Source organism: Cobetia sp. MC34 (assembly GCF_018340035.1).
Lineage (GTDB): Bacteria > Pseudomonadota > Gammaproteobacteria > Pseudomonadales > Halomonadaceae > Cobetia > Cobetia amphilecti.
In genome coordinates, this window is the sequence record NZ_JADPPY010000023.1 from 1 (window position 1) to 54,340 (window position 54,340).

At 61.1% G+C, this 54,340-nt stretch carries 45 protein-coding genes; 22 read left to right on the forward strand and 23 right to left on the reverse strand.

What is annotated here, in order from left to right:
• From IZU87_RS12210 to IZU87_RS12220, 3 genes are all read left to right on the forward strand, one after another.
• Positions 1 to 254, forward strand: a 254-nt coding sequence (locus IZU87_RS12210) for a hypothetical protein (RefSeq protein WP_213114723.1), incomplete at its 5' end; no start/stop codon positions are given.
• Between the two features lie 118 nt (positions 255 to 372).
• Positions 373 to 1,266, forward strand: coding sequence for a LysR family transcriptional regulator (locus tag IZU87_RS12215; RefSeq protein WP_213114680.1), 894 nt, complete (start codon positions 373 to 375; stop codon positions 1,264 to 1,266).
• A gap of 407 nt (positions 1,267 to 1,673) precedes the next feature.
• Positions 1,674 to 2,375 carry an HD-GYP domain-containing protein gene (locus IZU87_RS12220; protein WP_213114681.1) on the forward strand — a complete coding sequence of 234 codons (702 nt, stop codon included), beginning with the start codon at positions 1,674 to 1,676 and terminating at the stop codon, positions 2,373 to 2,375.
• Positions 2,376 to 2,482: 107 nt separating this feature from the next.
• Here IZU87_RS12220 and IZU87_RS12225 read toward each other — a convergent pair whose 3' ends face one another.
• Complete coding sequence (locus tag IZU87_RS12225; protein WP_213114682.1) at positions 2,483 to 3,352, reverse strand: urea carboxylase-associated family protein; 870 nt, start codon at positions 3,350 to 3,352, stop codon at positions 2,483 to 2,485.
• A 163-nt stretch (positions 3,353 to 3,515) separates the two neighbouring features.
• On the reverse strand, positions 3,516 to 5,000 hold the full coding sequence (gene putP / locus IZU87_RS12230) for a sodium/proline symporter PutP (protein WP_213114683.1): 1,485 nt from the start codon (positions 4,998 to 5,000) through the stop codon (positions 3,516 to 3,518).
• Positions 5,001 to 5,328: 328 nt separating this feature from the next.
• Between putP and IZU87_RS12235 the strand changes: the two genes are divergently transcribed.
• Positions 5,329 to 6,261, forward strand: a complete 933-nt coding sequence (locus IZU87_RS12235; protein ID WP_213114684.1) for a LysR substrate-binding domain-containing protein — start codon at positions 5,329 to 5,331, stop codon at positions 6,259 to 6,261.
• Between the two features lie 146 nt (positions 6,262 to 6,407).
• On the opposite strand, the gene IZU87_RS12240 is transcribed toward IZU87_RS12235, so the two are convergent.
• The 4 genes from IZU87_RS12240 to IZU87_RS12255 form a co-directional block, all read right to left on the reverse strand.
• On the reverse strand, positions 6,408 to 7,721 hold the full coding sequence (locus IZU87_RS12240; protein ID WP_213114685.1) for an arsenic transporter: 1,314 nt from the start codon (positions 7,719 to 7,721) through the stop codon (positions 6,408 to 6,410).
• Between the two features lie 61 nt (positions 7,722 to 7,782).
• Complete coding sequence (arsH, locus tag IZU87_RS12245; RefSeq protein WP_463080432.1) at positions 7,783 to 8,505, reverse strand: arsenical resistance protein ArsH; 723 nt, start codon at positions 8,503 to 8,505, stop codon at positions 7,783 to 7,785.
• A 93-nt stretch (positions 8,506 to 8,598) separates the two neighbouring features.
• Entirely contained in the window at positions 8,599 to 9,030 is a 432-nt protein-coding gene (arsC, locus tag IZU87_RS12250) for an arsenate reductase (glutaredoxin) (RefSeq protein ID WP_213114686.1), read from the reverse strand.
• Positions 9,023 to 9,427: an ArsR/SmtB family transcription factor gene (locus IZU87_RS12255; RefSeq protein WP_213114687.1), complete on the reverse strand. Its 405-nt coding sequence runs from the start codon at positions 9,425 to 9,427 to the stop codon at positions 9,023 to 9,025. Before IZU87_RS12255 ends, arsC begins: the two co-directional genes overlap by 8 nt.
• Positions 9,428 to 9,603: 176 nt before the next feature.
• Between IZU87_RS12255 and IZU87_RS12260 the strand changes: the two genes are divergently transcribed.
• A complete protein-coding gene (locus IZU87_RS12260) occupies positions 9,604 to 9,987 on the forward strand; it encodes a hypothetical protein (RefSeq protein ID WP_043332759.1) in 384 nt (127 codons plus the stop codon).
• Between the two features lie 61 nt (positions 9,988 to 10,048).
• Positions 10,049 to 11,137 (forward strand): NAD-dependent epimerase/dehydratase family protein, encoded by a 1,089-nt coding sequence (locus IZU87_RS12265; RefSeq protein ID WP_213114688.1) that lies wholly within the window; start codon positions 10,049 to 10,051, stop codon positions 11,135 to 11,137.
• Between the two features lie 78 nt (positions 11,138 to 11,215).
• Here IZU87_RS12265 and IZU87_RS12270 read toward each other — a convergent pair whose 3' ends face one another.
• Positions 11,216 to 11,428, reverse strand: a complete 213-nt coding sequence (locus IZU87_RS12270; protein ID WP_052384432.1) for a DUF3820 family protein — start codon at positions 11,426 to 11,428, stop codon at positions 11,216 to 11,218.
• A gap of 136 nt (positions 11,429 to 11,564) precedes the next feature.
• Between IZU87_RS12270 and IZU87_RS12275 the strand changes: the two genes are divergently transcribed.
• Entirely contained in the window at positions 11,565 to 13,031 is a 1,467-nt protein-coding gene (locus IZU87_RS12275; protein ID WP_213114689.1) for an aldehyde dehydrogenase family protein, read from the forward strand.
• A gap of 242 nt (positions 13,032 to 13,273) precedes the next feature.
• Here the strand turns inward: IZU87_RS12275 and IZU87_RS12280 are convergent, their stop codons facing one another.
• Positions 13,274 to 14,080 carry a sulfite exporter TauE/SafE family protein gene (locus tag IZU87_RS12280; RefSeq protein ID WP_213114690.1) on the reverse strand — a complete coding sequence of 269 codons (807 nt, stop codon included), beginning with the start codon at positions 14,078 to 14,080 and terminating at the stop codon, positions 13,274 to 13,276.
• Between the two features lie 306 nt (positions 14,081 to 14,386).
• On the opposite strand from IZU87_RS12280, the gene IZU87_RS12285 reads away from it, so the two are divergent.
• The 7 genes from IZU87_RS12285 to IZU87_RS12315 all read left to right on the forward strand — a co-directional run bounded on the left by IZU87_RS12285 (position 14,387) and on the right by IZU87_RS12315 (position 21,281).
• Positions 14,387 to 15,061 (forward strand): response regulator, encoded by a 675-nt coding sequence (locus IZU87_RS12285; protein ID WP_131431957.1) that lies wholly within the window; start codon positions 14,387 to 14,389, stop codon positions 15,059 to 15,061.
• Positions 15,039 to 16,373 (forward strand): ATP-binding protein, encoded by a 1,335-nt coding sequence (locus IZU87_RS12290; RefSeq protein WP_249330580.1) that lies wholly within the window; start codon positions 15,039 to 15,041, stop codon positions 16,371 to 16,373. Before IZU87_RS12285 ends, IZU87_RS12290 begins: the two co-directional genes overlap by 23 nt.
• Positions 16,374 to 16,457: 84 nt before the next feature.
• Positions 16,458 to 18,362 carry a copper resistance system multicopper oxidase gene (locus IZU87_RS12295; protein WP_213114691.1) on the forward strand — a complete coding sequence of 635 codons (1,905 nt, stop codon included), beginning with the start codon at positions 16,458 to 16,460 and terminating at the stop codon, positions 18,360 to 18,362.
• 9 nt (positions 18,363 to 18,371) lie between these two features.
• The gene (locus IZU87_RS12300) at positions 18,372 to 19,154 is read left to right on the forward strand and encodes a copper resistance protein B (RefSeq protein ID WP_213114692.1); all 783 of its coding nucleotides are present in this window, start codon (positions 18,372 to 18,374) and stop codon (positions 19,152 to 19,154) included.
• Positions 19,155 to 19,362: 208 nt separating this feature from the next.
• Complete coding sequence (locus IZU87_RS12305) at positions 19,363 to 19,773, forward strand: hypothetical protein (protein ID WP_213114693.1); 411 nt, start codon at positions 19,363 to 19,365, stop codon at positions 19,771 to 19,773.
• 121 nt (positions 19,774 to 19,894) lie between these two features.
• Positions 19,895 to 20,725, forward strand: a complete 831-nt coding sequence (locus tag IZU87_RS12310) for a c-type cytochrome (RefSeq protein WP_249330581.1) — start codon at positions 19,895 to 19,897, stop codon at positions 20,723 to 20,725.
• 55 nt (positions 20,726 to 20,780) lie between these two features.
• Positions 20,781 to 21,281, forward strand: a complete 501-nt coding sequence (locus IZU87_RS12315; RefSeq protein WP_213114694.1) for a hypothetical protein — start codon at positions 20,781 to 20,783, stop codon at positions 21,279 to 21,281.
• An 87-nt stretch (positions 21,282 to 21,368) separates the two neighbouring features.
• Here IZU87_RS12315 and IZU87_RS12320 read toward each other — a convergent pair whose 3' ends face one another.
• The 3 genes from IZU87_RS12320 to IZU87_RS12330 all read right to left on the reverse strand — a co-directional run bounded on the left by IZU87_RS12320 (position 21,369) and on the right by IZU87_RS12330 (position 25,380).
• A complete protein-coding gene (locus tag IZU87_RS12320) occupies positions 21,369 to 22,595 on the reverse strand; it encodes a TauD/TfdA family dioxygenase (RefSeq protein WP_213114695.1) in 1,227 nt (408 codons plus the stop codon).
• A gap of 128 nt (positions 22,596 to 22,723) precedes the next feature.
• Positions 22,724 to 23,815, reverse strand: a complete 1,092-nt coding sequence (locus tag IZU87_RS12325; RefSeq protein WP_249330582.1) for a GlxA family transcriptional regulator — start codon at positions 23,813 to 23,815, stop codon at positions 22,724 to 22,726.
• Positions 23,816 to 23,988: 173 nt separating this feature from the next.
• A complete protein-coding gene (locus IZU87_RS12330) occupies positions 23,989 to 25,380 on the reverse strand; it encodes a sensor domain-containing diguanylate cyclase (RefSeq protein WP_213114697.1) in 1,392 nt (463 codons plus the stop codon).
• A gap of 216 nt (positions 25,381 to 25,596) precedes the next feature.
• Here IZU87_RS12330 and IZU87_RS12335 point away from each other — a divergent pair, with 216 nt between their 5' ends.
• The 3 genes from IZU87_RS12335 to IZU87_RS12345 all read left to right on the forward strand — a co-directional run bounded on the left by IZU87_RS12335 (position 25,597) and on the right by IZU87_RS12345 (position 32,398).
• Positions 25,597 to 28,074, forward strand: coding sequence for a DNA polymerase II (locus tag IZU87_RS12335; RefSeq protein WP_213114698.1), 2,478 nt, complete (start codon positions 25,597 to 25,599; stop codon positions 28,072 to 28,074).
• Between the two features lie 142 nt (positions 28,075 to 28,216).
• Positions 28,217 to 29,974 carry a multidrug ABC transporter permease/ATP-binding protein gene (locus IZU87_RS12340; RefSeq protein ID WP_213114699.1) on the forward strand — a complete coding sequence of 586 codons (1,758 nt, stop codon included), beginning with the start codon at positions 28,217 to 28,219 and terminating at the stop codon, positions 29,972 to 29,974.
• Positions 29,975 to 30,334: 360 nt separating this feature from the next.
• Complete coding sequence (locus IZU87_RS12345) at positions 30,335 to 32,398, forward strand: TonB-dependent siderophore receptor (RefSeq protein WP_213114700.1); 2,064 nt, start codon at positions 30,335 to 30,337, stop codon at positions 32,396 to 32,398.
• A gap of 131 nt (positions 32,399 to 32,529) precedes the next feature.
• Here the strand turns inward: IZU87_RS12345 and IZU87_RS12350 are convergent, their stop codons facing one another.
• The 10 genes from IZU87_RS12350 to gloB form a co-directional block, all read right to left on the reverse strand.
• Complete coding sequence (locus IZU87_RS12350; protein WP_213114701.1) at positions 32,530 to 33,696, reverse strand: DUF1513 domain-containing protein; 1,167 nt, start codon at positions 33,694 to 33,696, stop codon at positions 32,530 to 32,532.
• Positions 33,697 to 33,733: 37 nt separating this feature from the next.
• The gene (locus tag IZU87_RS12355) at positions 33,734 to 34,909 is read right to left on the reverse strand and encodes an imelysin family protein (protein ID WP_213114702.1); all 1,176 of its coding nucleotides are present in this window, start codon (positions 34,907 to 34,909) and stop codon (positions 33,734 to 33,736) included.
• 16 nt (positions 34,910 to 34,925) lie between these two features.
• On the reverse strand, positions 34,926 to 36,428 hold the full coding sequence (locus IZU87_RS12360; RefSeq protein ID WP_249330585.1) for a di-heme oxidoreductase family protein: 1,503 nt from the start codon (positions 36,426 to 36,428) through the stop codon (positions 34,926 to 34,928).
• A gap of 202 nt (positions 36,429 to 36,630) precedes the next feature.
• Positions 36,631 to 37,941: an imelysin family protein gene (locus IZU87_RS12365; RefSeq protein ID WP_213114703.1), complete on the reverse strand. Its 1,311-nt coding sequence runs from the start codon at positions 37,939 to 37,941 to the stop codon at positions 36,631 to 36,633.
• A gap of 337 nt (positions 37,942 to 38,278) precedes the next feature.
• A complete protein-coding gene (locus tag IZU87_RS12370) occupies positions 38,279 to 39,916 on the reverse strand; it encodes an ABC transporter ATP-binding protein (protein WP_213114704.1) in 1,638 nt (545 codons plus the stop codon).
• Complete coding sequence (locus IZU87_RS12375) at positions 39,913 to 40,971, reverse strand: ABC transporter permease (RefSeq protein ID WP_283248905.1); 1,059 nt, start codon at positions 40,969 to 40,971, stop codon at positions 39,913 to 39,915. The genes IZU87_RS12370 and IZU87_RS12375 overlap by 4 nt, the downstream gene beginning before the upstream one ends.
• Before the next feature lie 97 nt (positions 40,972 to 41,068).
• A complete protein-coding gene (locus IZU87_RS12380) occupies positions 41,069 to 42,163 on the reverse strand; it encodes a microcin C ABC transporter permease YejB (RefSeq protein WP_213114706.1) in 1,095 nt (364 codons plus the stop codon).
• A gap of 197 nt (positions 42,164 to 42,360) precedes the next feature.
• Positions 42,361 to 44,361 (reverse strand): extracellular solute-binding protein, encoded by a 2,001-nt coding sequence (locus IZU87_RS12385; RefSeq protein WP_249330587.1) that lies wholly within the window; start codon positions 44,359 to 44,361, stop codon positions 42,361 to 42,363.
• A 487-nt stretch (positions 44,362 to 44,848) separates the two neighbouring features.
• Positions 44,849 to 46,255 (reverse strand): LysM peptidoglycan-binding domain-containing protein, encoded by a 1,407-nt coding sequence (locus IZU87_RS12390; protein WP_249330588.1) that lies wholly within the window; start codon positions 46,253 to 46,255, stop codon positions 44,849 to 44,851.
• 208 nt (positions 46,256 to 46,463) lie between these two features.
• Complete coding sequence (gene gloB / locus IZU87_RS12395; protein ID WP_213114707.1) at positions 46,464 to 47,252, reverse strand: hydroxyacylglutathione hydrolase; 789 nt, start codon at positions 47,250 to 47,252, stop codon at positions 46,464 to 46,466.
• A gap of 748 nt (positions 47,253 to 48,000) precedes the next feature.
• Between gloB and IZU87_RS12400 the strand changes: the two genes are divergently transcribed.
• The 4 genes from IZU87_RS12400 to nudC all read left to right on the forward strand — a co-directional run bounded on the left by IZU87_RS12400 (position 48,001) and on the right by nudC (position 51,369).
• On the forward strand, positions 48,001 to 48,867 hold the full coding sequence (locus IZU87_RS12400) for a class I SAM-dependent methyltransferase (protein WP_213114708.1): 867 nt from the start codon (positions 48,001 to 48,003) through the stop codon (positions 48,865 to 48,867).
• Positions 48,868 to 49,218: 351 nt separating this feature from the next.
• Complete coding sequence (gene rnhA, locus IZU87_RS12405) at positions 49,219 to 49,653, forward strand: ribonuclease HI (protein WP_054556047.1); 435 nt, start codon at positions 49,219 to 49,221, stop codon at positions 49,651 to 49,653.
• 151 nt (positions 49,654 to 49,804) lie between these two features.
• Positions 49,805 to 50,596 (forward strand): DNA polymerase III subunit epsilon, encoded by a 792-nt coding sequence (dnaQ, locus tag IZU87_RS12410; protein WP_213114710.1) that lies wholly within the window; start codon positions 49,805 to 49,807, stop codon positions 50,594 to 50,596.
• Positions 50,596 to 51,369 (forward strand): NAD(+) diphosphatase, encoded by a 774-nt coding sequence (nudC, locus tag IZU87_RS12415; RefSeq protein ID WP_213114711.1) that lies wholly within the window; start codon positions 50,596 to 50,598, stop codon positions 51,367 to 51,369. Before dnaQ ends, nudC begins: the two co-directional genes overlap by 1 nt.
• Positions 51,370 to 51,493: 124 nt before the next feature.
• On the opposite strand, the gene IZU87_RS12420 is transcribed toward nudC, so the two are convergent.
• Positions 51,494 to 51,811: an SCP2 sterol-binding domain-containing protein gene (locus IZU87_RS12420; protein ID WP_043332726.1), complete on the reverse strand. Its 318-nt coding sequence runs from the start codon at positions 51,809 to 51,811 to the stop codon at positions 51,494 to 51,496.
• A gap of 546 nt (positions 51,812 to 52,357) precedes the next feature.
• Here IZU87_RS12420 and sohB point away from each other — a divergent pair.
• Positions 52,358 to 53,461 carry a protease SohB gene (gene sohB / locus IZU87_RS12425; protein WP_213114712.1) on the forward strand — a complete coding sequence of 368 codons (1,104 nt, stop codon included), beginning with the start codon at positions 52,358 to 52,360 and terminating at the stop codon, positions 53,459 to 53,461.
• 165 nt (positions 53,462 to 53,626) lie between these two features.
• On the opposite strand, the gene IZU87_RS12430 is transcribed toward sohB, so the two are convergent.
• Positions 53,627 to 53,941, reverse strand: coding sequence for an ArsR/SmtB family transcription factor (locus tag IZU87_RS12430; RefSeq protein WP_213114713.1), 315 nt, complete (start codon positions 53,939 to 53,941; stop codon positions 53,627 to 53,629).
• Positions 53,942 to 54,340 lie beyond the last annotated feature (399 nt).

Genomic DNA, 54,340 nt, shown 5'->3' on the forward strand with positions numbered 1-54,340 from the left:
GACATGGCACCGTCGTTCGTTTTACCGGAACGACGCGAACGGTCTTATCCTCGATCGGTCAGGCGCCGGCCGCAGAAGTATCCGGCCAAGAAAAATGCCAGTCAGTGTTAACTGACTGGCATTACGCTCATCAGCGCCCCTTTTTGTATGCGTTATCTAACGCCAAGGATCTTCACGCGTCATTTGTCGTCTTGAAGACCTTGTGCCAGCAGACGTCAATGCGGCTGGTAGACTGCTGGCATGATGCTCCGTGACTGACTGTCTTCGATCCCGTGTCTTCAATTACGTGTCTTCGGTCGAGTATCTTCGATTGAGTGTCTTGGCGTGCCTGCCTCTGTGTTCCCTCTCGACATCACACCTCTGGAGAGCCCCATGCTCGAGTCGCTTCCTCTGGCCGATATTCGTGCCTTCGTCATGACGGCGGATCATGGCAGCTTCACCCGCGCCGCCGAGCAGTTGGGCGTGTCGCGGTCGCAGGTCTCCAAACAGGTGACTGCGCTTGAACAGGCACTTGGCGTGTCGCTGATGCAGCGCTCGACACGCTCGTTGCGACTCACCGAGAGCGGCCATCTGCTGCATGCCCAGTGTCGCAGTGCGTTGGGCGACATCACCCAGATCGTGACGCTGGTACGTGAGGAGCGCAACGCCATGCGCGGGAGGCTGCGCATCAACAGCGTCGGCGGGCCGATCGGCGAGCGGCTGCTGGCACCCGCCGTGCACGCCTTCATGCAGACCTGGCCGCAAGTGCAGGTGGAGCTGGATTTCAGCAGTCATCGCGTGAACCTGATTCGTGATGATTTCGATATCGCCCTGCGCATGGGCGCCCTCGAGGATGCCGACTTCATCGCGCGTCCGCTGATGACATTGCCCTACGTGGTGGTGGCCAGCCCCGACTATCTCGCTCGCCATGGCGCCCCGAATACGCCCGGCGAGCTGGTGGATCACCGCTGCCTGGTCGGCTCGGTCTCGCGCTGGTCCTTCACTGCACGCGGGGCAGAGCCTCGCGAGTTGCAGGTGGACGTCGGTGGCCAGCTTGAGTGCCGCAACGGGCATGTGCTGGTCAGTGGTGCCATCGCCGGCAACGGCATCATTCGCGTGCCCAGGCTCTACTGTGAATCAGCCATCGCGCGAGGGGAGCTGCAGGAGTTGCTGAGTGACTGGCAGCCGGCGGATGTGCCGTTGTCATTGATCTATCATCGTGAGCGCCATCGCCCGCTGCGCACGGTGCGCTTGATCGAGCATCTGCTGGAATGGTTCGCGAGATAATATGCGCGCGTCTCTGAGCGCGGTATGCGTCATGCTGCAATACGGATGAGGCAAGGATTTGATGAAGGAAACATTGAGGTGCATCATTATTATCGCCTAATATTCACCAAGTACCTTTTATCACGTGCTTTCTATCACGTGCTTTCTATCAAGTGCTGTCTATCAAGTGCTGTCTATCAAGTCCTTTTTAGCAAGCCCTTTTTAGCAAGTGCAGGGTCTTGGAAGAGCTGGTCTTCAAAACGGATATGAAGGCCCGAGCTTGCGAGACGAATGTGAAACATAAATCTAAAAAAGAACGAGAAATAGGCGCTCGTCACTCTGGGCTGATGCGACCCTATCTGGTGCATCGATCATGAGCCCCCTGATGACTCGCGACTCTTTATAGGCAGATTGAACAGGGAGGCTCCATGGAAGATGCCCTGCGCGCGATGCGTTTCGCGCATGCCGGTGATGCCCCCTTGCCGGATTACCTCTTCATGCCGCCCCCCGGGGCGAAGACGCTCGAACCCGGAGTTCTGGCCCTGGCGCGCCTCCTTCATCGTCATCATGGCGATACTCTGGCGCATTCCTGGCGGGTGGCGGGGCTGACGGTATTTCTCTACGCAAGGCTGTTGGGGCCCGGTCAGCGCAAGGTGCCACTGCATGACTTGCATAGCGCGGCCTTGCTGCATGATATCGGCAAGGTCGGGATCTCGACGGAGCTTCTGAATGCCCCGCGTGCGCTCAGTGATGAGGAGCGTGTCACTATGCGCGATCATGCCAGTCATGGCGGACGCCTGTTGTTTACGCTGCGCGGCCCCCTGAGAGCGCTGGCCAGCCTGGTGGCGATTACCCACCACGAGGGCTGGAATGGCCAAGGGTATCCTGCCGGGTCCGCCGGGGGTGCCTTGCCACTGCATTGTCAGGTGGCCGCGATGATGGATGTCTTCGATGCCCTGGCCTCGCCGCGCGCCTACAAGCCGGGTTGGTCGTTGAAGCGTCTGGTCGGATTGTTCAGCGAGGAATCCGGCAAGCAGTTTGATCCTCGCCTGATTGCCCGCATGGCGCCGCTCTGGACATCGCTGCACGCCGAACATCGCCGTTTGTATGAGCAGACCCGCCAAGGGTGAGACGGCGATGTCCGTACATGAAAGGCAAAGCCCCCTGTCGAGAGTCTCGGCAGGGGGCTTTGTTGCATCAGTACCCGATAAAGACGATCAGCGTTTCAAAATCCGCATCAGCAGCAGCGTTCACGCTTGATGGCGGCCCAGTCGGTTGCGGGGTGCTGGCGGCCGTGGTTACCGGCGTAAGCCGCGACCTTGGGCGACTCCCAGCCTGCGAGTACATCGCCTTCCAGTCGATAGATCTCGACACCGAGCGGGTTGCAGGTCTCGAGCGGGTCTCGCGCATCAGGGCCCCACAGGTCCACTGACAGATCGCCGCCCGGGCAGCAGGACATCGCGCACAGCAGGTCCGTCTCGGCGAAGAACTCCAGGTAATCGCCCTTGCGTGCCGGGCAGGCCTTCATGAAGTACTTATCTTCATTGTTGAGGCCGGTGCATTGGAAGATGTTGAGCACATCATGGATATCGAATTCGGTCAGGCCCCAGGGCTCCACCGCGCGCACCAGGTTGGAGTGGCAGTGGTGATCGAAGTCCTCGCCGGTCAGCAGGCGATTGACGTAGGGGTCGCAGCGCGTGCCCAGCAGGTCATGCACGCGACCGCCTTCTGCATCGACGCCATAGTCGGCGAGGGTGTCATCGATGATGGTCGCCATCGGGCGCAGGTAGGGCAGTGTGGACCACAGGCGATCATAGGTGCTGACATGTGCGCGCTGCAGCTGGCGGGTGCGAGACGCCCACATGCGCTCACGCGGGTTGTGCAGGTTCCACATGTTGAAATCGCCGACCTGTGAACCCTCGGTGATCTTGATGCGCAGCACGTGGCCCGCCGGCACTTCCCACGCCAGGCCATCGCGCAGCGGCACGGTATGGGTCGCGACCAGGGTGCGCTCGGCCTTGCCTTCGGTGAGGCTGTCGTAGAAGTCGCGATCGACGTCCAGAATCGAACCCTTGCTGGCTTGATAGGCGGCAGGTACATCACTCATGACAGGACTCCTCGTAAATCGAAATTGGATCTGATGACCAGGCCGGACTGCCTGGAATTCGCTGCCCGGCTGGGGGCTTTCGTGCACTGCCGGCAAGTGTGATGGCCGGCAGTGGCGGTATCTGCAGGGCACAGGGGGAGGTTCTCGGTCCCCCTGCGCGGGGTCAGGCCTGTTCGCGGCGCCAGTGCTTCATCAGACGGTCGAAGCAGGCGCTGGCGGCAGGTTCTGCGTTCATGCGGCTGACGAGGACGATGGCGATCAGGGCGAACAGGAAGCCGGGTACGACCTCGAACATGTCGAATATCTCCAGCGGGCCGCCGCTCAGCGGCTTCCAGATCGCGACGGTGAGGGCACCGACCAGCAGGCCGGCGATGGCGCCATTGCGGGTCATGCCACGCCAGAACAGTGACAGCAGGATGACGGGACCGAAGGCGGCGCCGAAGCCACCCCAGGCGTAGGACACCAGGCCAAGGATGCTGCTGTCACGCTCGCTGCCCATCACGGTGGCCAGCAGAGCGATGCCGATCACGCTGGCACGGCTCAGCCAGACCAGCTCCTTCTGCGTCGCCTTGGGGCGAATCAGGCCACGGTAGATGTCTTCGGCGATGGCGCTGGAGCAGACCAGCAGCTGGGAATCGACGGTGCTCATGATCGCGGCCAGGACGCCGGCCAGAATGAAGCCTGCCACCCAGGGGTTGAGCATGATCTGGCTCAGGGAGATGAAGACACGCTCGCTGTCAGTGAGACCGCCACCCAGCTCACCGCCGAACCAGTAGTAACCCAGCACGCCCACTGATACCGCAGCCGCCATGGTGATGGCGGACCACAGCAGGGCGATACGCCGCGACACCTTGATATCTTCACGCTTGCGCACGGCCATGAAACGCACCACGACGTGTGGCTGGCCACAGTAGCCGATCGCCCAGCCGGCCAGCGACAGCATGCCCAGGAAGGTCACGCCTTCCATCAGGCCACCGATGGGGGCGACATCCTGCGCCGCTGCCGAGGCGGCTGCGCCATCGCCGAACAGCGCCACTGCCGTCATGGCAGCCACGGCACACAGCGAGGCGGCCATCATCAGGCCCTGGATGAGGTCGGTCCACGAAGCGGCGAGGAAGCCACCGAGGAAGGTATAGCCGACGATGACCAGCGCGCCCAACCACAGTGCGACGCGGTAATCGATATCGAAGAGACCTTCGAACAGCACGGCACCACCGACCAGACCCGCCGAAACATAGAAGGTGAAGAACACCAGCATGACCACGGAAGACAGGGTACGCAGCACGCGTGAGCGGTCTTCGAAACGCGCTTCCAGATAATCCGGCACCGTCAGCGCATTGCCGGCCGCTTCGGTGAACACGCGCAGTCGCTCGGCGACCAGGGTCCAGTTCAGGTAGACGCCGACCAGGGTCCAGACCGCGATCCAGGCTTGCGAGAGGCCACCACTGAAGATGGCGCCGGGCAGGCCCATCAGAGCCCAGCCGCTGAGATCGGAAGCGCCGGCACTCAAGGCCGCGACGCTTGGCGGCAAGCCGCGTCCCCCGAGTATGTAATCCGACAGATTGTGGGTGATGCGATAGAAGTAGATGCCGATGCCCAGCATCAGCAGCAGATAGAGCCCGAACGACAGCAGGACAGGTAAGTTCATCCTAGGAGACCTCATGGTGACGCCGAGGCGTCTTGTTATTGTTCACCAGTGGTGTCGTGTTGCAGCAGGCTTGCGCGGAACAAGCAGCGGGGAGCTGGCAATATCACTGACACCTTCACCTTAGCCATGAGGTGGATTGCAGAAAACTGACCATTTTTCGTTTAACCTATGACTTCATGTCATGGATTGCCGTCACATGCTGATTGACGCCTTTCTTCCATCAGGGCGCTCAGCTCAGCGCTCAGCTCAGCGCGCAGCACAGCGCTTGGCACAGGCACTCGGCACCCGGTTTCTGGCCCCCGGCCAGGCCAGTCATCAAGGACATCCCATGCGACCCAGTCTGTCATCGCTCAATGCCTTCGAGGTCGTGTCACGCCTGGGGAGCATCACCGCGGCTGCGGATGAGCTCAACATCACCCAGTCGGCGGTGAGTCACCAGATCCGCCGCCTGGAGGCCACGCTGGAGGTCAGTCTGCTGGAGCGGGCTGGACGCGGCGTGGTGCTGTCACACGCCGGACGCCGACTGGCCGATGGCCTGCAGGCCGGCTTTGCCAGAATCGAGCAGTCGGTGGCCGAATTCGAGGTCGACCCACAAGGCGTGCATCAGCGGCGTCAGCTGCGCGTCAGCTGTCTTCCCTCGGTGGCGGTGCGCTGGCTGATCCCGCGGCTCAACAGCTTTCGCGAGCAATGCCCCGATATCGCGGTCAGCCTGCAATATGCCGGCATCAGTGCGCGGGGGCTGCTGCCGGAGGTCGATGTGATGATCACCTGGCAGGACGAACTCCCGGACAAGTCGTCACAGGCGTTCCGCTTGTTCTCGGGGGCCACTCAGCCGGTGGCCAGTCCGCTGTATCTGGAGCATCACCGCCGCCCGACCCAGCCGGCGGATCTGTTGAAGCTGGAGCTGATCCACGATCAGTCGCGCCAGCCCTGGCATGACTGGTTCAACAATTGCGGGCTGTATCCCTCCCAGCTCGACAAGGGCGATCTCTATCAGGACTTCAGTCTGCTGAGTGCTGCGGTGGTCGCGGGGCAGGGGGTCGCGCTGTGTCCGCCACGCCTGATCCGCAAGGAGCTTGAGGACGGCACCCTGGAATGCCTGTTCGAGATGGCCGCCAATCCCCAGCGTGCCTACTGGCTGTTCCATCATCCGCAGCCCGCCAGGCACGTGCAGCAATTCTGCGACTGGATGCGCGCGGAGATCGCCGCCGAGGGTGAAGCGGCCGACAGTGGAGTCATCGTCAGCCGCCGCCAGCTCTGACGGCGGACATCTCGCTGCCAGTCAATGGCGCACACAACGCAAAAGCCCCGCCGGGATGCGGCGGGGCTTTCTTGTGCAAGTGCTCATGTCATGACGGCATGGGTCGGGATCTGAGCCATGGCCCTTGGCCAGGAGATGGCGGGCCGTCAGCCGTTGAGTACGCCCAGCCAGGCCCACAGGCCGAGCAGGGTGGCGATCAGCACCGGCGGCGTCAGCACCAGGCCGACCTTCATGTACTGCCCCCAGCTGATGTGATGGCCTTTCTGATCGAGCACATGCAGCCACAGCAGTGTGGCGAGGCTGCCGATCGGGGTGAACTTGGGCCCCAGATCATTGCCGATCACGTTGGCGTAGACCATCAGCTCACGCGTCGCGTCATTGACCTGCTGCGCGGTGAGGTGGTCGATGGCCAGCGCGCCGATCAGCGTGGCAGGCATGTTGTTCATCACCGAGGCGGTGACGGCGGCCAGCACGCCGGTGCCGAGGGTGGCGACCAGCTCGCCCTGACTGGCAAGCCAGGCGAGGATGTCGCTGGCGTGATCGGTCAGGCCGGCATTGCCCAGCCCGTAGACCACCAGATACATGCCCACCGAGAACAGCACGATCTGCCACGGCGCCCCGCGCAGCACCGGGCCGAGTTCTATCACGGCATCACCGCTGCCCAGCCAGCGCCCGGCGATGGCCAGCAGAATCAGCGCGGCGCTGCCGGTGACGACGGCGAGCGGAATGCCCAGCGGCGCGGTCACGAAGTAGGACACCAGCAGCACCCCCAGCAGCGGGAAGGCCGCGCGGAATACCTGGCGGTCCTTGATGGCGCTTGACGGTGCCTCGAGCTTCTCCAGCGCGTAGTGCGAGGGCAGCTCCTTGCGGAACATCAGCCACAGCACGATCAGCGTGGCGGCCAGCGCGATCAGATCGACCGGCACCATCACGGCGGCGTAATGCGTGAAGGAGATGTCGAAGTAGTTGGCGCTGACGATGTTGACCAGATTCGAGATCACCAGCGGCAGGCTGGTGGAGTCGGCCACGAAGCCGGTGGCGATGATGAAGGCCAGCGAGGCCGCCGCCGAGAATTCCAGGCGCACCAGAATCGCGATCACGATCGGCGTCAGCAGCAGGGCGGCGCCATCATTGGCGAAGAAGGCCGCGATCACCGCGCCCAGCAGCACGATGAGCGGGAACAGCTTGCGTCCGTTGCCGCCGCCCCAGCGCGCGACATGCAGTGCGGCCCAGCTGAAGAAGCCCGCCTCATCGAGGATCAGCGAGATGATGATCAGCGCCACGAAGGTGAAGGTGGCGTCCCAGACGATATCCCAGACCACCAGCACATCCGGCAGATTGACCACGCCACAGGCCAGCGCGACCACGGCGCCGCCTAGGGCGCTGGTGCCGATGCCCAGCCCACGTGGCTGCCAGATCACCAGTGCCAGCGTGATGGCGAAGATTGCCAAGGCAAGCATGACGTCTCCTTGTCGAGGGTGAAGAGTAAGTGAGAAGCCGCGTGTGCGACCGCGGATTGCGTCAGATCGTGCTCTGATTGACGCGTCGGGAGACCTCTTCGGCGCTCTCGACACGCTCCGAGTAGCGCTCGGTCAGATAGGCGCTGCGGTCGCGGTTCATCCAGGTGAACTTCATCAGCTCTTCACAGACATCGACGATGCGCAGATAAAGAGGTGACATGCGCATGCGGCCATGCTCGTCGAATTCATTGAAGGCCTTGGGCACGGATGACTGGTTGGGGATGGTCAGCATGCGCATCCAGCGGCCCAGAATGCGCAGCTGGTTGACGCTGTTGAAGCTCTGGCTGCCGCCACTGACCTGCAGGATGGCCAGCGTCTTGCCCTGGGTGGGGCGCACGCCGCCCAGTGACAGGGGGATCCAGTCGATCTGCGCCTTCATGATCGATGTCATCGCGCCGTGGCGCTCCGGGCTCGCCCACAGCATGCCCTCGGACCACTGGGCCAGCTCGAGCAGCTCCTGCACCTTGGGATGGTCGGCCTCGCAGTCATCCGGCAATGGCAGGCCGGCCGGCGAGTAAAGGCGCACCTCGGCACCGAAGGCACGCAGCAGGCGCGCCGCTTCCTCGGCGGCGAAGCGTGAGAAGGAACGCTCACGCAGGGAGCCGTACAGCACCAGAATGCGCGGCGCGTGACGCGGGGCATCCGGCCCGACCAGGCGATCGATCTCCAGCGGTCGCCAGTGTTCAGCATCGATATTGGGCAGGTCGGCCAGTGCCGCTTTCATCTCATCGGACATGATTTTATCGGGCATGAGTTCATTGGTCATGGTGTCGCCTGTCGGCAGGTGAGACGTGTCGGAAGTGTGTGCGTTCATGATTCAGGTCCTGGGGGCGTGAACGACGTCGCCGTCTTCCTTGGTGTATTGCGCGACCGGGTTGTCCAGCAGCTCCAGTACCGCCTCCGACGGGCGGCACAGACGCGTGGCCTGCGGCGTGACCACAATGGGGCGATTGATCAGGATCGGGTGGGCCATCATGGCGTCGATCAACGCCGCATCGCTCAAGGCCGGGTCATCCAGATTGAGCTCGTCATAGGGCGTGCCCTTGCGGCGCAGCAGCGGGCGCGGGCCGCCCCCCATGGCGGCAATCAGGGATTCCAGCGTCTCGCGCGTCGGCGGCGTGACCAGATACTCGATCACCTCCGGTGTCTCGCCGGAGGCCTTGAGCATGGCCAGCACATTGCGTGACGTACCGCAGGCCGGGTTGTGATACATCGTGATCTTGCCGGAAGTACGGACGGAATCAGTCATCGTTGCGAGGCTCCTGAGAAGCACAGGGGGTAGAAGAGGCGCTGCAGTCGGGCACGGTGAGTGAGGCCAGCAGTGGGTCGCAGACCACCGAGGAGCCCGCGCAGCAGTCACGTACCAGAAACTGCACGGTGGCGAGCATGTGCTCGAGGTTGGCGCGGTAGATCAGCGAACGGCCTTCGCGCTGGGAGTGGATCAGCCCCGCGCGGCTCAATACCCCCAGATGGGTCGAGAGCGTGTTGTGCGGCACCTCGAGAAGGCGTGCGATCTCGCCGGCGGGCAGGCCCTGTGGCTCATGGCGGACCAGCAGCCGAAACGTGTCCAGACGCGTGGCCTGGGACAGCGCCGCGAAGGTGTCCAGCGTGGCCTGCGGGTCGGGCAGGCTGTCGGAGTCATTCATCTTATCTGTCCATATGTCGAGACTTGTCGAAATGACGATGGTGCGATGATAGATCAGCGTGTCGCGAATGGGAAGATGTACGAGACGATGCCGGGGCGTGCATTCCGGTCAGGCATTTGCCCGGCAGTATTGGTAGCATGTGCGCCATTGATTACCGGACAAGGGAAGATGGCACGATGATGATGGTATTGCAGATTCTGGGCGGCTTCGTGCTGACAGCAGGGGTACTGCTGGCGGCAGTGCCGGAGCTGGTCAATCGCTTCAAGGGGCCGAACGACACGCCGCAGACCGTACCGAAGGAGACCGGCGCGGCGATCTCGCGGCGCATTCGTTGGGGCTGGGTCATCGCGGTGGGGTATCTGTTGATGTATCCGCCGATCGGCCTGGGTGTGTTGCCGGTGCTGGTGACGCTCGCGGTGGCAGGTATCGCCGGCATCATGACGGCCCGTCTGATGGGGCTGATGCTGGATGGCATCGAGATGCGCCATCTGTTCCGCTTCGCCGCCGAGTCGCTGATTCTGGGCGGCCTGTGGACCTGGTTCGTCAAGCTGTCTGCCTGACGCCATTGCCGCGCACACTGTGCCGTCAGATCGCCAATTACTGCATTCCGGGAGTCCGTCCATGCCGATCAATGCGTCTACGCAAGCCTTGTTGGCAGGGCTGGAGCGATCGCGCCCGGTACTGGTGACCGGCGCGACCGGCTATGTGGCGGGGCAGCTGATTCGTCGCTTGCTGGAAGAAGGACTGACGGTGCATGCCGCCGTGCGCGATCCCGGCAATAGCGAGCGTCTGACGGCGCTCATGGCGCTGGGCGAGCGCTTGCCGGGGGAGCTACGTGTCTTCGCCAGTGATCTGCTCAAACAGGGTTCCTACGCTCAGGCGATGGCAGGCTGTGGGGTGGTCTTTCATACTGCCTCGCCCTTCGTGGTCAGTGTCCTGGACCCCGAGCGCGACTTGGTGCGTCCGGCAGTGGAGGGCACGCGCAATGTGCTGGAAGAGGCCAATCGTCAGACCAGTGTCGAACGGGTGGTGCTGACCAGCAGCTGTGCCGCCATCTACAGCGACAATGCCGATGCGCTGGATACCCCGCGCGGCTGTTTTGACGAGAGTGTCTGGAACACCACGGCATCGCTTGAGCATCAGGCCTATTCCCATTCCAAGACGCTGGCGGAACAGACCGCCTGGCAGATCGCCGAGCAGCAGTCGCGCTGGCGGCTGGTGGTGATCAACCCCTCGCTGGTGCTCGGCCCCGCGATCAGCGATGACACGCGCGGCGAATCCTTCAGCCTGATGACGCAGCTATGTGATGGCACGCTCAGGATAGGCGCGCCGGATTACGGCATGGGCGTGGTGGATGTGCGGGATGTGGCCGAGGCGCATCTGGCGGCAGGATTTCTGCCCACGGCCAATGGGCGTCACCTGGTCGCCGGGCATTCCTCAAGCTTCATTGAGTTGGGGCGGGCCTTGCGCCGTCACGCCGGCCCGCAGTACGCGATTCCCGCTCGCCAGCTGCCCAAATGGCTGGTGTGGCTGGCGGGTCCGCTGGCCAACAAGGCCGTGACCCGCAAGGTCGTCGCGCGCAACGTGGGCCATCCCTTCGTCTTCGACAATACCCGCAGCCGCGAGCAGCTGGGCCTGATCTATCGGCCCCTCGAGACGACGCTGCACGACATGTTCGATCAACTGGAGGCCAGCGGGCGCCTGTCGTGATTCCCACTCGCTGACTTGTCCGCGACGCTGCGCAAGCCGCAGTCCCTCTTTAACTCAGCCCCTCTATATTTCACTCCCTCAGCGCCGCCGCAGCGGCTCCAGCAGCGCATTCAACCCGTTGTGATCAATCTCGTGCATCAGCGCGAGCAGGCGACCGATCTCGCCCTGCGGAAACCCCTTGCGCGCAAACCAGCCTAGATAATCCCCAGGCAGGTCGGCAATCAGGCGTCCGGCATACTTGCCATAGGGCATCTGGCGGGTCGTCAGTTTCTGCAGGTCTTCAGGGCTCATCCTTTGACTCTCATTCGGTTTCGGTAGGGGGGATGCTCTCAGTTGGCGGTGCCATTCTGGCATAGCTGAGTTGCGGTGGTTGGGTTTTGCCACACTATCGCCATGTCTCCTATAACCCCATAGCACGGAGAGACTCATGCCTCGCGATTACCAGAACCTGGAGCAGCTACCTCTCGCCGGTGAATGGCGTGCCGGACGAGCCGGCAAGACGCTTGAGGTGTTGGACCCCTTCGATCAGAGCGCGCTGCTCTCGATTTCCATGGCCAACGCCGAGGATCTCGACGCCAGCTATCGCAAGGCGCGCGATGTTCACCCTGACTGGGCCCAGACGCCGGCAAGCGAGCGCGCGGGCGTGATGCACAAGGTGGTGGAGCTGATGGATGAGCGACGCGAAGAGCTGCTCGGCTGGTTGATTCGTGAGTCCGGCAGTACTCGCATCAAGGCGCAGGCGGAACTGGCCGCGGCTCGCGCGATCACGCTGGAATCTGCCGCGATGGCCAACCGCGTGGCCGGGATGGCGATGGAGGCTCAGGTGCCGGGCAAGGAGAGCCGTGTCTTTCGCAAGCCGCTGGGTGTCATCGGCATCATCAGCCCGTGGAATTTCCCGCTGCATTTGACCCAGCGTTCCCTGGCACCGGCATTGGCGCTTGGCAACAGCGTCGTCATCAAGCCGGCGAGTGACACGCCGCTGACCGGTGGCCTGCTGCTGGCCCGATTGTTCGAGGAGGCGGGCCTGCCTGCCGGCGTCTTGAGCGTGGTGGTCGGTTCCGGCAGCGAGATCGGCGATGCCTTCGTGGATCACGAAGTGCCGCGGCTGATCTCCTTCACCGGTTCTACCCAGGTAGGCAAGGGCATCGGCAAGCGCGCCGTCGGTGGTGATCATCTCAAGCATGTTGCCCTGGAGCTGGGCGGTAACAGCCCCTTCGTGGTGCTGGATGATGCGGATATCGAGCAGGCGGTGGACGCCGCTCTGGTCGGCAAGTTCCTCCATCAGGGGCAGATCTGCATGGCCATCAACCGCATCATCGTCGATGAGTCGGTCCATGACGCCTTTGTCGATCGCTTCGTGGCGCGTGCCCGCTCACTCAAGGTCGGCGACCCCGCACAGGACGATACCGTCATCGGGCCGATCATCAATGCCAAACAGCGTGATGGTCTGCTCGAGATGATCGAGACGGCCAAGGGCGAGGGCGCCAGGGTGATGCTTGAGGGCGAGACGCAGGGTCAGCTGCTGCCGCCCCATGTGTTCACCGAGGTCACCAATGACATGAGTCTGGCGCGCAACGAGATCTTCGGGCCGCTGGTCGGCATCCAGAAGGCCCGTGACGAAGCGCATGCGCTGGAGCTTGCCAATGGCACCGAATATGGCCTTTCGGCTTCCGTCTTCACCGCGGATATCGCACGCGGCGAGCGCTTCGCGCGCCAGGTCGAGGTTGGCATGGTGCACGTCAATGACATGCCGGTGAATGATGATCCTCGCGCACCCTTCGGTGGTGAGAAGAACTCCGGCCTTGGGCGCTTCAATGGCGACTGGGTGCTTGAGGAATTCACCACCGACCAGTGGGTCAGCCTGCAGGTCGAGCCCCGCCAGTACCCGTTCTGATCTCTCTGATCTGTAGTTGACGCATGACAAGCGGCGCCCCGCTCAGCCTGATGCCTGAGCGGGGCGCTTTTGATGGTAGGTAATGTTGACGCGTCATGATGGGCGGAACAGGCAACAAGGCCAGCTGAGTGTGATACCCAGGGCATCCCTGTCGAGAGGACAGGGACACAAACTGTGATCATCTGCGCGATCGCCAGATGAGCCGTGCGTGAGAAGCGGATCAGGGCGTGGCTGACGGCGGATCAATGACTGATCAGAGAAGCGCTACCCAGCCAGGCAAGCCTGAGCGCCAGCAATGACAGCGCCCATTTGAACAGGCCATCGAAGTGTCGGTTGGAGACGCGATCCAGAAAGCGCAGTCCGAGGCGGGTGCCGATCAGGCCCGCGCCGATCATCAGCACGATCAGGGGCAACCACTCCTGGAAGACGAAGCCGGCCATACCGAAGATGAACGCCTTGGTGAGGTGTTGCGCGACCATGCAGGCCGCGAAGGTCGCCACCTTGGTGTGACGCGCGCCGCCGCCTTGCTTGATGAAGCTTGCGACCAGTGGGCCGCTGGCACCGATCAGACTTGAAAGAAAGGTGGTGATGGCACCGGCGATCAAGGTGCCCGTGCGGCTCAAAGCTCGCTTGGGTAGTGCCGGCCCCCAGCAGGTGAACAGCACGAACAGCGCGATGGAAAGCTCCAGCACCCCTTCAGGCAAGCGGATCAATACCCAGGCCGCGACCAGCGCACCCAGCGCCACACCGGGCAGAAAGGCCAGCAGACGGCGCATGTCGATATGGCGCCACGTCATCGCCATGCGCCCGCCGTTGGAGCCCAGCTGCACCATGCCATGCACCGGAATCAGGGCAGCGGCAGGCATCAACTGCGCCATGAACATGATCAGCAGGGTGCCGCCGCCAACCCCGACGGCAGCGGACATGGCTGACGTCAGCAGGGCAAGCAACAACAACGCGCAGACGATAGGCAACGAGAGTGGGAAATACTGCGCGAGGCCCTCAAGCAGGCTTGCGAGGTAGGGAAAATCGGCGGGACTGGCGAGCATTGCGGGCATCCTGTGGAGATAGCCAATAAAGATGGATAGGGGGTCAGGCAGCCGACATGACGCATGACCTGCCTGACAGGCGTGCAAGGCTACCGTGACCAAGAGGCGCTATCCAGCCAAGCGTACGTGGCTGAATAGCACATGGGAGATTCGAGCGGCTTCGCGTGGTGGAGAGATTGCATGTTGCTGTCTTTTCAGCCAGTGATCAGCTTTCCCCCATAGGATGGTGAGGCTTACCATGACATGTTGGTTTAGCCATATGCTGTGGTGTTCGGTGGGTGTTTTGTGGATCAGGAGAAAGCTGGCATGAAGCTGTTGTTGCTTGAAGATGATGACCTGCTGGCGGAAAGCCTGGCCGAGCTGCTTGAGGACAATGGCTATCGACTGGATGTCTCCTCCAATTTGAATGATGCGCAAGCCTTCATGGCAACCGAGCAGTACGCACTGGCCATTCTGGATCTGGGACTACCGGACGGCTCCGGGTTGGATTTGCTCAAGCGCTGGCGTCAAGGTCAGGTGGATATTCCGATACTGATTCTCACGGCCCGTGACACGTGGGAAGACAAGGTCGTCGGTTTGCGCAGCGGGGCAGATGATTACCTTACCAAGCCATTTCATGAAGCAGAGTTGCTGGCACGTCTTCATGCGCTACTTCGGCGTCGCCAAGGGGCAAGTCATGGGTATCTTCAGGTGAGCGGAATTCAGCTGGATGAAGAGGCGCAGCGTGTGTGCTGCGATGGAGAGCAGTGGGCGAGCTTGACGGCCACCGAATTCCGCCTGTTGCGCTACCTCATGCATCATCCAGACAGAGTGCACTCCAAGGCACAGTTGCTGGATCAGCTATATGCTCTGGAGCAGGACGCCGCAGCGCCCAATCTGGTAGAAGTCTATATCGCTCGCCTTCGCCGCCGCCTGGGCAAGGACTTGATACAGACCCGCCGCGGACAGGGGTATCTGCTTGTTTCACATCGATCGTCGTAGCCTTCGTTTTCGCCTGCTGACCCGCCTGGGAGGAGCATCTCTCGCGGTGGTGCTGTTTGCCTGGTATCTGCATGGCTTCTTTCTCCACGAGCTGGCGAAGGACTTTCTTGGCGAGCGTCTCAAGGATGAGGCATGGCATATCGTCACCTTGCTCAAGAAGGATGAGCGACCTGTTGCCCAGCTCATGGCAGCGGCCCGAGAGGAGTCTCTGAGCTTTCATCATTTCTATGTGTTGCGAGTCGGGGAGAAGGTCAGTACTTCGCTGCCTGCCTTGCCGACGCAGATGCTCCCTTTGCTTGAGGGCAAGGGGGATGCGTTGTTCATGCATCAGTTTCAGCAACAGCCACTGTTGGTCTATCGGCACGTCTTCGATATCCGCGGGGACGCCGTGCAATTGCTGATTGCCGAGAATTTCTCGCCAGTGGAGCAGGGCTTGACCCGAGTTCACTGGTGGATCGCCGCCAGCGCCATCCTGTTGTGGGGAATTCTGATCTCACTCAATCTGCTGGCGGTAAGGCGGGGGCTCAGGCCGTTGAGTGTCCTGCGTCATCAATTGAGTGAACTCCAGTCCGGGCGCCGAAAGCGGATAGTGCTTGAGGCCCCTTCCGAGCTTGATGCGCTGGTATCACAGCTCAATACCCTGCTGGATGAGTTTGATCATCGGTTGTCTCGTTCACGAGAGTCTGTGGCGAATCTGTCCCATGCGCTCAAGACACCTCTGACAGCACTGACACAAGTGCTGCGTGGCAAGCGACCGATCAATGAGGTACGTCGTGGCAAGATGCTCCAACGTGTAGAGACGATTCATTCCCAGCTGGAGACAGAACTCAGGCGAGCCCGCATTGCTGGCCCACGCGCCGGTCAGACAGCACGCCCGGTTGAAGAGGCCCAGCGCTTGATCGAGATGTTCCAGGGGATCTATCCGCAGCGTACCTTCTTGCTGGAGTGTCTGGGCGTATCTAATGATCATGCGGATAGCTGGGTGAATGTCGAGACACAGGATTTCACCGAAATGCTCGGCATATTGCTGGATAATGCGGGCAAGTGGTCTGTCAATCAGGTGCAATGCCGATTGACGATAGAGAGTGACCAGATCGTGCTCTGCGTCGAGGATGATGGTCCGGGGGTGCCGCAGGCACAGTTGGCCCATCTTGGCGAGCGTGGGTGGCGGCAGGACGAAACTCACCCGGGGTATGGGCTGGGACTCTCCATTCTTGCCCATCTCGTCAAGCATTACGCTGGTTGCGTGAGCTACTCAACAGGAGCCGCAGGGGGATTGAGAGCCGAGGTGCATCTGCCCACACGCAAATAGGCACTCCATTCAGGTTCGTTTCAGCTTGCCGTGGTTTCATCCATGTCATGACTCTTCATTCATGACTCGGGAGCAGCAACGGCCATGGCACCAAAACCGTCTGAATTTTCTGTATCACGTCGTCAGTTGCTCAAGGGAGGTTCTGCCCTGGGGCTGGGCGCAATGGTGTCAGGCGTGGCACCCGCCTGGGCCAACCCCTGGGGGCGCACATCAGGTTACTCCCAAGGGGTTGAGCATGGGCCCGAGATCTCTCTTGTCATTCGACGTGAAGACATCGACATTGCCGGGCAATTCGCTCGTCCCATCAGCATCAATGGCAGTAGTCCCGGGCCCATGGTGCGCTTGAAGGAGGGGCAGGATGCTGTCATCAAGGTGACAAACCTGCTCGATGAGCCAACCTCCATTCACTGGCATGGCATCATACTTCCCCCGGAAATGGACGGCGTGCCGGGTATCAGTTTCGCTGGGATCGCACCGGGCGAAACCTTTACCTATCGGTTCCCTGTCACTCAGAGCGGTACCTACTGGTATCACAGTCATTCAGGCCTCCAGGAGCAGGAAGGCCACGCAGGTCCATTGATCATCGACTCCGCAACCCCCGAAGCCTTCACCTATGATCGTGAGCATGTCCTGCTGCTGACTGACTGGACATTCGAAGACCCCAAGTCCGTATTTCGCAATCTCAAGACCATGGAAGGCTACTATAACTACCAGGAGCGCACCGTCGCTGATTTCTTTGCGGATGTACGACGGGGTGGTTGGGTGGACACGATCGAGTCGCGCAGCATGTGGGCAGAAATGCGCATGAGCTCACGGGATATCGCCGATGTCACCGGCAGTACCTATACGTATCTTCTCAATGGTCATTCACCAGAAGAAAACTGGAGCGCGCTATTCAAGCGTGGAGAAACAGTGCGTCTACGTGTCGTCAATGGCTCGGCAATGAGCTACTTCGATTTACGTATTCCCGGCTTGAAGATGACCGTGGTAGCGGCAGATGGACAGCCAGTGCAACCGGTAGAAGTGGATGAGTTCCGTATTGCCGTGGCGGAAGCCTACGATGTACTGGTGACACCGGAAGATGATAAGGCCTACACCATCTTCGCCGAAGCCATGGACCGCAGTGGCTACGCGCGAGCCACGTTGGCACCCCGCCCTGGAATGGAGGCGCCCATACCTGAACGACGGCAGATCGCTGATCGCGGGATGGAGGCCATGGGCGCTCATGCTGGAATGGATCATTCGAAGATGACAGGCATGGACCACTCGCAGATGGCGGGCATGGACCATTCGCAGATGGCGGGCATGGACCATTCGCAGATGGCAGGCATGGACCATTCTCAGATGGCAGGCATGGACCATTCGAAGATGGCAGGCATGGACCATTCGAAGATGGCAGGCATGGACCATTCGAAGATGGCAGGCATGGACCATTCGAAGATGGCAGGCATGGACCATTCGAAGATGACTGGCCTGCAAGCCGATGCAGCCCAGGGCGGCATGCTGATGGCGGGTGCTGCTCAGCAAGGGGCTCGTTATGACCAGGCAGGAATCGGTCTGGACCAGTCGCTGCGTCGTGTACTGGTCTATCAGGATCTCAAGGCCTATTCACCATGGCCGGACAGACGTGGGCCCATGCGCGAGATGGAGTTGCATCTGACCGGCAATATGGAACGTTATATGTGGTCCTTCGATGGCAAGAAGTTCAGTGAAGTCAATGGCCCTATTCATTTTCATAAAGATGAGCGCCTCCGTCTCATCTTGATCAATGACACCATGATGGAGCATCCCATTCATTTACATGGGATGTGGATGGAGCTCGAGAATGGCCACGGTGACCTGATCCCTCGCAAGCACACCTTGAATGTCAAACCCGGTGAGCGCGTCTCAGCGTTGATCACCGCCGATGCAGAAGGTAGCTGGGCTTTCCATTGTCATCTTCTGTACCACATGGATGCAGGTATGTTCCGTGTCGTAAAGGTTTCCTGAGGAGTCATCATGTCAATCAGTCAGCATTCATTTCGTCTTGCCTGCGTGACGGTATGTCTATTCTCCAGTGCTGGTGCCTCCCAGGCATTTGCCCAGGATGGATATGATGCCCCGGCGTCATGGCCATCGCCCATGGCCGAACATCTCCAGTGGAGCGCAGTTTTCGATCGCCTGGAATATAGCCTTCCGGATAAGGGAGAGGACTCCCTGGTGTGGGATTTTCAGGCCTGGTATGGCGGAGATACCCACCGCGTCTATCTCAAGTCAGAAGGGGAGAATGTCCAAGGCGATGGTGAAGAAGCCGAGTTTGAATCCCTTGAGCTTCTCTACAGTCGCCTGGTTGCCGATTTCTGGGAGTTCCAGATCGGAGCTGGCTATCAGGGTGGTGTGTTCAACGATGATCATGATGAAGGCGTGTATGGGGTGTTCGGCTTTCAGGGGATCGCCCCTTACCGGATCGAGACGGATGCCGCAGTGCAGTACCGAGAGGAAGGTATCGTGACTGCCAGCCTGGAGCTTGAACATGATGTGCGCCTGACCCAGCGCTGGTATCTACAGCCACGTAGTGAAATGGTGTTCGCTGCCAATGAGTCCAGGCAGCAAGGGATTGGGACGGGCCTCAATTCAGTACGAATCGGCTTGCGTGCACGCTATGAGATAACTCGACGGGTAGCGCCTTACGTCGGCATGTACTGGCAGAGAGAGTATGGCGAAACCGCTGATATGCAGCGTGAAGAAGGTGAGGATGTGGAGGATACGGCTGTCGTGGTCGGTGTGCGCATGATGTTCTAGAGGAGTCAGGATGGCAGTGACATTTTTCAATTGAATAGCGGTGGTGTAGTTGCGTGATCATGTTTTACATGAATATGCAGAATGGCCTTTTGATTGGGAGACTATGTCTTATGGTTTTGTACAATGTGATGATAATCTATTCCATTTTCAGGATGTTTTCAGGTTGTGTTGCCATGATGATAACTGAACCCATAAAGAGATGATTTTCATGAAAACATCAACGCTGTTACTTGCTGCTGCCATGACTTTTTTTACCGCTGTGACGCAGGCCAATGATGAGCATAGCCGTCTTCCGACTCTTTCGGCTGGAGTTTCAGAAACATATGGACTTGTGGCTGGAAAGCCATTGCGTTTCCAAATAGCCGTTGAACATGATGCAGTTCTAAAGATCAGCAGTCGACATTTTGCATCTGATTCGAGTAAGAACAACCTGATGACTGCTGTGCTACGAGACCCACAAGGAAATGTCGTCGCGACAGCCTCTGATGATAATGGGCATTTTTCACTGGAGCAGGATGTCCAAGAAGGCTATTACCAATTGGAGGTCTCAGGCAATTCAATAAGTGGTTCGGCTCACGAAAATGAGCGTAGCTATTCTCTAAATGTTGCTTTTGAATAAGAGATGGTTATGGCGAAAGATGATCAATGATAGGTTTAATGTAAATTGCTGAGCGATATTTTAAAATTATCCATTGATTTTGTGTTGTGTTGTAAATAAGGCGTCACTCTGGATCGTGTTGATGGCCGGCATTCGTCGGCCTTTTTTCGCTTTGGTTGACAGCCTTGTCATTGACTATTCTTGCCGTCTAAAAGGGGGCGACATGAAGAAATTATTGTTGGGGATGTGTCTGGCATTTATGGTGCTGCTGGCAGCAGGGGCCGGAGTCATTTACTCCGGCGTCGTCAGTGTCGCGGCAGATGAACCGCATGGGTCATGGGTCCATGGAATTCTTGAAACGGCGCGTGAACGTTCGATCGAAAGCCACGCGAGTGATATCGCCGCGCCACCCCTCGATGATGAAGCCATGAAAGTGGCGGGGGCCGGCAATTATGCATCGATGTGTGCCTCCTGCCATCTCGCGCCAGGCATGCAAGAGACAGAGCTCAGCAAGGGGCTTTACCCCAGTCCACCGAATTTTGTATCTTCGGATATGCATGGTGAGCCTGAAGAGCGCTTCTGGGTCATCAAGCATGGGATAAAAGCCAGCGGAATGCCGGCATGGGGCAAGAGCATGCAGGATGAATATATCTGGCAGATGGTCGCTTTCATGCAAGAGCTACCGGACATGAGTGCTGCTCGTTATACGGCTCTTGTGGCAGCAAGTGATGGTCATCAACATGGCGGAGGCGAGACTGCACAATCACCGTCATCGCATCATGACGATGACACCCGCCAACCACATCACGCCAAGGAAGCTGATGGACCTGCTGATTTACAAGACAGCCATGAGCGGAAGGGCAGCCATGAGCCGGAGGGTGACCATGAGCTGAAGGGTAGCCATGAGCCGGAGGACAGTGGCCGGGCTGAGGATCATCCTCACTCATCACATGATGCAGGGCATCAACATTGAGGCCAGGGTCATCGGAAGTCATCGGAAGTGACATACACGGCCAGCCGCAAACAACATGGCATGCTTGACCGGCGTGCAATGCCAGAGCCGGCCTCAGCTTGAAGAGGTGGTGCACGGCGACATTCTCGATGTGCTGGCAGAGACGCCGGCATCCTGCGTGGCGATCAGCTGTCGCATCAGTGCCAACTGGCAGCAGGGCGAGCAACTCGCGAGACTCGTCGAGGTGATTCTTCGTCATCCACGCCTGCGAATCGTGATCGATGCCTGTGATGTCGAACGTCTGCCGTTGTCCACGCGCATCGTGTCGGGCAGTGGTCGCCATCAACTGGCCTGGCAGACCCTGTCACGTCACATGCTGGAGCCGGAATGGGGCATGCATGCCGTCCACTGGCGGGGCGAGAAGCCTGATAGGCTGGCATGGGTCAGCGCCTTTGAACCTGCGACGCTGACCCGATGTCTTGCCCGCCAGTTGCCCGGTCATGAGGTACGCTGTCTGCCGGCCCTGATCCCGCAGGACCCCGGCTTCACGCTCGTCATCACGCCACGCACGCCCTGACGTCCCCGCACGTTCTCGTTCTCATGCCGGCCATCGGCGTGAGCTGATGTATGAGCCAATGCGCGAGCAGAGGCATGCCGTGCCGAATCACACCGCCTGGGTGGCTTCCTCGACCCGCTCGGCGCGTTCGGCACGCTTGAGCATGCGGTAGCGCGAGCGAACCTCATCACGTTCCAGATAGCAGCCCTGCAGCCAGCGCCTGCCGCTGTCGCCCTCGAAGGCATCGCGGGCGTGCAACAGGCGGCGATTGTCGAAGATGACCATGTCCCCCGGGGCATAGGTGAAGCGCATGGCGAAGCGCGGCTCACGCAGCATGCGTTGCAGCGTCATCAAGGCGTCGTAGGCGGCCTCGGTCTGCTCGAAGGGCGCCATCATCGGCCCGCGCAGGAAGTCGGCGATTCGTACCTCCAGCAGTTCTCCTGCCTGACCCAGCACGATCATAGGCGAATACCAGACATGATCGGTGTTGCGCGAGGTATTGGCGTAGCGCCAGTGCACCGTGGTGAGTGTCTGGTAGGCCTCGGGATGTTCTTCCTTCAGCGCGGTGGCGATGGCAAAGCCGTCCATCATGATGGCCATGCCGCCTTCCACCGTGTTCTCGAGGCAGTAGAGGCATTGCAGGCCCGGCTGGTATTCCCGGGTCGGCAGGTCCACATGCGGGGGCAAGGCGATGGAAGTGTAGGCATTGGTATCCGGATTCTGGATCGCACGGACATTGAAGAGGTAGCCGAAGTTGGTGGTGCGGATCGAGCCGATGCGCTCGGCGACCTTCTCGATGGCGCCTTCTTCGGTGGGCAGGTTGCGCAGCCGTACCAGGCCCTTGCCGAGCAGCTCATGCAGAGCCGGGTTCAGGATGGCAGCCTCGACTTCACTGCCGTGGTCGGCACCTGACAGGCTTGCGGCATCGATGGTCGGCGGCTGCTGCAGCTGCTCGCCGTGCCAGAGCGTCAACGGCGGCAGTTCCGGTGGCAGTGCGTCCTGATTGTCATAGTCATTGCCGCGCAGGAAGCCCGGATGGAAGCGCAGACGACGATCTTCTGGCGTGAACAGCACGCTGAGTGCGCCGTCCTCATCGATGCAGGCCTCGGCGATCTCCGGCCAGGCGGGAATCTGTGAGAGATCCAGAATGCGTTCGCGCGTCGCCGGATTGACGGTGGTGTCGTCCGCGGCGTTCTCGCGCAACCAGACACTGTGGAAACGGCTGACACGGCCATCGCTCCAGGTCACGCTCAGAAAGCGTGTCTGGGGGGCGACCTTCACGAGAGTTTCGTCAATCGGCCAGCTGTCGTAGTCGGGGGTGATCGGGAGCGCCATGGAGAGTCCTTCCTTGTGTCAGGTGAGCGATACCCTGACAGGATGGCAGCCGGAGACGCCGGCAACTGTGCCCGATTCGACATCGACTGTGCCTAACTCGACATCACGCAAGGGAGTGCGGACGTAGATCATCCCAGAGGGCGCGGTGGTTGACGACGTGCCTGGGTGGGAGTGATACCGAAGCGGCGCCGGAAGGCACGGGTGAAACTCGAGTGCGAGCTGAAGCCACAGGCCAGCGCGATATCGGTGACGCCATGGCGGGTATCATGAAGCAGACTGCGGGCATGCAGCAGGCGACGCTCTCCATGGTAGGCACGAGGCGTGCAGCCGAGTCCCTGCTGGAAGCGGCGCTCCAGCTGGCGCCAGGAGAGGCCGAGTTCCTCGGCGAGTGCCGCGATGCTGAGCGGGGCTTCCAGGGTGTTTTCCATGCGCGTGATCGCGCGCCTGAGCAGCGGATCGGCCAGATCGGCCGTCTGTTGGCTGATGCCGCGCTGGCGGCTGGCCGGCAGGCGGCCCTGATCGAGAATCAGCTGTTCGCGCACCGCCTGATAGAGCGCCTGGCCATGCTGCAGGCGGATCAGCTCCAGACTCATGTCCAGCGGGGCGCTGCCGCCGGCGCAGAAGAAGCCATCGTCACTGATTTCATACAGAGACTCCACGGCGTCGACCTCATCGAAGCGCTGGCTGAATTCCGGCAGGCTCTCCCAGTGCAGCGTGACCGTCTTGCCGGTGAGCAGGCCGGCGCGCCCCAGCACGAAGCAGCCGGTATCCACGCCTCCCAGCTGGCAGCCGCTGTGTGCCCGCTTATGCAACCAGTGCAAGGTGCGATCTTCCAGATAGGCTTCCGGGGCAAAGCTTGTGCACACCACCAGCTTGTCTACCGTGGGCAGCTCATCACGTGCCGTGTCCACCGGCAGCAGCATGCCGTTGGAGGCCTTGACCGACGCGCCATCCTGGCTTGCGAGTGTCCATTGATAAAGGCGCGCACCCCGCAGTCGATTGGCGATGCGCAGTGGCTCTATCATCGAGAACAGCGCGACCATCGCAAAGCCCGGCAGCAGCAGGATGCCGAGGTGATGATGGTCAGCAGGGGCAGGCGAGGCGAGGATGGCAGTCAAGGGCGCGATGCTGGTGGGATGGTCAGACAACACGCCGTCGTCACAGAGGCCGAGGATATTGGACGCATCGGGCGGCGCAGCGCTGGAATCGTGTGAAGGCATGAGAGTAGGCAACGACGACGTCGGGTGGTTCGGCACAAGGGGATGGGCCTGACCTTAGCGTGTTCGTTATCTGAGTGCGAGGGCTGACGATTGAGGAGCGGGCTTTCGCGCCTGACACCTGTCGCCCCTTGCGACTCCCTGATCAAAGCCGGCAACGGGCGACAAGTGGGGCATTACAGCATCTTGAGGCAGTTGCGTCCTGCTTCCTTGGCCGCGTACATGGCTTTATCGGCGCGTGCGATCAACTGCTCACGCGTGGCGCTGTCATCGGACTCCAGACAGGTCAGCCCGATACTCAATGATAGGGGCAGGCGTTGACCCTCGTACTCCACGACACTCTCCTTCATGCGTTGTCGTAGCAGGTTGATGCGGGTAGCCGAGTCACTGAGCAACGAGTTAGGCAGGATGGCCAGGAATTCCTCGCCACCCCATCTGGCGAGGGTGTCGCCGGGCAGCAGAATCTCTTCGGCGAGAACGCTCAAGTGTTGCAGGGCAAGATCGCCCGCGTCATGGCCGTGTTTGTCGTTGATCTTCTTGAAATGATCGAAATCCAGCAGTGCCACACACAGGGGGTGGTCAACCTCGGCGGTGGCAAGTGCTGCGATGTTGTCATCCAGCACTTGCTGGGCATGACGTCGGTTGTAAAGGCCGGTCAGCGGGTCAGTGATCGCGATATTCTCAAGCGCTTGATGCGCTTCCTGCAAGGCATTGATGTCATTGGCACGCGCGACTTCGTGGCCGGCCCACAAAGCGATGAGACGCACCAGCTCGATGTCCTGAGCCGTGAAGGGCGGCACCGGGTCAGGGCTCGAGAAGTTGAAGGTGCCGTAGCGCTCACCATCCACGATGACCGGTGCTCCGATGTAGGCTTCAAGATTGAAGTTGGCATAGCAGGGATGGTTGCGGATCTCGCTGCTGGCCACATGATGGAAGGCCTGGACGCAGTCGGCCTTGTAGACGTGATCGCAATAGGTATCGCTGAGCGAGAAGCTTAGTCCCGGTTCCAATAGGTCCTCTGGGTGGCATGCGCGCTGAACGACGTAATTTCCGCCTTCGATACGGCTGAATATGCCAATGGGGAGGCCAAAATGCGAACACCCAAGTTTGAGTAGCTCGTCGATACGCTCATCAAACCCTAGGTTGCGGGAGGACGTGATGGTGTGCAGTTTTTGCAGCATGTGTTCTGCTGTCACGCGGCGCGAGACATCGCGTATCAATCCGAACATGAAGAGATCATCACTGTCGGGGCCCTTGATCGGACCGCCAATGGTTTCCCCGTAGAAGAAGGTGCCGTTACTGCGACGATAACGAATGACTTTGCCTTCGCTTTCTGGTTTGGCATCCTTGCTGAAGCGTTCCTCGCCCTGATGAACGAATTCATCGCTGTTGGCGTAAAGCAATCTCGTCTGTTGACCGATCAATTCCTCGCGTGGGAACCCGAAGGCCTTCACTGCACTGTCATTCATGTAAGTGATACGGCGCTGATCGTCGGCGAACAAGATGATATCGTCAATCTGACCAAGCATTTGGCTCAGTAATTTTTGAATCATTTCAAAGTTTTGCATGTGACATGCTCCTTGAATCGTGCCGCTATCTTGGGGTACGCATTCTCTGCTGCAGTCATTGATCTTGTCGCTGTAAAGCCCGGACGATTTTTGCCAAAAGCTCAGGCTGCATGACGGATATAGTACTATTCAGATCTCATATTAACGTATGAGGATGTGGTCGCGTCTTGCTCTCATCCTGCCCGGCATTCGTATATTCAACGTAAAGGTAATGCAGTGCCAGAGGCCGCATCCGAAGATCCCCGCCAAGCTCCTGTACAACTTCATGGCTTCCTGCTGACACGCCATTGGCGGGACACGCCAGAGGGGATGGTGATCAGCTTCTGGATTCGCACAGAGAAAGGCGCCGTTCGTGTCGAATGTGCACCGCAGGACGTCGTCGCTTTCCTGCCGGCTGAACAGCAGGTTCTCGCACAGACCCTTGTCGGCTTTCAGGCGGGAGCCGAGCTGCGCCCCCTTGCGCTCGAAGATTTTCAACACCGTCCTGTGGTGGGGCTCTACTGCCGTGAATACCGCACGCTGTTGCAGCTGACTCGTCGCCTGAAAGCCATCGGCGTCGATGTCTATGAAGCGGATGTGCGCCCGCCTGATCGCTACCTGATGGAGCGTTTCATCACGGCAGGCGTCACGGTACGCGGCGAGCGAAAACCGGATGGCAGCCTGCTTGACGCCCGGCTGGTGCCGCTTGACGGCTATCGCCCTCCGCTGCGCTGGGCATCGCTGGACATCGAGACCGATGCCCAGGGCAATCTGTATTCCATCGCGTTTGAGGGCTGCGGGCAGCGTCAGGTGTACATGCTGGGCCCTCCCAATGGTGAGGAGAACGCCAGCCGCGATTTCTCGCTGGAATACCGCGATAGTCGACGTGAGTTGCTCCAGGCGCTGATCGACTGGATGGCCCTGCATGACCCTGATGTCATCATCGGCTGGAATGTCATCCAGTTCGATCTGCGCATGCTGGTCCGGCTGTCAGAGGCTGAAGGCCTGCCCCTGCGACTGGGACGTGATGGCGGCGTGATGCAGTGGCGGTCACATTCCCGTCAGGACGACCATTTCTTCGCCGAGATCCCCGGCCGCTGGGTGGTGGATGGCATCGAGGCGCTCAAGTCTGCCTTCTGGCATTTCGAGTCGTTCAGCCTCGAGAATATCTCGCGAGAGCTGTTGCAGGAAGGCAAGGCCATTGATGACCCCTATGGCCGGCTGGACGAGATTCTGCGCATGTTCGCCGAGGACAAGCCGTCTCTGGCGCACTACAACCTCAAGGATTGCGAGCTTGTCACGAGTATCTTCGCGAGGACGCGGCTGATGGAGTTTCTGCTCGCGCGGGCCAGTGTCACCGGACTTGAGACGGATCGCAGCGGTGGCTCGGTGGCTGCCTTCACGCATCTGTATCTGCCGAGATTGCACCGGCAGGGCAAGGTCGCGCCCAACCTGGGGGACGTAGTGGGAGAGGACAGCCCCGGCGGCTTCGTGATGGACTCCCGGCCCGGCCTCTATGACTCGGTGCTGGTGCTGGATTTCAAGAGCCTGTATCCCTCCATCATCCGGACGTTTCTGATCGACCCGCTGGGGCTGATCGAAGGTCTGCGTGAGTCGAACGTGACCGCTGAAGATACCGTCCCCGGCTTTCTCGGCGCGCAGTTCTCACGCGACAGGCATTGCCTACCCGCCATTGTCGCGGATATCTGGCAGGCGCGGGACGTTGCACGTGCGGCGGGCGATGTGCCGCTGACCCAGGCACTCAAGATCATCATGAATGCCTTCTACGGAGTGCTGGGGTCACGCGGTTGCCGATTCTTCGACCCGCGTCTGGCCTCATCGATCACCCGCCGTGGCCACCAGATCATCCAGCAGACAGTCGGGTTGATCGAGGCGCGCGGCTACACCGTCATCTATGGCGACACCGATTCCACCTTCGTGTGGCTTGGCAGTGCGCATGACGAGGAGAAAGCCGCTGAGATCGGCCGTGAACTGGCAGCCCATGTCACGGACTGGTGGCGACAGCATCTCAAGGAGACGCTGAATCTCGAAAGTGCATTGGAACTTCAGTTCGAGACCCATTATCAGCGTTTCGTGATGCCGACCATTCGTGGCGCCGAGGAGGGCAGCAAGAAGCGCTACGCCGGGCTGCAGCACAAGAGTGGTACGGGTGACGGGAAGACTGACCAGACAGAGCTGGTGTTCAAGGGGCTTGAATCCGTACGCTCTGATTGGACGCAACTTGCCAAGATATTTCAGCAAGGACTTTATCGTCGCATCTTCGAAGGCCAGCCCTATCAGGATTACCTGAAAGGCTATGTGCAGGACTATCTGCAGCGTCATGTCGAGAATGAACGGCTCGGAGAGGGCCCGACATCTGCACGACAGCTTGCCGATATCGAAGCGCTGACCTATCGCAAACGTCTGCGGCGCAAGCTCGACGACTATCAGCGCAATGTGCCGCCTCATGTGCGCGCAGCGCGCCTGGCAGATGACGAGAACCGCCGGCGCGGACTGCCACTGCGCTACCAGCGCGGAGGTTGGATCCGCTACGTGATGACCACCGCCGGACCAGAACCGATCGAGTATCTGCGCTCACCCATCGATGTGGAGCACTACCTCAGCCGTCAGCTGAAACCGATCGCCGATGGGATCCTGCCGTTCGTGGGAGATGATTTCGATCGTCTACTGGATCGTCAGTTGTCGCTATGGTGACGCTTGTTACGTAGTGATAATCCTTCTCATTATTTCTTGCATTAATGTACGTTCGACGTAAGATCCTCTCTCGGTGCAGCCATCAGGCCTGCGCAGCAGTCTTGTGATGGCGATCAGATCGCCAGAATGTCCGGGAGCAGGTGTGACGTTATTGAAAGTGGTTCTTGCCCATTATCGCTGGTCCTTTGTTGGCGTGATGTTTCTCAGTCTTGCCAGCGCGGGACTGGGTATCGGTGTCATCGCCTATATCAACCAGCGACTCATCACACATGCTGATTCCGCCCCCCTGGATCAAGGGCTTGCGGCCCATGTCGGGGTGCTTCCGGAGTTTCTCGGACTGATTCTGCTGTTGCTGGCGATCACCCTGGGGGCACAGCTGGCGTTGACGACGCTGGGGCATCATTTCGTGCACGGACTGCGCGGGCGTCTGGTCAAGCAGATTCTCGATACCGATATCGAGCGGCTCGAGCAGCTGGGCAGTGCCAATCTGCTGGCGAGTCTGTCCAGTGACATCCGCAACATCACCCTGGCGTTCGTGCGCCTGCCGGAACTGGTGCAGGGCATCGTGCTGACCCTGGGGGCCGTGTTCTATCTTGGCTGGCTATCCCCCGGCATGATGCTGGTCACTGCCATCTGGGTGACCTTGACCATCATGGGGGGCAGCTGGCTGGTCACGCGAGTCTATCGCCACCTGGCCGAGGTGCGAGAAGCGGAGAGTCGCCTTTACGCCGACTATGAGGCGGTCATCGATGGGCGCAAGGAACTGGCGCTCAATCGACCCCGTGCGCGTGACTATTTCGACACCCGCTACAGCGTCAATGCCCGCGAGTATCGTCACCACGTCGTGCGTGCCGATACCTACCACCTGAGCGCCGTCAACTTCTCCAATATCATGATGCTGGGTGCCATCGGCATCGTCTTCTATCTGGCCAATGGTCTGGGGTGGGCCAGTGGTGAGGTCGCCGCGACCTTTTCCCTGACGCTTCTCTTCCTGCGCACCCCCCTGATTCAGGCAGTGGGTGCATTGCCGACTCTGCTGGGAGCGGATGTGGCCTTCGCCAAGCTGCGCAAGCTGGCATTGGCTCCGGTCAACGTCGATTTCGCGTCTTCTCAAGATGTGCAGCCTCAGGCACAGGCATCAGCCGCAGACACGTCGGCCGAGTCTGGCTGGCAGACCCTGAGTCTGCAGAGTGTCTGCTTTCGCTATGGTAGTCACGAGAATAGCGAGCGCAGCGCACAGCAGCACGATCAACAGGCCTTCTCGGTCGGCCCACTGGATCTCACCCTCAGGCGCGGTGAGCTGGTGTTTCTGATCGGCGGCAACGGCAGTGGCAAGTCGACTCTGGCCAAGCTCTTGACCGGTCTCTATCAGCCGACATCAGGCTCACTTCTGCGCGATGGGCGCCCGATTCAGGCGCAAGAGCGGGAAGGTTGGCGTCAGCAGTTCTCGGCAGTCTTCACCGATTTCCATCAGTTCGATCGTCTGCTGGGGCCGACCGGCGAGCCGGCGGACCCGGCACTCATCGCACAGTGGATGGACTATCTGCAGATGCGAGAGAAGCTGATGCTGGACGGAAATCGCATCGTCAATACGGAGCTGTCGCAGGGACAACGCAAGCGACTGGCGCTGTTGATGGCCGTGGCCGAGTGTCGTGACATCCTGCTGCTGGATGAATGGGCGGCAGATCAGGACCCGCAGTTCCGTCGTATCTTCTATCGTGATCTGTTGCCGCGTCTGCGCGAGATGGGCAAGACGGTCTTTGCCATCAGTCACGATGATCATTATTTCGAGCAGGCGGACCGATTGTTCGAGATGCGTGCCGGCAAGCTGCAGGAGTTGTCGGGCGCCCAGCGTGATCGCATCAGTCAGGATGCCGTCGCGCGTCTGGATGAAGCCTGAAACAACTCGTTCGGGCTGGCGGAAGGGGCGGCTGCGGGATGCCGCGGTCGCTCATTTACGCCGACATCACCAGACAGGCAGTGGCAGGACGTGAGCCCAGGAGCCGGACTCATGTGGTGGGCCAGGGAGGATACCCACGGCAGCAGGCTTCACGACTTACGCTGCTGCAGTGTGGTGACACGCGCGATTCTCGGGATTGCAGGCAGGATATCCATGAAATGGCGGGCCATCATGATCGATGAAAGATAAATACGAATCATCCTGATTCAATTCCGTATTCGATATCAGCGTGCCAGTCAGAGACGCCTCGAGACGGGAGGGGAGATTGACCACACAACGATCTTTGCAAGGGAACACGACATGTCCAGACATCCAACATCACGCCAGACACCTGTCCGGCCGGCACTCGCCCCTCTGTCGCATGCCATACGGCTCTGCCTCGCGGCAGGGCTCCTGTCACACTCCGCCAGCGTGCTGGCCGACGAGACCGATGACACCATGGTCGTGGTTGGCACGGCACTGAAAGTCGATGCGCCGCTGGTGGAGACGCCGCGTCCGGTCTCGACGGTCAATCGCGAAGAGCTCGACACGCGCAACGTCCAGCAGCTCGATGAAACCTTCCGCTACCGTGCCGGCGTCCTGTCTGGCCACTATGGGTCGGACAACAATACCGATTGGTTCAAGGTGCGAGGCTTTGATCAATCCACCTATCAGGATGGCCTGCGCATCTACCGTGAAGGCTTCTATCAGTGGTTGCCGGAGACCTGGGGGCTGGAGCGCGTCGATCTGTTCAAGGGGCCTTCTTCCATCCTTTACGGGGAGGCGCCTCCCGGCGGATTGATCAACGCCATCAGCAAGCGCCCCACCGATGAGCCGCAGAGCGAGATTCAGATTCAGGTCGGCAATCGCGGTCTGCGCCAGACGGGGCTCGATACCAGTGGCTATCTGAGCGATGACGGTGACGTACGCTATCGGCTGGTCGGGTTGTATCGCGAACGTGATGGGGATCTCGATCACACCGAGAACGAGCGCTACTACTTCGCGCCGAGCCTGACCTGGGACATCTCGGATGCAACCCAGCTGACGCTGCTCGCCAGCCTCCAGAAGGATGATGGCGTGCCCACCAATGCCTTCAAGCTGGCCTATGGCACCGTGGACGATACACCGTTCGGCAAGGTGGACCCGCAGACCAACTACAGCGAGCCGGGGTATGACAAGGATGAGCGTACCCAGACCTCCCTGGGCTATGAGCTGCGCCACCAGCTGAACGACACCTGGGCGCTGGAGCAGGATTTTCGCTATAGCCAGCTGGATCTCGACCTGATCAGCAGCTACATCCTCTCTCAGTCCTCGGCGCGCGAGGGACAGCGGGGGCTGCTGTATCGCGAAGGCACCATCGACAGCTATACCGTCGACAACCGTGCCATCGGCAAGTGGTATGGCGAGCGCACCGAGAACACCTTGCTGCTGGGTGTGGATTATCAGAATCTGAGCCTGTCGGGCAAGGAAGCGGATGACTATGCCTTCGGCGATCCGATCGATCTGTTTGACCCGCGATATGGCAATTACACCGCCTTGAGCGATGACCAGATCACGCGGCGCGATATCGACAAGGAGCAGATCGGCATCTACGTGCAGGACCAGCTGCGTATTGACGACAAGTGGGTGCTGCTGGCGGGGGTGCGCTACGACCAGGCCGAGACCGTGAATGCCAGTGACGCAGAAAACCAAGACCAGCGTTCTGATGATGACGAGATCAGCTGGTCGGGCGGGGTAATGTACCTGAGTGACTTCGGTCTCAACCCCTATCTGAGCTATACCGAATCCTTCGAGCCGATCAGCGCTGTCGATAATGGCGGCTCATTGTATGAGCCTCGCGAAGGTCGTCAGTGGGAGCTGGGCGCCAAGTACCAGCCCGCCGGCTGGGATGGCTACGTGACGGCGGCTGTCTTTGACCTCACCGAAGACAATACGCTGGTTACCACCGGTGGTTTTCAGGTGCAGGAGGGCGAGCGTCAGTCGCGGGGCTTCGAGCTGGAAATGGTCGGTTATCTGACGGACCATCTCAAGCTGACCTCGGCCTATACCTATACCGATGCGCGTCTGGAAGACGATGTGCGTGCCCCGCTGATACCGCGCCACCAGGCCTCCAGCTGGCTGGATTACGCCTTCGAGCATGGTGCCCTGGAGGGGCTGCGTCTTGGGGCGGGTGCCCGTTATGTCGGTGAATCGGTGGATGGGGATACCACCGTGTCCGACTATCTGCTGTTCGATGCGATGGTGGGGTATGACTTCACCCGCGAGCTGAGCGCTCAGGTAAATGTCAGCAACCTCACCGACAAGGAATATGTCGCCAGCTGCAGCTACTGGTGCTACTACGGGGAATCCCGCAGCATCATCGGCAGTCTGAGCTATCGCTTCTGATCCCTTGCGCCTTTGCATCATGTCCTGTTGAACGACAACGCCCCGCAGGCAGCAGCCTGCGGGGCGTTGTCGTGTCTGGCCGGGTGTCACCTTCCTTCCCGTCATGGGGTGCTGTTGTCCCCGGTAACGTCCTACATCAACGCCAGATGATTGTCCCAGTGGGTATTGGCCAGGCGCACCGGCCCCATTGCCGGCAGGCCCTCCTCATCGATCAGCAGCCATTCCCCGCGTCCATTGCTGACCACGAAACCTGCGGGGGTCTCCTGCGTCACCGGTACCGCCAGCACCCCGGCGCAATCGGCAAAGTCCAGCGTGGTCTCAAGTTCACCTGCTGCAAGATTCCACAGCGTGATCAGATTGCCGCGCGGTGCGGTCGCCACGGCCAGGTGACCCTGGGGGGCGATGGCGATGCTCGCGATGTATTGCTTGAACTGCGGGACGTATTCCTGTGGCAACGGCAGCTCCTGCAAGCGGTCACTGCTGGGGTGCTTCACCACCACCAGGGGGTGATGGTCCGAGGCAGGCCCCTGATACTGATACCCCGCGACGATGGTGCCATCACGGCTGACATCCAGGTGTCGCAATGACAACTGGTGATGCGATGGCTCGCCTTGCCAGCGAATCTCGCCCGAGACGTGATCCAGCAGCGTCAGGTTGGGCTGCATCGTGTCCAGATTGAGCTTCACGCGACCGGTCTCCGGGCGCGTGAGAATTCCGCCATTGGCGATGATCAGCTGCTGGCCATCCGGGTGCAGACGAATCTCGTGCGGGCCGATCCCGCCACTGGCGAACTCGCCGATTCGCGTGAAGTCTCGATTCACGTCGTAGATGCCGATGCGGCCTTCTCCGGGCGCGATGGCATTCTCGGTGGTGTAGAGCAGACCACCGTCCGGGCTGAAAACGCCGTGCCCATAGAAGTGGCGGTCTTGTGCGGCCTCTATGCGTGCGATCCGCTCACCGCTATCCAGGTGGAAGATGTTAATTTCCGTTCCGGGACGCCGTGAGAAGATCAACGCCCACGGCTTGTAAGGGTGACGAGTGGCACCGTGGGCGCGCTGGCGTATCGGCTGGCGCCAGCGCTCCACTCCCTGATAGCTGGTGCAGCTGGCAAAGTGCTGCCCCGTATCATCATCACATGCCGAGATCGCTACCCCGAGTGGCTTCCGCCCCTGGGCGCTGGCGGCATTGTTGCCGCCCGCCACGGCCATGCCGCCGGGCAGGCTCATCAGTGGCGTGCAGGCCAACGCCTTGATCAGCCGACGGCGCTGACGTGCCTGCGCAGCATGGGTATCCAGCATGCTGTGTCCTGTCTTGATCACGTGCTGCACTCCGGAATCAATCACCATCGGTACTGTTGAAGCCCAGAGACAGCCCGAGAGCCGGGTTGAGCGTGTCAGCGAAGCCTGCCTGCAGGGTCTCGATATGGATCATGGCCTGTTGCAGTTCGCCATTGCGCGGATCATCGCGCAACAGGGCGGCCAGATCCGTCGGCAGAGTAGCGAAGGCGTCACGCGCGTCGGCAAAGTCTCCGGTGGTGGAGGCCACCATGCGCGGATCCACCTGCTGATTCAGATAGCCATGAATGCCTGCGACCTCGTCATTGCCGAGCCAGATCGTCTCCATCATCGCAAGCGTCGCCCCGATGTTGGCAAGCCCCATGCCGCCACGCCAGGACTCAGCCGCATAGGGATTGGCCGTGCCACCGTTGTCGAGCCCGATCGGCCGGCGAAGCTTGCGGTCCTTGATGGCCTCAAGCTGGACGGTCATCGCGCGTACCAGGGAGAGTACGGCGTCACGCGGATCGCTGAAGGCACCAGTGCCTTCGGCCAGCTGCGGCGCGAACTGCTGCCACTCATCATGCAGCGTCTTGCCGGTATTGGCGGCGTAGGCAGTGTTGGCTGTCATCAACTCGCAACGACGCGAGTCGGCCGTCAGAGGCGAGTCGGCATAGCGGGCATCGAACAGCTGATACTCCACGCTGCCCAAGCCCTGCATGACGATGGATTGTTCCGCCAGACTCTCGACCGTGATCGGGGCATCACCGGCGAGCAGGGCACGGGTCTTGCGCGCGACCAGATCCTTCTTGTCCGGCCAGAAATACAGCTGCCATTGACGGGAGTTCTGCAGGATCGGGCCCATTTCCACCCAGTTGACCTGATTCAGCCCCAGCATGGCGCTGCGCCAGTCCTGCTTGAGGGTCTCGAGGGTGATGTCGCCCTTGGCGGAGCAGAACGCCTGAGTATGCTGAGCGAGCTGTTGCAGGCGGTTGGCAAGTTGCTGGTGTGCCTCGCTCAGCGTGACAGCGGCAAACTGGCTGACGGCCTCTGCGCTGGTGCCTGCGCCGGGGGCGTACGTGTCGGCGGCAATGGAGTCCGTCGCCGCCAGTGTGCTCGTCGCGAATAGTGTGACGCCCATCAATGTCATGCCACCGGCCATCAGGGCCAGGGGCGAGGTCTTTCGCTGGGCAGGTTTCATCGGGGTTGCGGCATGGGTGAAGGTGTCGCGGGACATGAACGGGTATTCCTTGTCAGAGAGTCTCGAGGAAGCGCAACAGGGCTTCACGCTGGTCAGTCGGCAGGGCCACGACGGCATCGCGGCTTGGCTGGGCTTCGCCGCCATGCCAGAGCACGGCCTCGAGCAGGGTGCGTGCACGGCCATCATGCAAGAAGCCCGTGGCAGGGTTGACTGTCTGGGCCAGACCGATGCCCCACAGGGGCGGTGTGCGCCACTCCTGACCGCTGGCCTCGAATTCGCGGCGATCATCCGCCAGTCCTTCGCCCATGTCATGCAGCAGCATGTCGCTATAGGGCCAGATCGTCTGCTCGGCCAGTTGCCCTGCCACGCCGCCGGACGGGGTGGTCAGGCGTGGGCGGTGGCAGCTGGCGCACTCAAGCTTGCGGAACAGCTGCTCACCTTGACGCACCGTCGGGTCATCGATATCACGCCGAGTAGGCACGGCCAGATTGCGCGAGTAGAAGGCCACGTTGTCCATCACGTTGTCGTCGACCTCGATCTCCCCCCCATCGGGCAATGTCTCGCACTTCTGACGCGGGGTACAGTCGGTGGAGCTGACCAGATTGGAAGTCAGCCCCATGTCGCCGGCGAAGGCCTTGGCGCTCTGCTGTCGCACATCGGGCTGACCGGCCTTCCAGCCGAAACGGCCCATGACCTCGCGTTGCTCGGCGAGTGACCAGACAATATTGGCGCGCCCGCTGATGCCGTCGCCATCCGCATCCTGCGGGTCGGCCCACTCGAGCAAGGTCTCGTCGCTGACCGCCTCGAGCAGCCCCAGCCCCACCATGCCGGGGGCGAGACGTGGGGAGAGCGCGATCGCGCCCGGGTCACCGAAGCCGGGTTCGACGATGGAATAGCGCGGCTTGCGCAACGTGATCACTTCCCCGTCCGCCAGGGTCACCGTCACGTCCTCGTAATCCACCTGCATGCGGCCTTCGCGCTCGATGCCGGGCACGGCGGCATTCTGCAGCTGGGTGCCATAGACAGGATGCGGCATCACCCCGGCGATACGCCGGAATTCACGCTCCTCATCGCTCCAGCTGTCCTCGTGACTGTCCGGCAGCCCCAGACGCAGGAAAAGGCCCACCGAGGGATCGCCTTCGGCCGGCAGGCTGCCGCGACCATCCTTGACGTGGCAGTTCTGGCAGGCGTTGGTGTTGAACAGCGGGCCAAGGCCATCGCGCGCGGTGGTGCTGGCGGGCGCGATCACCCAGGGGCTCTTGAAGAAGCTGTTGCCGACACTGAAGGACAGACGCTGATCGAAGCTCAGGTTCTTGGCCGGCAGCGAATAGGCGTTGGTGTCGTGCTTGCGTACGCTGCCTTCACCGCCGCTTCTGTCGGTGTCCTGCAAGGGCAGGGAAGACAGATAGCTCATCACTGTCATCGCGGAATCTGCCGTGGGCTTGGCTTGATCTGCCGATGCCGACTGAGCAGGCAGACACGCCAGGGCGATGGCAAGCGGCAGGGAGCGGGTCAGGGAGGGACGCAGCTTCATGTCGTAGTGCAATATTGGCATACAGGGTTTTCTCGGCTTGCGCGGTCAGGCTGCTCGAAGAGCTTTCTCTCAGGACTCTATCGGCAGACGCGCATGAAAAGCTGGCGCAAGAACCATCAACGCCCGAACCTGTCGTGAGAGAGGTTCGGGCGAGGATATCAGCGCGAGGCGAGGTAGCTTGGGGTCTTCAGCCAACTCACGCTTGGCAATGTGGAGCAGTTGATCAGAATTCGTGATCTGCCGTATCGGCTTCCAGGCCATCGATACCGACGGTACCGGCAATTTCTTCGATCAGACGGGTCTGGGCGACCAGATCCTGAATGCTGGCATTGATGATCTCGGCGCCTTCGGCATTGCCCGGGGCGATCATCTGGTCAAACTTCATGCCGCCGTCGGCTTCTGCCGTGTCGACCATCACCTGCAGCTGGCCCATGGTGGTATCCAGCGCCTCATGCATCTTCTCGGCCAGTTCCGGGTCATTCTGGGCGACGAGTGCATGCAGTGACGGGCCTTCGAAGGTGCGACCGTCTAGGGTCACGTACTTGCCTTCGTAGACGTTCTGGATGCCCTTGGCATTGTAGAAGTGCGAGTAGTGAGTGTTGTCGGAGAAGCAGTCATGCTCGTCTTCATAGGAGTTGGCTTCCAGCGCGACCTTCATGCGCTCACCAGCCAGCTCACCCAGTGACAGGGAGCCCATGCCGAACAGCATCTTCTCGAGGCCTTCACCGGCCGGCAGCGAGGTCAGTTCCGCGCGGTAGTTGTCCTTCTCACCCTGTGCCCACTGGCCGACCATGTATTCCAGGTCGCTGATCAGCAGGTCATTGGCGGCCAGCAGGTAGGCGCCACGACGGTCACAGTTGTCGGCGGTGCAGGCATCGCCCTTGGCGAAGTCAGTCGCCGGGCGCTCGCCGGCACCGGCCTCAAAGCCGTGCATGTCCTGACCCCAGAGCAGGAATTCGATGGCATGGTAGCCGCTGGCCACGTTGGCCTCGAAACCGCCCAGCTCGTTGAGGGACGCCAGCAGCTCCGGGGTGATCTCGGTGGTGTCGATCTTGTCGGCACCGATCTGCACGCTGTCGCTGGCGATGATGTTGGCGCTGGCGCCCGGGTTGCCCAGCTCGGCCTGATAGCCGTCGCCTTCGACGTAATCTATCAGGCCTTCATCCAGCGGCCAGGCGTTCAGCTGACCTTCCCAGTCATCGACGATGGCATTGCCGAAGCGGAACACTTCACTCTGCTGGTAGGCGACGCGCGCCTGCTTCCAGGCGGCACGTGCCGCGGCAAGCGTCTCTTCGGACGGAGATTCGATCAGCGCGGCATTGGCGGCGCGCAGGGCATTGGCACTGGCCAGGGCATCGCTGTAGGTGGCATGCGCGACGTTGGCGTACTGGGCGACGACAGCGTCGCCCGTCAGCGCCTTGTCATGCGCGTCGCCATGATGCTCTGCCAGAGCGGCACCGGTGAACATGGAGGCTGACAATGCGATGGCAGCTGCCAACGGCTTGCGTGAGGCAAAACGGAAAGAGGCAGTCATATGGTTCCCTTGATCGGTCTGTTGTTATGCAGTGCGCGCAGAACGGCAGTGCGTGGGGCCGCTTGGGAGAGGGCGGGAAGTCATTACACGGTCTCTCGATGGTCGGCCCGCATCTCACTGGATCATATTGAGAACCTTTATTATTTGCAATCGACAAAACGTGCGTCTTGCAACGCAAGGGTGCACTGACTGCAATGCGTCAATACCCTGCTCATCATCTGTGGCTGCCCGAGCAGGGCGATCGGCATGCTATGGCAGAGCAGGGCAGCCCAGGTCAGCCAAGCCAATTGGCTCTGGTCAGGCCATGGCAGAGCGTGTCAGGCCATGACAGAGCGTGTCAGCCAAGGCCCGCGGCCTGTATCAGGGCACGCGTATAGTCCTCGCGAGGGTTGCCGAGCACTTCTGCCGTCGTGCCCGTTTCCACCAGACGTCCTTCACGCAACACCATCACCCGATGGGATAGCGCGCGAACCACAGCCAGGTCATGACTGATGAACAGATAGCTCAGGCCTCGGCGTGCCTGAAGTTCACGCAGCAGGGCAATCAGCTGTTTCTGCACGCTGCGATCCAGTGCCGAGGTGGGTTCATCGAGCACCAGCAGTCTGGGCTCGAGGATCAGGGCGCGTGCCAGGGCAATACGCTGACGTTGGCCGCCGGAGAACTCGTGGGGATAGCGATCGGCACATGCCGAGGGCAGTTCGACTTCCTCCAGCACCTGCGCCACTCGCTGGTGAACCTCGTCCTCGCTGAGCGTTGGGTGATGAAAGCGCAGACCTTCACTGATGATGTCCGCCACCGGCATGCGTGGCGACAGCGAGCCGTATGGATCCTGGAAGACGATCTGCATCTGACGGCGACGCAGTCGCAGCGCATTGCGATCCAGCATATCGATGCGTTCGTTCTCGAGTTGGATCTCGCCCTTGGCGGCCTGCAGCTTCAAGAGTGCCAGGGCGAGTGTCGTCTTGCCGGAGCCCGATTCCCCGACCACGCCGAGCGTCTCGCCGCGCGCCAGCGTCAGATCCAGCGGATGAACGGCGACGAAGTCCGCGGGGCGCTTCTGGAACAGCTTCCTGCTGCGCGCGAAGCGCACCTCCAGCTTGCGCGCGGTGAGAACCGGTGTCGCGGCGTCTTCGGCACTCAAGTCGCTGGCGAGGCCTTCGGGTTCGGCGGCCAGCAGCTGGCGGGTGTAATCGGCCTGCGGCGAAACGAATACCTCGTTGACACGCCCCTGCTCGATGCACTCCCCGTCGCGCATCACGATCACGCGGTCGGCGTGACGGCGCACCAGATTGAGGTCATGGCTGATCAGGACCATCGCCATGCCCTGATCGTGACGCAGGCGGTCCAGCAGCTGGAGTATTTCCTGTTGCACGGTGACATCCAGCGCCGTGGTCGGCTCATCGGCGATCAACAGCGGTGGCTGATTGGCCATCGCCATGGCGATCATCACGCGCTGGCGTTGCCCGCCGGAGAGCTGGTGCGGCCAGGCGTCGATCAACTCATCGGGACGCGGCAGCTGTACCTGGCAGAGCAGTTCCAACACGCGCTGGCGGGCGGCATTGCCGCGCAGTCCCTGCTGGAGGCGCAGGCTTTCACTGATCTGTTCGCCGACACCCATCAATGGGTTGAGCGAGGTCATCGGCTCCTGGAATACGAAGCCGATCTGACCACCACGCACCCGCTGCCATTGGCGTGGCGTCAGGGCGGCCAGATCCAGCGTCTTGCCGTCCTGTCGCGTGAATTCGCGCTGCCCGGTGACATGGGCGTGGCCCGGCAGCAGGCCGAGACTCGCCAACAGGCTGACGGACTTGCCCGATCCGGACTCGCCGACGATGGCCAGGCATTCTCCCCGTCTGACCTCAAGGCAGAGATGCTTGACGACGGCTGTCTGGCCGAAGCGGATGCAGAGGTCGTCGAGTCTCAGCACGCTGGCAGCGGTGCCGATATTGTCCGCAGGTGAAGAGGGATGACTCATGCGTTCTGCTCCCGTGCACTGATATGACGTGGGTCGAAGGCATCGCGTAGCCCTTCGCCGATGAAGACCAATAGCGTCAGCATGATGCCGAGGCTCAGGAAGGCGGTCATGCCAAGCCACGGTGCCTGCAGGTTGTTCTTGCCCTGGGCGACCAGCTCGCCCAGCGAGGGGGAACCGGCCGGCAGGCCGAAGCCGAGGAAATCCAGTGCGGTCAGGGTGGTAATGGCCCCCGTGAACAGGAAGGGGATGAAGGTCAGGGTGGCGACCATCGCGTTGGGCAGCACATGACGCCACATGATCAGGCGGGAAGGCAGGCCCATGGCTCGGGCGGCGCGCACGTATTCCAGATTGCGTGCGCGCAGGAATTCGGCGCGCACGATATCGACGATGCCCAGCCACGAGAACAGCATCATGATACCGGTCAACCACCACAGGTTCGGCTCGACGATGCTGGCGAGAATGATCAACAGAAACAGCACCGGCAGGCCGGACCATACCTCGATCAGACGCTGACCGATCAGGTCGACCTTGCCGCCGAAGTAACCCTGCAGGCCACCGATCACCACCCCCAGCACCAGCGAGCCCGCCGTCAGTACCAGCGCGAAGATCACCGACAGCCGGAAGCCATAGATGACGCGCGCCAGCACGTCACGGCCCTGATCATCGGTGCCCAGCCAATGTCGGCCATTGGGGGCCGACGGCGCCGGAGAGCCCAGATTCAGATCCAGGGTGTCGTAGGAGTAGGGAATCAGGGTGTTGAGCATGAATCCCTGCGCCTCGATGGCCTCGATCACATAGGGGTCGCGATAGTCGGTGGCGGTGGGCAGGTAGCCGCCGAAGGTGGTCTCCGGATACTCGTGCAGCATCGGCAGGTAGGTCTCGCCCTGATACTCGACCAGCAGCGGGCGGTCATTGGCGATCAGCTCGGCCCCCAGTGAGAGCACGAACAGCACGCCGAAGATCAGCAGCGACCACCAGGCGCGACGGTTGTCACGAAAGGCCGCCATGCGCCGTCGGGTGATGGGCGACAGGCGTGAGGTACGCGGGCGTTGCAGTGGCTGCTGACTTTCGTCGCTTACGTCTTGAGCGGGTGTCTCGTGAAGCTTTGTTTCATGAACCGACGTTTCGTGAACTGTTGTCTCGTGACGCATGTCAGGCCTCCCGTGTCGCGAAGTCGATGCGCGGGTCGATCCACACATACATCAGATCAGAGACCAGCTTCAGGATGAGACCGATCAGGGTATAGAGATACAGGGTGCCGAAGATCAGCGGGTAGTCGCGCTGCAGGACAGCCTCGAAGCCGAGCAATCCCAGCCCGTCGAGGGAGAAGATCACCTCGATCAGCAGCGAGCCGGTGAAGAAGATGCCGACCAGCGCCGCGGGCAGCCCGGCGATGATGATCAGCATGGCGTTGCGGAAGACATGCCCGTAGAGAATACGGTTCTCGCTGGCTCCCTTGGCGCGTGCCGTCAGGACGTATTGCTTGTGGATCTCGTCCAGGAAGCTGTTCTTGGTCAGCATCGTCAGGGTCGCGAAGCTGCCGATGGCGGAGGCCAGCACGGGCAGGGCGATGTGATGGAAGTAATCCAGAATCTTGCCGGCGGTGGACAGCTCCTCGAAGTCCGGCGAGGTCAGCCCCCTGAGCGGGAACCAGTCCAGATAGCTGCCGCCGGCGAATACCACGATCAACAGGATCGCGAACAGAAAGCCCGGAATGGCGTAGCCGACGATGACGACGCCGGAGGTCCAGATGTCGAAGCGCGAGCCATGCACCAGTGCCTTGCGGATACCCAGCGGGATCGAGACCAGATAGACCAGCAGCGTGGTCCATAGCCCCAGAGAGATGGAGACCGGCAGGCGCTCCAGCATCAGGTCGATCACCGGGCGATCACGGAAGAAGCTGTCGCCGAAATCGAACTGCGCGTAATCGACGACCATGTCGGTGAAGCGCTCCCAGACCGGCTTGTCGAAGCCGAACTGCTGCTCCAGCTCCTCGATCAAGGCCGGGTCGACCCCTGACGCGCCACGATAGGTCGAGGCAGCTCCTCCACCGCCACCGCTGGTGACACCATCACCGCCGCCACTGTTGAGACGGGTGCTGGCACCGGCACTCATGCCGTCCAGACGTGACATCAGTTGTTCGATCGGACCACCGGGGGCGGCCTGGACGATCAGAAAATTCAGCAACAGGATTCCGAGCAGCGTCGGAATCATCAACAGAATCCGGCGCAGAATATAGGCACCCAATGGCAATCTCCCTGCGTGCCCCTCATCGCCGGCATCTTGTGTGCGGTGCAAGGGGCATCGGTTATTGGTGTCGTGAACGCATCAGCAAGGCCTCAGTCCCGCAGGCGTCTATGCCTGGCATAGGCGCCGAGCGTGTTCTTCAGGCTTGTTGACCAGACTTGCTGAACAGGCATGTTCACCCGGCTTATTCATCCGGCTCATTCACCTGGTTCAAGCGAGGCATCCTTGTCGGGCTCGATCCACCAGCTGTCCAGGCTCAGCTGGTATTCCGGGAAGGGCTGCGGATAGCCGAACTTGTTCCAGAGCGCGATGCGCGTCGCCGCCAGGTGCCACTGGGGCACGACATGGAAGCCCCAGCGCAGTACGCGGTCAAGTGCCCGTGTCGCGCTGAGCAGATCTTCGCGGGTCTGTGCCTGAATCAGGGCATCAGTGAGCGCGTCCACCACCGGGCTCTTCAGCCCGATCAGGTTGCGTGAGCCGGCCACGTCGGCATAGTCGCTGGTCCAGTATTCACGCTGCTCGCTGCCGGGACTATTGGACTGCGGATAACTGCCGACCACCACGTCGAAGTCGAAGCTGCGACGGCGGTTGATGTACTGATTGACGTCGACGGTGCGAATCCGCGCCTTGATGCCGATGCGCGCCAGATTGCGGATCCACGGCTGGATGATGCGCTCGAACTGGGTGTCGTAGTTGAGCACCTCAAGCGTCAGCGGCTTGCCGCTGATGCGGCTGACCAGCTGGCCCTTGACCACTTCATAGCCCGCTTCGCGCAGCAGCCCCAACGCCTTGCGCAGGCGAGGGCGCAATTCCTGTGGCTCATCGATCGGCAGGGGCTTGTCGAAGACCGCGCTGGGCAGCTCATCCTTGAAGGGCTCAAGCAGCGCGAGTTCCTTGCCGGTGGGCATGCCATCCGCGGCCATGTCCGAATTCTCGAAATAGCTGTGGGTCTGCTGGTAGGCACCGTAGAAGAGGTTGCGGTTGATCCAGTCGAAGTCGAAGGCCAGCGCCAGTGCCTCACGGACTCTGGGGTCCTGGAAGCGCTCGCGGCGCTCGTTGAGCACGAAGCCCTGCATGCCTGCCGGGTTGCTGTCCGGGACTTCCAGCTTCTTCAGTCGCCCCTCGTGGAGCGAGGGAGTGTCGTAGGCGGTCGCCCAGTTCTTGGCGCTGCTTTCGACGTGCAGATCGATGCTGCCGGCCTTGAAGGCTTCCAGCGAGACGGTCTGGTCCCGGTAGTAGTCGTAGACCAGTGTCTGGATGTTGTGGCGGCCCTTGTTTACTGGCAGGTCCTTGCCCCAGTAGTTGTCGACACGCTCATAGCGAACCTGGCGGCCGGCGTCCAGAGACGCCATGCGATAGGGGCCGGAACCCAGCGGAATTTCCAGGGTGGCGCGCGTGAAGTCGCGGCTCTTCCAGTAGTGCTCCGGCAATACCGGTAGCTGTCCGATGATCAGCGGCAATTCGCGCGCCGCGCCTGGCGCCATCTCGAAACGCACGGTGTCGGCATCGATCACGCTGACGCCGGTGACATCGTGATAGTAGCTCTTGAAGAACGGCAGGCCTTCATCCTTGAGCAGGCGATAGGTGAAGATGACATCTTCGGCAGTCACCGCCACGCCATCGTGAAAGCGTGCCCGAGGGTCGATATCGAATTCGATGGCGCTGCGGTCCTTGGCCAGGCGGATGCCGCTGGCCAGCAATCCGTATTCGGTGAAGGGTTCATCGGCGGAGGGAATCATCAGGGTGTCGTAGATCAGTCCGCCGAAGTAGTTGAGTCCCGCCACCGAATTGCCCTTGAGGATGAAGGGATTGGTGGAGTCGAAGCTGCCGATGGCGGCGCGCGTCATGCGCCCGCCGACCGGCGCCCCCGGATTGACGTAAGGGAAGTGGGTGAAGCCGGGCTTGTGGGCGGGCTCGCCGTAGATGGCCAGGCCATGCACGGTCGGGACGTCCAGCGGCGTCTGCACGTTCGAGGTGGGGGTACTGGTTGCCTGCACGCTGGTTGCTTGCGCGCTGGTTGCCTGCGTGGCCGACGCCATGTCGGCGCTGGGGCGTGAATCGGCAGATTGCTCGCTATTCGCATTGGGCTCAGCCGCGTTGGCCGTGGCAGTGAACGAGCCGCTCACCATCAGCGCCCCCAGGCATAGCGCGCGTAGCGCGGCCCGGCGACGGGGGGCGAGTGAAGAAACACGCTGCATCGAAGACTTCCTTGACTGAATGACCCGGGCCTCGCGGCCGTGATGAAATGACTGGCAGCTTGGCAGCGCGGCTGGATTGCGTCTGGCTCGCTATCAGCTCCGCTGGCCTGGGTCGCCTCAACGGCTGTCGACCGTTAGCTGCCGTGAGCTGATGGAGAACTGTAGAAGCGGTAAAGCAGCTGCACGCAGCGCGCCGGGCTTCGGCCGGTCTCCTTGCATCGACCCCGCCAAGAGTAACGAAGTTCCCTGTCAGCGGCCATGCTGCGGCGTTTGAATCGAAAACGCCCCCACCATCACGGATGGCAGGGGCGTCCAGGAGTCGCGTATCACTCGTCGCTTCAAGACGCGTGAATCGACTGGCTCAGTTTTGGTTGAAGACTCATTTGTGGTCGAAGACTCAGTTGTGGTCGAAGACTCAGTTGTGGTCGAAGACTCATTTGTGGTCGAAGACTCAGTTGTGGTCGAAGACTCAGTTGTGGTTGAAGACTCAGTTGGCGCTGTAAAGAGTCAGCATCTGACCGGGGCGCAGGTAGTCCGCCGATGACAGCTTGTTCCAGCGCGCGAGCTGTCGAGTGCTGACATTGTGACGTGCGGCGATCAAGGACAGGGAATCGCCACTCTTCACGCGCACCTTCTTCTCGCCGTTGGCCGAGGCCAGCTGGGGGGTCACCGAGGCGCCACGGTCCGGCACCATCAATGCCTGGCCGATGCGGAGGGTGTTGCTCGAGAGACGATTCTTCTGCTTCAGCTCGGAGAGCGTCAGGCCATTGCGGCGTGCGATGACGGACAGGGTGTCGCCGCGCTTGACGCGATAGCTGGCCCAGCTCTGGCGCGCTTTTTCAGGCAGCGTGGCCAGCTGGCTGAGGAAGGTGTCGCGGGCGGTGGCGGGAATGACCAGCGAGCTGTCGCCCGGCGTGGTGGCCCAGCGCTTGTAGGCCGGGTTCAGGGCGCGCAGCTCATCTTCACTGATGCCGGCCAGTTTGGCGGCGGTGGACAGGTCCAGTTGTCCGCCCGTCTCGACGGCCGCGATTTCCGGCTTGTCGTCAATCTTCGGCAACGACAGTCCATATTCCTCAGGGTCGCGAATCACCGCGGCCAGTGCCAGAAGCTTCGGCACGTATTCCATGGTCTCGTTGGGTAGCTTGATGTTCCAGTAATCCTCATCGCCACCGGCACGGCGGCGTGCACGGTTCACGGTGCCGGCACCGGCATTGTAGGCGGCCAATGCCAGCTCCCAGTCGCCGTCATACCAGCGCTCGCCCTGGGTCTCCAGGTAATCCAGCGCGGCGTCCGTAGACAGCAACACGTCCTTGCGGCCGTCATACCAGCGGTTGCGTGTCAGCCCCATGGCGTCACCGGTGCGCGGCATGAACTGCCACATGCCAGTCGCACCGCCCGGATGCGCGGCGTCCGGGTCGTAGGCGCTCTCGATGAAGGGCAGCAGTGCCAGCTCTGCCGGCAGGCCGCGTGCTTCGGTACGCAGTGTCACGTAGCGAATCCAGGGGCGGGCCTGCTCCGCGATACGCTCCACGTGGTGAGGGTGCTCCTGATACCAGCTGATCCATTTGCGCACGCGTGGGCGGCCGGTGTCCTGCTGCAACTGATAGCCGGCGCGCAGGCGCTCCCAGACGTCATCGTAGTGCGCGGTAATGGCATCGACGGCCTCCATGAAGTTCAGCGGGGCGCGCTGATATTCACTGGTGGGCGTAACCCCGGGCACCATCGCTGAGTTGGCACTGGCGGTCAGCGGCATCAGGCACAGGGTGGCACCCAGAGAGGCGAGGCGAATCAGGTGACGCAGTCGAGCCGGACGGAAGGGGGCCTGGATCGGAGTGACACGACACGGCGTGTCGGCGGCCATCTGGCCGTCGGTACGGAGGTCTTGCTGATGCATTGACGAAATACTCTCTGGCGAGCCGCCGCTGGATGGGTCAGCGGCGGCTCGGCTGGCCGGCCATGCCGGCACGAATCAGTGACTGCGGGGGGGCTGATCGAGATCAGGAATGTTCTCGACCCGCTGTCACGCGAAATGCCATTCACACCGCGCTCCAACCGCTCACCTGGTGGCGTCAGAACGGGGCAATGGCACGCGGGCAGCAGGGCTAGAAGTTGTCCTTCCACTGACGCAGTGCCGTGAAGGCCGCCAGTGGAGAATCTTCCTGACCCAAGGGTGCCGAGAGGCGCCCTTCCTGCTCGAGATGGCGCTGCAGCGTCATCTCGTCACTGCGCAGGAACGGATTGATCTGCTTTTCTCGGCCGATGAGGGTGGGCAGCGTGGGGCGGCCCAGTGAACGCAGCTGTTCGCATTCTGCGTTGAGGGTGTCCCGCGCCGGATTGTTCGGCTCGGCGGCACTGGCGAAGGCCAGATTGGCCAGCGTGTACTCGTGTGCCGGGAAGACAAGCGTTTCTTCCGGCAGAGCGGCAAGGCGCGACAAGGAGTGATGCATCTGTTCCGGGGTGCCTTCAAACAGGCGTCCGCAACCGCCACTGAACAGGGTGTCGCCACAGAACAGCAGACCCGGCATGCCGGAGCTGACGAAGGCGATGTGGTCCAGGGTATGGCCCGGCACTTCCATGACCTCGAAGAGGCGGCCCTGCAGGCGGAAGCTGTCGCCATCGCCGACACGCTCGTCGATACCGTGGATGGCCGGGTTGTGCGGGCCGACCACGCGAGGTTGATAGCGTTCGATCAACTCCGGCAGGCCGCCGGTGTGATCCTGGTGGTGATGGGTGATGAGGATGGTGTCGAGGGTCAGGCCTCTGGACTCCAGCGCCTCCATCACCGGGCGTGCATCACCGGGGTCGACGACCGCCACGCGGGGGTTGTCGTCGCTCTGTATCAACCAGATGTAGTTGTCCTGAAAGGCCGCTATGGGCGTTACGCTCATCATGGTGGTCAGGTGCTCTTGATGTCTTGCAGTCGTCGATCGAGGCAATGACAGGCCAGTGACGCGAAAAGGGGCTTCATACGTTCTCGCCGAGGGTTCGGCCAGGCTGAAGCAGATGAACATGGCATGTCATCATCGCCTGCAATGCTGATGGGCAGGCGGTTCCATCGACTCCTTACTGAGAGTTAGTTGTCGAAAGCGGCATAAGATCATGCTCAGAGACGGCTCAGGACGGTCGTGCTCCTGGCCGCTCCCCTGGCCGCGTATGTGGGCGGGAGGGGCAATCCATATGCTCTATTATCGACAACGCATATTTATGGGTCATTCGCAGGATGTTGGGCAACACCTTGCTTCACTCTATCCTGAGTGTCGGGCCGAGCGTGTCGAGACGCTCGATGCCCGCAGTCCTGTTCAAGACTCGCTTTTCGGGATTTCGTTCCCGGTCAGACTCGCCGTGTGCGATCAGGCGCCGAGTGGCTGACGCAGAGCCCATCAAGAAGAATCCCGCTTGAAAAGTCACGACTGGCCGCCGGTGCCAAAGTCCATGAGCGCCATCAATCGCAAGGCCAATAGCCAGCACGATGATGCCCAGTGGATTGATTCGTGGCGGGAATCTGAATTTTCCGGATAACAAGCCTGACGAGCCAGCAGGTAAGTGTCAAACCTCTTATGGTGTGAGAATGTAGACAAGTGTCAAAGCCTGTCTATGCCGTGGGGAGTGTCTCCCCGCCTGAAGCCCGGGAGATGCAAGATGTGGAAAGGCCCCTTTGGTGTGAATGACTCCGGTGCGGACAAGGCCAGCGCGACCCTGACCGCCGAGGAGCGCCAGCGACAGCATGCGCGCCAATTGAGTGCCCATGTGCGCGCCATGCGTGCCTTTTTCGAGGGCCCGGATGGGCAGGACATCCTGACGGCGGAGCGCGAGATGCTGTCGCCGCTGTTCGAGCGTTGTTTCGGTTTTCACAGCCTGAACCTGGGCCCGGGCGGCAATGACCTCCTGTCGCTCTCCGCCATCCGCCATGCCATCCAATGGAGTCCTGAGGCGGCGCTTGCCGAGTCGCCTTCCACCTTGATCTGCCCGCTGACGCAGCTGGCTTTGCCGGACGAGAGCATGGATCTGGTGATGCTCCACCATCTGCTGGAGGTCGCGCCGGAGCCGCATCGACTGCTGCGTGAGGCGGCCCGCGTGCTGCGCTCCAGTGGCTGTCTGGTCATCGTCGCCTGGCAGCCGTTATCTGGCGAGGGGCTGCTGCGTCTGGACCCACGCCGTCGCCACATCACTCCCTGGGAGGGAAGCTGGCGGACGCCTGCGGCCCTGCGCGATTGGCTGGCCTTCGTGGATTTCGAGATCGAGCGTATCGACTATGCCGGCTTCCACCTGCCGGGGTTACGCCTGCGACACGGTTGGCTTGAACGCATGGGGCGCCGCTACAACTTGCCGCTGGGAAGCCTGATGTTGATACGGGCGCGGCGCAATGTCGGGTACGTGCAACCCTTGAATGCCAAGCGACCGCGAGTCGCCATTCCCGGTGTCTCCATCGGCCAGGCCACGCGGGTGCATTCCCGTGAGGGTCATGTGAAGCGTGAGTCGCGCAGAGATCTGTCTGAGCGCGGCTAGCTCGGCGGCTCGCTGCAGGGCTCCCTTTTCTTCAAGGCTTCAGTCTGGCGGAAGCTGTAAAAAAACACAGGGACTTTGGCCATGCTGGATGCGAGTGGGTAGAATGACGCTCATTGTGGCGAGGCCTGCTGTTGCCGCGGGGGCTCCCGGAGAGTGATTGTCAGGTGGCGGTTTCCAAGCCCCGCCTCTGCGAGCCAGGCTTGCCCCTGTCGTGACAGCCAGCGCCGTCGCACTTGCCCGTCTTCGTTTCCTTTGTCGAGAGTGCCGTTTGTGAGCCAGAGTGCATCCACGCCCGAATCCCAGAATCCCTCCGCTGCTGCGACGTCCGAATCCAAGGCGGCGCCGACTCGCGTGGTCATCCACACCGATGGTGCCTGTCGTGGCAACCCGGGCCCGGGTGGCTGGGGCGCGATTCTGGTCAGCGGCAAGCATCGCAAGGAACTCAATGGCAGCGAGGCCCAGACGACCAACAATCGGATGGAGATGATGGCGGCGGTCGAGGCGCTCACGGCGCTCACCAAGCGCTGTCAGGTGGTGCTGTGGACCGACTCCGAATACGTCAAGAACGGCATCACCAAGTGGGTGCATGGCTGGGTCAAGCGCGGGTGGAAGACGGCAGCCAAGCAGCCGGTCAAGAATGAAGATCTGTGGAAGGCACTGCTGGCCCAGAGTGAGCGTCATGATATCGAGTGGCGCTGGGTCAAGGGTCATAGCGGCGATGAGGGCAACGAGCGCGCCGATGCGTTGGCCAACGAGGCCATCGACGAGATGCAGCGCCGCCGCTGAGTGCCTCGGCTGGCAGGTACACCGAGCGTGGTGGCCAGCCGTGTTTGAGCACGGACATGCAGTATCCGATATTGAGGCACCCTGATGCGCGGCCCGAAGGTGAGGGCAGATGTCGGTCAGGGAGCTGTCACTGTTTACCAAGAGGTCTGAGATGCGTCAGATTATTCTCGATACCGAAACGACAGGTATCGATCCGAAGGAAGGCCATCGCCTGATCGAGATCGGCGCGGTGGAGATGATCAACCGCCGCCTGACCGGACGCACCTACCATCAGTACGTCAATCCTGAGCGCTTGATCGATGCAGAGGCGATCGGGGTCCACGGCATCACCGATGAGCGAGTCGCCAACGAGCCGGTCTTCGCCGAGATTGCCGATGCCTTCTGGGACTTCATCAAGGGTGCCCAGCTGGTCATCCACAATGCGCCCTTCGATGTGGGCTTCATCGATCACGAATTCGGGCTGATCAACCCCGGGCGCGCCAACCCGCTGGGCCCGGTCGCCGATCACTGCGCCATACTCGATACCCTGAAGCTGGCCCGAGAGAAGCACCCCGGACAGCGCAACAATCTGGATGCGCTGTGCAAGCGCTACGATATCGACAACGGGCATCGCGTGCTGCATGGCGCCTTGCTGGATGCCGAGATTCTCGGCGACGTCTATCTGGCGATGACCGGTGGCCAGACGGCGCTGGGCCTGGACGTGATAGAGGAAGGCGATGGCGAGGAGGGCGGTATCGTCGGGGTTCGCCGCCTGCGTGCCGATCGCCCACGTCTGGTCACGCCCGGCCTTTCCGCGCTGGAACTTGAGCGTCACTCGGCCTGGTGTGAAGAGATTCGCGGCAAGGCGGATGAGTGCCTGTTCGATCGCCTCTCGATCGATGCACTGGGCAGTATTGATAGTGCCAGTCTGGACAGCCGAGGCAACCGCGGAGACGACGCCTGATGTTGATTCGTGATCTCTCGCGTGTGACCCAGCGCTATGGTTATCTGATTCGCGTGGGGCGTGATGGCGTGGCGCCTGCGCCGGATGGCGGCATCATCCAGCCCATCGCGGACTGGCCCAGCGGCGCCGTGGCCCTCGGGGAATGGCAGGGCGCGCCGATTGCGGTGTTCGGTGAGAATGGCAGTGCCGATTGGCCCGCCGCGCGTCAGTGGCTGCATACGCTGCCACGTGATCAATTTCCGCTGCTTTCCAGTGCGTTGCAGGTGCTCAAGTGGCTGCGAGACCATCGATTCTGTGGCCGTTGTGGCAAGCGCATGAAGCGACTGGAGCATGAATTCGCCATGCACTGCACCGGTTGTCAGCATCGCAGCTACCCGCGTATCTCGCCGTGCATCATCACGCTGATCACCCGGGGCCGCGAGATGTTGCTGGCACGCAGTCCGCGCTTCGGGCCGGGCATGTATTCGACCCTGGCGGGCTTCATCGAAGCCGGTGAAAGTGCCGAGGAAGCCGTGCGGCGTGAGGTGCACGAGGAAGTCGGTGTCGAGGTCGGGCGAGTCAGCTATTTCCAGAGTCAGTCGTGGCCGTTCCCGCACTCGTTCATGTTGGGCTACTACGCGGAATATGCCGGTGGCGACATCACCATCGATGGTGTCGAGATAGAGGATGCCCAGTGGTTCACGCCGGAAGACTTGCCGGGGCTGCCCCCGAAGTTCTCGATCTCGCATGCCTTGATCGACAACTTCCTGCGCTCGGTCGCGACGGGCCGCTGAAATTCTGAGCCTCTCCCCAAAGAAAACGCCCCGACCATTGGCCGGGGCGTTTTCCTTGGCTGGTGCATCAAGCGACCCTTTCCATCAGGCTTGTTCGCAACGATGCACCTGCTCAAGTAGACGCTTACTTGTTCGGGAACAGAGACGTCAGCTTGGTGGCCAGCATGATGTTGCCGGTGGCTTTCAGGCGGCCAGTCATGAAGGCCTGCATGCCGTCGACTTCGCCTTTCATTACGCCCTTGAGGGTATCGCTGTCGGTGCTCAGGGTCACTGACGGATCATCGTGCTCACCCTCGCCGACGTCTAGAGTGCCGTCCTTGACGACCATGTAGTAGTCATCGCTGTCGGTGATGTTGAATTGAAAGACTTCATCCATGCCCTTGGCGGCTTCGGGGTTGAAACGGCTCTTGAGCATGTCGATGACGGCGTTGGCGTCGGCCATGGTGATATTCCTTGTCAGTGCTAGCGGTGGAGAAAGGCCAATGGTCACGGGGAAAGATGACGTACATGGCGAGAGGTGAGGTGTCGTCCATCACCTAGCTCACCATGAAGTGATCACGCTGCTGACCTTCAAGACTGACATCAGACTATTTCAAACGAGCGTTCCAATCAAGTCGTGTGATCGATCTGGCGTGTTCCGCGCTTCAGCGCCCAGCTCTGAACCTGCAGAGGTAACGTACAGAGATAACGTACGGATGGCGTCCAGGCCACCTGGAGAGCCCGCACAGGCGGTACGCCAGTCCCATGACAATACGAGCAATGTGTAATCTGCTCAGGCGCTTGCCAGCCTTGCAGGCGGGCAAGCTCGCCCCCATATCGAGTACCATCCCGCACCGGCCCTTTAGCCGGTGATTTCGTTATGGGGCCCTGATCGTTTGGCAGATGCCTTGACCTTCTGCCTGACACCCATGCACTCGAGAGCGAGCAATTGCCGCTCACGTGCTGGCGAGAGATCAGACACCTTCTTCAATGTTTCAGGAGCAAGTGCATGCAATGGATTTCACAGTACGGCCTCTTTCTGGCCCAGGCGATCACCGTGGTGGTCGCGATCGGGGCCATCGTGCTCATCATTGCACGTGCACGACAGGGGGAAGCGGGGGAGCGCCAGGCCAAGCTGAAGATTCGCCCTTGGCATGAGCGCATCAAGGGCTATCAGCGCGAATTGAGCCACGCCGGACTGGAGGAGGCAGAGTACGCCGCCAAGGAAAAGGCGCGGGCCAAGAAGCACAAGCAGGAAGCCAAGGCGCTCAAGAAATCGCTCAAGGCCAAGTCGAAAGCCAACAAGGGCGGCAATGCGGACAAGGACGATGCGCCGGCCAGTACGCGTGGGCGTCGGGTCTTCGTGCTCGACTTCGTCGGCGACATCAAGGCCAGTGGTGTGGAAAGCCTGGCAGAACAGATCACGGCACTGGAAGGCGTGCTGGGTGAGCAGGATGAGGTCGTGCTGCGACTTGAGTCCGGTGGTGGCCTGGTGCATGCCTATGGTCTGGCCGCGGCACAGCTGGACCGTCTGCGTGCCAGTGGCGCGCGACTGACGATCACGGTCGACAAGGTCGCGGCCAGTGGCGGTTACATGATGGCCTGTGCGGCGGATCACGTGGTGGCAGCGCCCTTTGCGGTCATCGGCTCGATCGGTGTCGTGGCTCAGGTGCCCAATGTGCACCGTCTGCTCAAGAAGCATGATGTGGATGTCGAGATCCTGACGGCGGGGCGTTACAAGCGCACCTTGACCATGCTCGGCGAGAACAGTGAAGAAGGGCGTGAGAAGTTCCTGTCGGACCTGGCGCGCACCCATGAGCTGTTCAAGCAGCATGTCGGCGGCCGTCGTCCGCAATTGGACGTCGAGGCAGTGTCCCAGGGCGATATCTGGTATGGCAGTGAAGCCATCGATATCGGTCTGATCGACGAGGTCGGTACCAGTCAGGCGTTGCTGGCGCGCTATCTGAAGGAAGAGGTCAAGATATTCGAGGTGAGTCTCGAGAAGCCGCGCCGCGTGATGGACCGTTTCGGCAAGGGTGTGACATCGAGTCTGGATCGTGTGCTGGACCGCGTGCTGGAGCGCAATGCGGAGTCGCGCTGGCATCAGCAGTAAAAGAGATTGCCGTTGCTGGCAAAGAGAAGAGGCTTGGAAGGCCATTCCGTGGCCTGCCCGATCTTGTTGGAGTCGGCGAGTGATACAGATGTCCAGCGGGTCACGATCAGCGTGACTCAGCGACATTCCCCTCAAGGGGCGTCAGTCACCGGCTGGCGCCCTTTTTCAGTTATAGAGCTCCTGCAGGGCACGAATGATACCCGTGGCGTTGGGGCCTTGCAGCGAATAGTAGATGGTCTGCGAAGCGCGGCGTGTGCGGACCATGCCTTCACGACGCAGAATGGCCAGATGCTGTGACAACGCGGATTGCGACAGCTCCAGGCGCGAGTTGAGCTCGCTCACCGACATTTCGCTGTCGCTGAGCAGGCATAGGATGCGCAGGCGGTTCTCGTTGCCCATCGCCTTGAGCAGGGCAGTAGCTTCTTCGATGACGCGGTCACCGGCCTGGTGCAGGGTGATGGCATCGCTGGACACTGACATGGGGTTATTCCTTGCAGCTGTGGAAAGTGTTGCGTTCATGCGGTCTCTCCCGGTCGGTCTATCTTGGTGCATCCCGAGGGACGCAATGGGCCATTGGCATGTTGTTATGACCTAACCTTGTTTTAGTGAATGATCAATAACTCCGCGTGCTATGTCCAAGACAATCTTAAACGATAAATCATCGACTTTGTCGTTCTCAGGCTTTGACTTTTTGTCGCATCTGCTGTGAGACCGCGTTCAAGCGTATGTTTTATTGCGCGTATCACGCCTTTTGTAGTGGTCAAGTGTTTTTGGCCACCGAGCTTTGAGCATTCCAGTAGTTCTTTTCTGCCAAGTTCGGCGGTATCCCATCGTTATGCTTGTGCGGCCTGAGGCTGCTGTAGTAACCGATCATATAAT

Bases quoted from the DNA above. Each gene is read 5' to 3' on its own strand.
- IZU87_RS12215 (WP_213114680.1), top strand. From the start codon at position 373: ATGCTCGAGTCGCTTCCTCTGGCCGATATTCGTGCCTTCGTCATGACG.
- IZU87_RS12220 (WP_213114681.1), top strand. From the start codon at position 1,674: ATGGAAGATGCCCTGCGCGCGATGCGTTTCGCGCATGCCGGTGATGCC.
- IZU87_RS12225 (WP_213114682.1), bottom strand. From the start codon at position 3,352: ATGAGTGATGTACCTGCCGCCTATCAAGCCAGCAAGGGTTCGATTCTG.
- putP (WP_213114683.1), bottom strand. From the start codon at position 5,000: ATGAACTTACCTGTCCTGCTGTCGTTCGGGCTCTATCTGCTGCTGATG.
- IZU87_RS12235 (WP_213114684.1), top strand. From the start codon at position 5,329: ATGCGACCCAGTCTGTCATCGCTCAATGCCTTCGAGGTCGTGTCACGC.
- IZU87_RS12240 (WP_213114685.1), bottom strand. From the start codon at position 7,721: ATGCTTGCCTTGGCAATCTTCGCCATCACGCTGGCACTGGTGATCTGG.
- arsH (WP_463080432.1), bottom strand. From the start codon at position 8,505: ATGAAAGCGGCACTGGCCGACCTGCCCAATATCGATGCTGAACACTGG.
- arsC (WP_213114686.1), bottom strand. From the start codon at position 9,030: ATGACTGATTCCGTCCGTACTTCCGGCAAGATCACGATGTATCACAAC.
- IZU87_RS12255 (WP_213114687.1), bottom strand. From the start codon at position 9,427: ATGAATGACTCCGACAGCCTGCCCGACCCGCAGGCCACGCTGGACACC.
- IZU87_RS12260 (WP_043332759.1), top strand. From the start codon at position 9,604: ATGATGATGGTATTGCAGATTCTGGGCGGCTTCGTGCTGACAGCAGGG.
- IZU87_RS12265 (WP_213114688.1), top strand. From the start codon at position 10,049: ATGCCGATCAATGCGTCTACGCAAGCCTTGTTGGCAGGGCTGGAGCGA.
- IZU87_RS12270 (WP_052384432.1), bottom strand. From the start codon at position 11,428: ATGAGCCCTGAAGACCTGCAGAAACTGACGACCCGCCAGATGCCCTAT.
- IZU87_RS12275 (WP_213114689.1), top strand. From the start codon at position 11,565: ATGCCTCGCGATTACCAGAACCTGGAGCAGCTACCTCTCGCCGGTGAA.
- IZU87_RS12280 (WP_213114690.1), bottom strand. From the start codon at position 14,080: ATGCTCGCCAGTCCCGCCGATTTTCCCTACCTCGCAAGCCTGCTTGAG.
- IZU87_RS12285 (WP_131431957.1), top strand. From the start codon at position 14,387: ATGAAGCTGTTGTTGCTTGAAGATGATGACCTGCTGGCGGAAAGCCTG.
- IZU87_RS12295 (WP_213114691.1), top strand. From the start codon at position 16,458: ATGGCACCAAAACCGTCTGAATTTTCTGTATCACGTCGTCAGTTGCTC.
- IZU87_RS12300 (WP_213114692.1), top strand. From the start codon at position 18,372: ATGTCAATCAGTCAGCATTCATTTCGTCTTGCCTGCGTGACGGTATGT.
- IZU87_RS12305 (WP_213114693.1), top strand. From the start codon at position 19,363: ATGAAAACATCAACGCTGTTACTTGCTGCTGCCATGACTTTTTTTACC.
- IZU87_RS12310 (WP_249330581.1), top strand. From the start codon at position 19,895: ATGGCCGGCATTCGTCGGCCTTTTTTCGCTTTGGTTGACAGCCTTGTC.
- IZU87_RS12315 (WP_213114694.1), top strand. From the start codon at position 20,781: ATGGCATGCTTGACCGGCGTGCAATGCCAGAGCCGGCCTCAGCTTGAA.
- IZU87_RS12320 (WP_213114695.1), bottom strand. From the start codon at position 22,595: ATGGCGCTCCCGATCACCCCCGACTACGACAGCTGGCCGATTGACGAA.
- IZU87_RS12325 (WP_249330582.1), bottom strand. From the start codon at position 23,815: ATGCCTTCACACGATTCCAGCGCTGCGCCGCCCGATGCGTCCAATATC.
- IZU87_RS12330 (WP_213114697.1), bottom strand. From the start codon at position 25,380: ATGCAAAACTTTGAAATGATTCAAAAATTACTGAGCCAAATGCTTGGT.
- IZU87_RS12345 (WP_213114700.1), top strand. From the start codon at position 30,335: ATGTCCAGACATCCAACATCACGCCAGACACCTGTCCGGCCGGCACTC.
- IZU87_RS12350 (WP_213114701.1), bottom strand. From the start codon at position 33,696: ATGCTGGATACCCATGCTGCGCAGGCACGTCAGCGCCGTCGGCTGATC.
- IZU87_RS12355 (WP_213114702.1), bottom strand. From the start codon at position 34,909: ATGTCCCGCGACACCTTCACCCATGCCGCAACCCCGATGAAACCTGCC.
- IZU87_RS12360 (WP_249330585.1), bottom strand. From the start codon at position 36,428: ATGCCAATATTGCACTACGACATGAAGCTGCGTCCCTCCCTGACCCGC.
- IZU87_RS12365 (WP_213114703.1), bottom strand. From the start codon at position 37,941: ATGACTGCCTCTTTCCGTTTTGCCTCACGCAAGCCGTTGGCAGCTGCC.
- IZU87_RS12370 (WP_213114704.1), bottom strand. From the start codon at position 39,916: ATGAGTCATCCCTCTTCACCTGCGGACAATATCGGCACCGCTGCCAGC.
- IZU87_RS12385 (WP_249330587.1), bottom strand. From the start codon at position 44,361: ATGCAGCGTGTTTCTTCACTCGCCCCCCGTCGCCGGGCCGCGCTACGC.
- IZU87_RS12390 (WP_249330588.1), bottom strand. From the start codon at position 46,255: ATGCATCAGCAAGACCTCCGTACCGACGGCCAGATGGCCGCCGACACG.
- gloB (WP_213114707.1), bottom strand. From the start codon at position 47,252: ATGATGAGCGTAACGCCCATAGCGGCCTTTCAGGACAACTACATCTGG.
- IZU87_RS12400 (WP_213114708.1), top strand. From the start codon at position 48,001: ATGTGGAAAGGCCCCTTTGGTGTGAATGACTCCGGTGCGGACAAGGCC.
- dnaQ (WP_213114710.1), top strand. From the start codon at position 49,805: ATGCGTCAGATTATTCTCGATACCGAAACGACAGGTATCGATCCGAAG.
- nudC (WP_213114711.1), top strand. From the start codon at position 50,596: ATGTTGATTCGTGATCTCTCGCGTGTGACCCAGCGCTATGGTTATCTG.
- IZU87_RS12420 (WP_043332726.1), bottom strand. From the start codon at position 51,811: ATGGCCGACGCCAACGCCGTCATCGACATGCTCAAGAGCCGTTTCAAC.
- sohB (WP_213114712.1), top strand. From the start codon at position 52,358: ATGCAATGGATTTCACAGTACGGCCTCTTTCTGGCCCAGGCGATCACC.
- IZU87_RS12430 (WP_213114713.1), bottom strand. From the start codon at position 53,941: ATGTCAGTGTCCAGCGATGCCATCACCCTGCACCAGGCCGGTGACCGC.